Source organism: Acetobacter sp. AAB5 (genome assembly GCF_050106715.1).
GTDB lineage: Bacteria > Pseudomonadota > Alphaproteobacteria > Acetobacterales > Acetobacteraceae > Acetobacter > Acetobacter oryzifermentans.
In genome coordinates this window covers 115,344-164,303 of record NZ_JBNIEW010000005.1, presented here as the reverse complement: position 1 = coordinate 164,303, position 48,960 = coordinate 115,344, and the positions used below count along the sequence as shown (strand labels likewise).

Sequence of the window (48,960 nt, the reverse complement as noted above, 5' to 3'; positions counted from 1 at the left end):
CTCAATACCCCACAAATTTCAACACAATCACAACCGCGGGGTGGAGCAGCCCGGTAGCTCGTCAGGCTCATAACCTGAAGGCCGCAGGTTCAAATCCTGCCCCCGCAACCACTGATTCCCACATTGATGTTTTCGCAAGTCCTTTCAAGGACTTGCCTGATTCCGTGTCCTTCTGGTTCACGAATCTCAGCAGCGTGCCAAGCTCGCCATAAAGCGTTGCGAAGATCTCGCCTCGCTTGTCGCCGGGGGAGAGGACGATCTTCTCGACGAGCGCGCGGACGGCCTCGGACGCCTCGGCCCGGTCCTCAGGCTGGTTCAGGCTCTCGGTCAGACGCTCCACCTTCTTCTTGAACATCGCCGCGACATTTGGGTGAATGTCGAGCGTATCCTCCAGTTCGGAGGAGAGCAGGGCGTTCAGATCAACCTCGCGGTCGCGAAGCTCCTGCATGCGTGCCTTCATATGAAGGTCAAACATTCCGTTTTCGATCGCGGTCATGATCCCAGCGATGCCTTTCTCGACTTTTGCCAGTTCGGCCTTCCAGCCAGCACTGTTGGCGCGTCGCTCATGGTTCAGCCGGTTGGTCTCTTCCGTATAGGCTTTCATGGCTGCCGCGGCGGCTTCGGGTGTCATCAGTTTGTGCTTGAGACCGGCCAGCACGCGCTCTTCAAGGTCGGAGCGCAGGATCGTCGCCTTGTTATGGCAGGAACGGTTAGCGATCCGGTTTGAGCAGGCATAGCGGTCCTTCTCGCGGAGCGAGTAGCTGCCGCCGCAGACGCCACAAAAAATCATCCCCGAGAACAGGGATTTGGGGCGGCGCATGCCGTTCATCCTGTTTGCTGCCGATGTCCGGACGGCCACGATGACGTTGACATATTGAGCGGCGATCTTCGCCTGACGGTCGCGGACGGCCTGCCAGAGCGCATCATCGACGATCCGCAACTCGGGTACTTCGGTGATGATCCATTCTGAATTGCCCCGGGTTTTGTGGAGACGTTTTTTATCTGATTTAAGCGGCTAATGCATGTGATTTCTGTTGTGCATAAAAGCGTGCCTCAGCTTCTGCTGGCGGGATGTTTCCAATGGAGGACAGGAGCCGCCGATTATTGAACCAGTCGACCCATTTAAGTGTTGCCAGTTCAACCGCGTCCCTATTTTTCCATGGTCCCTGCCGATAGATGAGTTCGGTTTTGTAGAGCCCGTTAATGGTCTCCGCCAGGGCGTTATCATAGGAATCTCCAACACTGCCGACAGAAGCAACAAGGCCCGCTTCAGCCAGTCTTTGCGTGTAGCGAATGGACACATATTGACAGCCGCGGTCGGAATGGTGGGTCACTTTGCCCTCAGGCCGCCTCTGGCACAGAGCCTGTTCGAGGGCATCCAGCACGAAGTCGGTATGGGCCGTTGAGGAGACACGCCAGCCCACAATAACCCGTGCGAATACATCAATGATGAAGGCCACATAAACAAAGCCCTGCCACGTGGAAACATACGTGAAATCCGAAACCCACAGTCTGTTGGGGGCTGGTGCATAAAACTGTCGCTGTACCAGATCCTGTGGACAGGGCCGCGCCGGATCGGGCCGTGTGGTTCTGACACCCTTGCCACGAATGACGCCTTTCAGTCCCATCCGGCGCATCAGCCGCTCTACCGTGCAGCGGGCAACATCCAGACCTTCACGTCTGAGCTGATGCCAAACCTTACGCGCTCCATAGACGCAGAAATTATCATTCCACACTCTACGGATTTCGTCGCTCAGCTCTTTGTCTTTCTGGCTACGCATACAAGGATTTTTCTGTCTTGCCCGATAAGCATAATAGGCAGATGGTGCAATCGACAGAACCCTGCAGATTGACCCGACACCATATGTCTGCCGGTGCTCATCAATGAAGCGTGTCATGGCTTGAAGATGCGGTCGAGCTCCGCCTGGGCAAAATACGCAGAAGCCTTGCGCAGGATTTCATTGGCCTGCCGCAATTCGCGGTTCTCTCGCTCCAGTTGCCTGATCTTCTCTCGATCAGGCAGGTCACTCACCGCAGGCGCATTGGCCCGCTCATGCAGACGGGTCCATTTTGACAGCGTGTCAGGGTGAATATCCAGCTTTGGAGCGATCATCATCACTGCGGACCAGCGTGATGGGTGGTTCTTCTCTTCCTCCAGAACCATGCGGGCTGCACGTTCACGAAACTCAGGCGGAAAACGCTTCGATTTGTTGCTCATGAATTCTTCTTACCTCTCGGGTCGTTCTGTCTCCACAAAACCCGGGGCAATTCACAGTCGGCACCACGACTGGCCTCTGATCGCGGCCGTTCCCATGCGTTCGGGCATGACGCTTCCCCGCAGGCGTCAGGGGCAGCAGATGCGGCACGACGGCTCTGGGCCATGTCCGGGCCGATCACAGGCACGCCCGTAGAAACGTATCTCCATAGACGTGACATGACGCTTTTGCACGGAACCAGAGCCCTGCGCTTCCATCCGCGCTGCTATTATCGCGCCGATACTGAAAGCCCGACCGAGACCTGGCCTGCCATGATCGCCGCCGTCACCGATCTTGAAGGCCGTATTACCGGCGTGCATCGCACCTGGCTGGCGCGCGACGGACGCGGCAAGGCGCCTGTCGAAATGCCCCGCCGGGCGATGGGCGATCTGCTCGGCCATGCCGTGCGCTTTGGCATGGTGTCCGACGTTCTGGCGGCAGGCGAGGGTATCGAGACGGTGCTCTCGCTCCATGAGGTCATGCCTGATCTGCCGCTGGCCGCCTGCCTGTCCTCGGCGCATCTCGCCGCTATGGCGTTTCCGTCTGCCCTGCGCCGCTTCTATGTGCTGCGCGACGACGATCCCGCCGGAGACCACGCGGTAGCGACCCTGCTGGCCCGGACGCAGGAGGCCGGGATCGAGTGCCTCGTGCTGTCACCGCGTCTGGCGGATTTCAACGATGATCTGCGTTATCTCGGGCGTGGGGCGATGCGGGCGATCCTGCATCCCCAGCTTGCCCCGCGGGACGTGGCGCGGTTTCTGCAACCCGTTACGCACTGAGGCGGGCCGGGAAGGGGGGGGGTGGATCATCGTCTTCCACTACCGTGCGGGGTTGTCCCGTTTCCGGACGGGGCGCGCCCGCGGCCTTTCCGGGGGACAGACCCATGACCCGCACACAGGACGATTTCGAACCCGCACACGCCACCTCTTCCACCGCCCATGTTCTGGCCGAACTCCAGCTTTACGGCCACCGACCCTTTGAGGACGAGCCGGACCCGAGGCCCTTGCCTGACGCCAGCCAGATCGAGGGCGCGGTTGCCGATATCTTCGATGCTCTGTCAGCCACGCTGACCGACACGCGGCTGGAACCCGATCTCGAACCGCTGCTCTGGTCCACCGTCAACGTCTTTCACCGCATGGTCGGGCAGGTGGAGCGCGATCTCGACCGCAACGAGGCGGCGCAGAAACGCAGCCAGCAGGAACAGGATGGCAGCGAGATCCGCTCGGTGGAACTGGAACGCCTCATCGCCGAGGGGCTGACTTTGCTGGAACGACGCAACGCCTACGAGATCTTCCGCGACCTCGCCTGCGACCAGTTTGAACGTCTGACCATGTCGCCCTGGCGGCCACGCTCAGGCTCGCTGGTCAGTCGCAGCACTCTGACAGCCTCGATGATCGACAGCCGCGATTTCCTCAACACCCGCCGCAAGGCCGAAACCGAACTGCTTGTGCCTCCCGGACCAAAGGTTGCGGTCACCGGCGGGCTCGATTACGAGGACCATCACCTGATCTGGAACCGCCTCGACAAGGTGCGCGAGAAGCATCCCGATATGGTGCTGCTGCATGGCGGTTCACCGAAGGGCGCGGAATTCATCGCCTCTCGCTGGGCCGATCACCGGCAGGTCGCGCAGATCGCCTTCAGGCCGGACTGGAACCGGCACGGCAAGGCCGCCCCGTTCAGGCGCAACGATGCCCTGCTGAAAGTCCTGCCTGTCGGCGTCATGGTGTTCCCGGGATCCGGCATTCAGGACAATCTTGCCGACAAGGCCAGACAGATGGGCATCCCGATCTGGCGGTTCCGCAGGGAGGATGGTGAGTGAACTGTGATATGGTCTGGGTGCATCTGAATTGTATTGGAAGTTCACTCTCAGATGTCCAGTTTCAACTCGTGCACAATAATTATGAATGAAATTTTCTCATATTTTTTGCCAACATCGGTTGTTAATCGAAGAGACCACTTACAATTTGTCCTCCACCGGCAGCGTTAACGCTAATAGCCGAGTATAGATCTCTCATTAAGTAATAATCATCTTCATTATTTGATACTGTAAAGAAGGCATCGCCATCTCCTCGCAGAATCCGAAAAGTGTAACCTCCTTCGCCTGTATCTGAGTCGAAAAAATAACGGATGTGTAAATCTGCATTTTTCCTAGTGGCAAAGTAGGCATCATCCGCGCCCTCGTTCCATTTTAGTTCGTTGTCTCCCGTAGCTTGCAATAAGCGCATTATGAAGGGTCTTAATGGCTTCGGTATCATTTTGAGGTCTCCGAGATTTTTGTACTCGCTGCGGCTGTGAGGTCAGCAAGCATTTGCGTTAGAGTTCGTTTAAGACGTGAAAGAGCGGCCTTTTTTAGAGGACCAGAAGCCGTACTTGCATGAGACTGTAGGGACGCGATGTTTATTCGCTGGTCAGAATTTGGATCATTATACTCTTCATAGAATTCGGCCGTATAAAGTTCTATGATTCTAGATAAAGTTGCCGTCGATGCCCATCCATCCTTATCTACATCGATTAAAGTATCGCGAATGCACGATTGGCACTCGGAAATACTTTTTATATTGAACATTGCTGTGGTTTTTTTGTTTGCTGCATCTGCCGCGTGACTTGCCATTTCGGACGCAGAACGCGCGCGCCATGTCTCGATAATGGCAAATATCACACCATAGAATGTAACAAATCCGCCAATAGTAGAAAATACAGTGACTTGTCCTGTCCACAATGCTGGGATAAAGAAATAGGAAATAAATGCCAGTATAATTATTATAGAAAAGCACAAGAAGTGAATTATTCGACCGGGACTCACGCAATGTACCTTTGATAAGTTAAGAATAGTATTTATAATATTTTTCGATTTCATATAGCATATAATTCAAAAAAAATACACCTTCAGATCGTCACAAATCCAAAATTATTTGAGAAAATTAATTAAATACAAGCAATATTTTTTCTTATGATAGATAAAAATATGCCATAATACTTTTACTAATCTGAACTTTTCTGTTTATACTATCCTCCATTATAATTTTTCTTCTTGTGTTGTCTTTGATCCCAATCTACCAAAAAATCGGGTTGATGTCCTTATTTTATTGCGTCTGATTGATGGGAATTTATTTGCATACGTTCGTAAGGTATCCCCGCAGAACGAGCAAGTCCGATAGTGGTAATTTCGTCTCGTCCAACCGCAGGTAAGGGCTGGAAGAATGGGTCTTTTAGCCTTCTCTGGTGGGGAGATTTTTGGCTGGGTGAAGGATTCATACGATGCCATCTGACCTATCCGTAGGACTGGCACGCGAGATGAAAACTGGCGCGGGACTGTCGTGAACGGCTACCAAAACGGATAGTACGGGCGCTGTTCGTATATAGGGATTTCGTCACATGTCGCACGGTCCCCACCTGTCGGACCGGTCATGCCGGCATCGTATCTCCTGGGGGGCTGTCGGGTCCGCACACCATGGCCTCTGTCGGATGGCTGATCTAGCCGAAGACCGGCTGCGCCTCGATCGGCTGGCCGCAACGGCGTTCCAGAACTTTCTTCCCCCGACGGCTGCGCCGTCATTCCTCGCGAGCCAAGAAAGTTCCGGCCCTGCCGTCCTCCGCTGCGCTGCGGCCCTGAAGGGTGCTCTGCCGCTCGCCTCCGGCTGGTCGATCGCCATCGAGGCCACGGTGGTCGCGGCCCGATAACAGCATGGAGATACGACAATGGCTAACATCGGTTCCTTCAAGAAGGTGGGCGAAGGCTTCGAAGGCGAAATCGTCACCCTGGCCCTGCAGGCCCGCAACGTCCGTCTGGTGGCTGAAACCAACCGGGCCAACGACAACGCCCCCAACTACCGCGTCTACCTCGGACGGGTTGAACTCGGCGCCGCATGGACCCGCCGCTCCAGCGAAGGCCGCACCTATCTGAGCCTGAAGCTGGACGATCCTTCCTTCGCCGCCCCGATCTTCGCCAACCTGTTCACCGACGAGGAAGGCGAGGGCTACACCCTCATCTGGACCCGTCTCATCCGTCCCGATGGCGAAAGCATCGTGCTCGACAGGATCCCCGGTGCCGATGCGATCGGCCAGACCGGGCTCAAGGATCTGGTGGACTAGCACTGGGGCCAGCTTTTCCAGGCGGCGCTGGTGACAACCATGCTGAGCGTTGGATCCGAAGCCGGGACATCATGGGGTGAAAACAACCTGCTTCAGGCCATCCCCGATGCGGCCAGACTGGTGCCGCTCATGGTCGGACGTCTCATGGAGACCGATCGGGCCTTCCAGAAACAGCGACGCGGCAGAAAGCCAGCGTTGGCAGGCAGGATGACAGGCGTTGGCGACTAACGGTGAGGCAGGTTCAGCGCGCGGGCCGTTCAGTCTGTGCCCACAAGCCGTTCCCAGCGCTGTAGCCGTGGCAGCACGCGGATGATCAGGACACCTTCGTCGTCAATGAGATAGAGAATATGGTGAGCCTGATGGCGGTGCAGCCGTATCGGCGGGGCGAATTCGCGACGTTCCGGCGCAAGCTGCGGATGTAACGCAATCAGGTCGAACGCGTCCGCCAGACCTGCATGGTAGGCCTCGGCCTGCCGTGGCCCGAATTCCCTCACGCTCTGCATGTAGATGCCGATGATGTCGTCTTCGGCGAGCCGTGTTTTTCTACAGGTCGGCATCCGTCGTTCCGGCCGCCGCGCGGGCGTCCTGCAGCAGCTGCTTCATGCTTCTGGTCCCGACGCCGCTACGCAGACCGGCCGTGATATGGGTCTGGATATCATCATGCACGGCACGGGCTTCCTGATCACGCCGGATCAGATCGCGGACATAGTCGCTCGCATTGCTATAGCGTCCCGTCCTGGCCTGAGCCTCCACCCATTCCTTCATGGGGTCGGGCAGGGATACGTTCATTGTTGCCATCGGTGCCTCCAATCTCAAGAATGACAATCTTTGCCAATTCCTGTCAATGAAATTGAGGTCAGGTGTACGGTATTCCAGGTCCAGATAGAAGGCTGCATCTGGACGGGATCTATGGCTGCTGGTGAATGAAGCGGACGGGCAGCATCCGCCTCATGTCAGACATCAAAGCGGCCGTGACCATTGCCTAAAGCCGACACAGTCAAGCGAACCGCGACAGATTGAGGCTGGAAACTAATACCTTGTTCGGATAAGAAATCGTAGGAACACAGTCCACACCGCTTTCAATTACGGGCAGACTGCCCGTTGCCATTCAATTCGTTCGTACACCGCAATGTAAACGGCATCCGACGTAATATGCGCTGGGGAGGGCTTATGAGTTATCCGTGGTTTGGCGTAAAGATTTACGGCATTGGTATTGGACCCAAGAATTTTGCCGGTTGGGTTTCAACGATTCTTTACTGTATTTTGATGGTCGCGGTTCCCGTTACTACACAATTTCTGAATTGGTCGGCTTGGATGATCCCTGTCGCCTACGTCCTGTTTACAGTCGGATTCTTTACTCTTTTGTTCGTTAAAGGCGACGGCAAACCATGGCGATGGCGATGGGGGCGCGACTGATTATCCGTCCTGCGTGGTATTCCTTCGATAGCCTTCACCCGTAATGTTCAAAATACGCAGTGAGATCCTGTCGCGCTCGATCTGGGTTTCAAGACCGGAATGATGACGTGGCTGCATAGACCTTTTGCACACGAATAGCAGCTTTTTTGTTTATTATGTCTAAGACAGACATTCCGCTTCCCCTCCAAACCGGCTACCTGTTCAGTGATACAGGAGCAGATAGTCGGCAGTCGCCTATTTGATCTTGTTCTAGGCTTTCAGAAACCTGACGCCGTTTGATGGACTGTTTCCTAAGCTGACGGGGATCGCGAGCAGACTGACTACTTTCGGGATGATATACGTGAGAATCTACGGTTCATGAGTCTGCCAACTGCTGAGGTGAATGTGTCTTTGAATCGACATATGTAGTTTACAGACTTCTTCAATAGCTAGATCATTGCTCGGACTTTTTGGATACTACGGCGCATAAATTTGGACTTTCGTCCATTAAGGCCGTTGCGCATCCGAGATGCCCACAGCTTCTTCATGCGATATTGCGTTTTAAAGACTTGGAACACTCAGTATGCAACTTTTTCCAGTGACTTACCTACCGCTCCTAACTTCTGTGATCAGTCTCATCACGACTCTGGCTGTGGCATTGATAGGCTTCAGATTCTCCCGTTCAATGGAATCCGGGAAGGTCAGGGCCGCATATTTGAATTACGCGCTGCAAAAAATCATGGACGAATACATAAATTATAATCCGATTATAGATCTAAGCAAAGCGGATAGCGCAGATTACCTCCGACTTATTGAAGAGTGCTTCAGCGATTGTAGATCTTCTATCCTACGAGTGTCCCCTCTCATTTCTCAAAGCGCACTGGAGCTCTTACTGGACATTGAAAAAGAATATTCGAGCATAATTAGACTTCAACACAATGCCAAACTGAGCGGCGCCAAGCCTGAACCAGTTTCGCCTGATCACTACGCACAATTACTCACAAACTATATTAACTTTGGTCACGAACTTCTGAAAAAACAGGTCGAGACACTTCGTGTTCGACTTGAAGAAGGTATTCTATAAATAATGTAAAAATCTGGATTTTGTGCAAACCAGATGAATCGACCTCGACACCACATGATGCGTTATGAAGCGAAACGTTCTTGTTGACTTGTCAGGCTAGCGACTTCGTATCCGCTTTCTTGGTCGCCTGCCCCCATACCAGACCTTCCGCCCCCCCTGAACTGCCTGTCTGTTCTACATTGTGGGAGCAAACAGGCGATAGTTGCCTACAACCCGAGCATAGAAGAGTGCGCCTACGGTTACGGAAAGCTGACGTGGTGGGCCAATGTGCGAGCCCGATGCTCCGCCGATCTCGGCGCGGTTCAGTCTACGCTCACGCCGCGTTCGTACAGAACGGTCTCAAGGCCACGATAGCTAATCCCAATAGCAGCAATACCAACGTACCGCACACAGGATCACCTCGCCCCGTAGATGCCGCACCTACAAATCGCTCATTTACTGCACCCTGTGCCAAAACAGACAGCGATTTCAGGCATAGGGGGCCAATTTTGCAACAGCGCCTCGGTGGTGGTCAGAAGTTTCACCTCTCAGTTGAAGCGCTGACCTGCCGCGATTATTTACGGTCGGCTCACATCCTCAGTAAGCTCCCCAGCCTTCCGGGTGGAATGGGTGGCGACCAGCGCCTGACGCTGTGCTTCCATGTCCGCGCGCAGCTTGTGCCCTTTCGCAAACTGCTCCTCAGTCATGTCGGCATTCATAATTTTTCCGATCTCAGTCTCGGCTTGTCTGCCAACACCTTCAAACGAGAAGTCATGTTGGTAAGCGCGATGCATGACCCAGTTCACTAGCTTTGCAGCTTCCGGTCCGATTTCTTTCCCACTAAAGATACGCATGAAGCACCACAGAACGACATCGATCACCTGTAGACCTGCGCTCTCTTCTTCGGTGGCAGTACGGAACGTGCTCCCGGTCACCTTCTGAATCATAAAGGGCTTACTTTCGCCTGGCCATGAAAGTGTCTCTGCATTTGCAAGTTCAGGCTTCGATACGGTCGCATGCCAGGTCGCGAACACCTGCTCGACTTCAGCCTGCGCGTCGTGGACGATCTCGCGTATGGGTCTTTTCCAGCGCTCCGAGGCATTCTGCAAACCGTCCAGAAGGTTCGTGAACGCTACGAAATTTGGCGAGTGCTGATACCGTAAAGCCTTCTCTGGCATCTGGGTATAGAACTCCTCCGGGTTTTCGATCGCCCACCCAAGCGCGTCAGCGATGATCTTGCGGCTACGCGCGTCGGGCACGAACTGGACATTGTGCAGCATCATTTCTGCAGCTTGGACGAAATACTTCTTCGAAGTGAACTCGCTCTTAGCTGTCATACAGTTCCAGACGAGCGCCGCAATTTCTGGCGTGATGACAAAATTTGCCATCTTGAATGTCATCATAAGGCGCAGGGGGCGAACCCAATACGCCGACCACGGCACCGCCTTGTTCTCACCCTGGTCAAAATAGACGTCGACCACCTTACAGGCAGCGAGATACTTCTTTTCCACGCGTGAGACGAAGAAGCGGCAGTCGGTCTTTTTCAGGAGCTTAAGAAGGTCGGGGGCAATCTGCTCGATCTTGGCTACACCGAGGACGTTCGCATGCAATGCATCCACGCCGACCTTCTTGGCAATGGTAGCGATGCTCCCTTTTGCAACGAGATCGAAGTTGGTTTTCGTGATAAACGCTGCTGTGGAATACAGTGACTGATTTTTGTCAAAGAGATTGTTCAGCGTGTTGCCGGTCTCATCTACGTACGCCCACATCCGTTTTCTCCAGTCATAGAGGGCAAGTCCGTTAGTATGAAAAGCTGTGGAATCACCACGCCTTTCACAATCCTCTCCCGTGCATGCTCCGTGCAGAGCAAGAATATCACCTTAGACTGCAGACTGCCTTTCAAAACTTAGTACGACGCACTTGAACGTTGGATGAGGTTGCATGGCTCCTCTTTGTCTCCGATGATCTGTGGGCAGTGATAGTACAGCTGTTGCCTGTCGTTCCTACCCGTCTGAAAGGTGGCAGACCAAGTGTCTGCGCCACCGCGCGGCGCTGACGGGGATCCTGTTCGCGCTGGTCACAGGTATCCCCAGATGCTGCGGTGCGAGATAGGCTGTGGTTCAGGCGTTACCTGCTGGCGTCGGCTGCACGATTTGCATGCCGCCGACGTCTGAGGTGACCTACATCAAGCGCTGCTGCTCCATCTTCATAAGTCTGGTCACAATGCCCGAAACCGGGCCTGCATGGACAGCGCGTCCTTGGCTGCAAAAAAAGACGATGCGACCGGTATGGACACACCGGATCGCGGCAGACCGGGCACGAAACTCCAAGTCTTCACTGATCAACTGAGGCTAATGAAAGGCATGGCTCAGACGAGCAGCACCGCGCACTGTCGAAATCCTACGAGATGCCGTATGCGCCGTCATTAATGACATCTACCCAAGGTAGTCCAGCACCTGTTTTACCACTGCGGGATATGAGTCAGACTGATCGGATTACGCTCTGAATTGAGGTCAATTGTGCTCATAACGATGTCGAATTTCCCATGAGATAGTCCCAAAGCAGATATTCCGTTCTCCCCCCATCGCGGTCAAAGCGCACTATTTGTGTAGCATCACTTCCACCATTCTGTGCAGCCTTGCCTTATGGTGCTCTCATTACGGCATCACGCGTTCCAGAAGTGACCAGAATGCTGGGCTATGATTTTATGCTTCTTCAGATGGCACCGTTCATCCAGGATAACGTAATCAATAAAATCACGCAGGGCTTTGTCGTCCGAGACAGCCTGCTGCATGGTGTAGGAGTGGATGATCTTGCCAAAGCGGCTGACGGTCTCGCTGCCCTTGAGCAGCAGCGTTTTGGAAAAGGTGATGAAGGCCGCATTGAGCAGGGCATGTTTAGTGTACATGAAATTTCCCGTAAATTTTCTCTTCATGGAGTGATGACACCGTCATGACATCAGTCGGGAAGGTGTCACGCATCGAGTGACACTGTCCGGAACTGCCATCTCTGCCATCATGACGGGTGTCATGCAAAGTGTCATTGGCGTCATGACTCCTGAAAAACGGCAGGAAGCAGCCATTTTTCCTTTTCCCTGCGTGTCCTGGCTTTTGCGTGTGTGAGGGCACGCTACCGCAATTTCATATGCACCCTTCGGATCCATATGGAATTGCTGCATTTTTTTCTTTTCTATTGCGGTCTTTTACTCGGCAAAAATCAGATACGCTCTCCTGTTTCCCTTCCTGTCGTCGCGGCCATTACGCTCTCGCCAGCGTTTGACACACGTCCGGTCAGGGACGGGTCTTGCCCAGATTGGACCTGGCCGCCCGGATCGACCAGTTGTGTGGACGGCAAGGGCTTACGGGTGAACGAGCTTCAACCAGGAGTGATCGACACTGAAATGACGCAAGCTCACCCGGAAGGAACACAAAAGGTAGTCGATAATGGAATTCCGATGGGCCGAGTAGGCACTGGGCGCGAAATTGCGACTGCCGTCGCTTTTCTTTTGTCCGATGAGGCATCTTACATCAACGGCGCACATATTGCCGTTGATGGAGGCTTTTTGGCTTGATATGTCGGGAGCAAGATTGGGAATGTCAGTCTTATACCGGGCTATTGTGATTAATAGCCGACCAATACAAGCTATCAAGCGGCACGGCTTTTGGGTTAGGGTCAGATCTCTTTACGACATGATCCTGATGTGATTCCAATTCTCTATGGAGAATTGGAATGAGCAGACTGCGGATGCTGAGCCGTGAGCAGATGAAGGTTCTGCAGCCATTATTACCCCGTGTGGATGACCGTCGGGTCATCAGCGGGATCATGTATGAGATTCGTAACGACTTGCAGTGGAAAGATACACCCACAGGGTTCTGATGACACGTCCCCCTCTACAACCGGTTTCTCCGCTGGAGCAGGCGCGGCGTTTTCAAGGAGATTTTCACAACTCTGGCAGCGCAGACCGGTGTTCCAGAATGCCTCATGATCGACAGCACGCATCTCAAAGCGCACCGTACGGCAGCCTCTCTAGGTGAAAAAGGATAACACCCCGCCGCCACGCGGTGCTCTCTGTCGTGATGCTTTCGCTTCGCGTGGGCCCATACCTTCTCTTTCGGCCATCTGCCCCGCAGCTACCGTCATCTTCCGGATGCCATTAAAAATCCTGATCTAGCAACAGCCTTCTATTGTGGTCTCAACGCTCTGTTTGCACCGGTCGAGACAACTAGGGATTGCTTCTTCTCAACATGCGGGTTCTCGACTGGCATCCTGGATCACCCCTTTCTTCTGCGTTACGGACTGGACCGGGCTGTCATGGCGGCAGCAATGATCAGGATACCAAATGCCGCGACAGCTATCCTCGGTTGCCAATACTCCATAAAAACGAAGCCGATTGCGAGCCAGCCGACAGCGACTGCCAAACTAAGGATAATGGCCGACCATTCACCAGGAAGTTCTGGCGCGCGCCATGTCAACCACACGCCAGTCAAGCCAAAAATGATTTGCCCGAGCGCATAAGTAGCAAAGTCTCGTGCATGCTGCTTACCCGAATTGCACATGAGTAAGCTGTTCGGAGATATCCCACAGGCGGGCAGCATCCTGCCGGTCGAGTGCGGCGGGGGGTATTTTGGCAGCGGTGGGATACCCCCGCGTCTCGCTCAGCCTGTCGGGGCCATAATAGCAGCCACCTTTTGCCTCCGATGACGTCGCGGCGAAAAGTGTCGGGAGTGCGCCCTGGGCGGCCGGCTGGAAGAGAAACCACAATATCCGCCGCGCAAGGCCCAATATGCTCGAAGCCCCAGCCCCGTTCGGAAGCAGATCCGTACGCGAAATGCCGGGATGGGCTGCGATGCTGGTGATCCCCCAATTTCCTGCTTCGCTGCGACGCTGAAGTTCCAACGCAAACATCAGGCAAGCCAGCTTGGACTGGCTGTAGACCGGCATGGGCTTATAATTACGTATTGCCTGAAGATCATCAAACGCGATCCGACCGTCACGCGCTGCAATGCTGGAGAGTGTTACAACGCGCGGATGGTCCCCCTTGCGAAGCAGGGGCAGCAGATGCGCGGTGAGGGCGAAATGTCCAAGATAATTGGTTCCGAACTGAAGTTCGAAACCATCTGAGGTCACTTTGCGTGTGGGTGGCATCATCACGCCAGCATTGTTGATAAGCACGTCGAGATGGTCGTGTTGGCTACGTAGACGTTCGCCAAACGCGGCAATTGACGCAAGATCAGCCAGATCAAGAGCCTCAAAGCTGACGGTTGCCTCGGGGGTCTCTCTTTTTATCCGTGCGATGGCGTCCGAGCCCTTGGCTGGATTTCGTCCGGCAAGAATGACCGTTGCGCCAGCATGTGCGAGCGCCAGCGCATCCTCAAACCCAAGGCCGCCAGTCCCGGTCACGACGAATGAACGGCCACGTATGTCTGGAATGTTTGATGTCGTCCATTTTCTCATATTCGGTTCCTGTAAAAGCAACAAATTCGCTTTGGGGAGTGATGGTCGATAGTCCGATGACGCTCGCCATCGATCTGGGCTGATGCTTGATATTTAGCTGTGCCTGTCGGGAGGACGAATGCCCGAACTGCCAAATTTCTTGCCCGATCCTGCAATGGTCTGGCTCAGGCCATGCGCAGGGTGTAGATTGGAGCCGTTGGAATTTGGGCCGGAGCAAGGCATGTCTTCATCTCTCGCCAGAGCTGTAACCTGCTATCTGGACGCGCAGGGTTGTGGCGCGAATGGGCTTTGCACGACGTTGTTTGACGGTCTGAATATCATCAGACTGAGCGAAAAGACGCCGCCGAGTAGCATGGTCTACAAACCGTCGCTCTGCATTACCCTTCAGGGCGCGAAGGCGGTAGAGTTTGGCGATGCCATTTTCGAGTATGGGGCCATGGCGTTCCTGCTGGTCAGCATCGAAATACCCGCTCTTGGCCGTGTGACGGAAGCAAGCCCTGAATATCCCTATATCGGCATCACCCTGGATCTGGACGCAGGTATCCTGCGTGAGGTCATGTCGGAACTCGCTCAGTCGCCCGTTCCCTCGAATGATCAGGGTATCGGGGTCTTCGTCGCCGACCTGTCTGAAGATCTGGCGGATTGCATCCGACGGCTTATACGACTGCTCGATAATCCTGCGGCGCCCCCGATCCTCTGGCCTGCGATCATGCGGGAAATCTGTTTCTGGCTGTTAACAGGGCCTCATGCGGGCGAGATCTGTAAACTCGTTCTGCCCGACAGTCACATGCAACGGGTTGCAGAGGCCATTCATCTGCTGCGCGCCAACTTTACGAAACCGGTAAGGATCGAACATCTTGCCGCCGCGGCAGGCATGAGTCTCTCGTCTTTCCATCAGCATTTCAAGACACTGACGTCTATGACGCCGCTCCAGTATCAAAAACAGTTGCGTCTGCTTGAGGCGCGCCGCCTGATGGTATCAGAGGACGTCAACGTCTCGCACGCGGCGTTTGAAGTTGGTTACGAAAGCCCCTCGCAGTTTAGTCGGGACTATGTCCGCAGGTTCGGGACAGCACCCAAACGCGACGTGATGGAACTTCGGTCCTTTATCATCTGATCATGCAGGATCGTGTGTGAGGCTCTGTCCACCGAATAAATTTGGCAGAAAGGTAGCAGACGCCTTTATTCAAAACATTACGCCTTTTAGCGACATGTTCGTCAAGCCAACGTTGACGGGCGAATTCTGGCCCATTCTTATAGTCAGGCCAGATATCTACCATGCTGTGATGATTGGCCTATCTGCAGGACATTCGTCACCGTGGCGAGCATGATTTTCGGACGCAGCCTTCTTATGCGATCCTCGGCAAAAGGCCATCGATTATCATACGCCTTTTCCCAAAAAAGGTGCGGGAGATAAGGAAGATGTTGCCCCACTACGAGTAGGATAATCTCTTCGATGCTTTGTTTCAGTGCACCAAACGCTGACATGGATTTGACAGTTCTTTCCTGTTTGCTCCGATGAACTGCATGACGCAGTATGAAATGGTCATAGTATCCGTTTTCTTACGATCAGGGTATTCCGACTTAGAATCACAGATCCCATAACGTGACCTGATATAACGCAAAGAAGCATTCAGGAACGCTCTACTCCGCATCCCTGAATAATCCCGGCTTCTCCATTTTTTACGGAATTAGCAGGAGCTTCCCGGTCGTCTTGCGGCTTTCCATGTCGGCATGGGCGCGGGCGGCGTCGGCCAGCGGGTAGGTGCCGCCGATGTGGATCTTCAGCCTGCCTTCAATGATCCAGTTGAAGAGTTGCGCCGAATGGGCACGGAGCAGATCCGGCGTATGAACATGGTCCATGAAAACCGCGTAGCCGATCTTGATGCTCTTCGGGATGCTGGTGATCTCGATCGGGCCGGGGCCGCCAAGCACCGGGCCGAACCAGCAGAGCGTGCCGCAACGACGCAGGGCATCGAGCGATGCTTTCCACGTCACGGGGCCTGTGCCGTCATAGGCGACATGCACGCCTTCGCCGTCGGCCAGGCGCACGACTTCTTCGGCGAAATGGCCGCCAGCCTCCACGATGACATGATCGGCACCAGCCTGACGCGCGATCTCGACCTTCTCCTGCGCGGACACCCGGCCGATGACCTTGCCGCCCCGGATCTTGATGATTTGCGTCAGCAGCAGGCCGAGCCCGCCCGCTGCCGCGTGGACGAGGGCAAACTCTCCCGGCTGGACGGGGTAGAAATCCGTCGCGAAATGGCTGGCCGTCAGGCCCTGCATCATGACGGATGCGGCTGTCCGGTCGTCAATCGCATCGGGAACGGGCACAAGGGCCGCCGCCGGAACGATGGCGCGACTGGCATAGCTTCCGGGAGAATAAACCCAGGCCACGCGCTCGCCCGGCCGGAAGTCCTCGACACCTTCGCCGACAGACAGGACGCGGCCCGCGCCCTCGACGCCGAGGATCTTCGGATCGGCTTCCGTCCAGAACATCCCGCGCCGGACGCCGGTATCCATGAAGTTCACACCGGCTGCGGCCACATCGACCAGAACCTCGCCGGGACCCGGCACCGGGTCGGGCCTTTCGACCAGTTCGAGAACGTCGGGGCCACCGGGTTCGCGCATTACGATAGCGTGCATGTCAGTCTTCCTTGGAATGGTTAGTCAAAAGGGATATGAGTAATGGCGTCGTCAAAGAATGTCCCGAGCAGGTCCGCATCCCTCTTTTAGCAGGATGCGACGAACTGCCGGACTGTTTCTCCTGCATCTGACATCTGGACTGTCCTTTGCTGGGAAGGGTTCCGGTCGGCCGGGATCAGGCGGAGTAACCGCCGTCGATCGTCAGCAGGGAGCCCGTGATGAAGCTGGATTCAGGGCTGGCGAGATAGGCCACGAAGCTCGCGACTTCCGTATCCGACCCCAGGCGGCCGAGCGCCATGCGGGGACGCAGCATGGCGCGCATCGCGTCGTTCCTGATGTTGTCGGTTTCGGTCGGGCCGGGCTCGATCGCGTTGATCGTGATTCCGCGCGGCCCGAGATCGCGGGCAATGGCGCGCGTCATGGAGCTGACGGCCCCCTTGGTCATCGCGTAGGCGAAGGAGCCGGGGAACGCGGTGTAATGCGCAACCACGCTGCTGTTGTTGATGATCCGGCCGCCTTCCTTCATATGCGGGACGGCTGCCTGAATCGCGACGAAGGTGCCGCGCACATTGACGGCGAACATCCTGTCAAAGGTGTCGAGCGCGAACTCGTCCACCGGTCCACCGAGCACGATGCCGGCGTTGTTCACCAGAATATCGAGGCCGCCCAGTTCCGCGACCGTACGCGACACGGCAGCCTTGATTTCATCGGCATTGGTATTGTCCGCCTTGATGGCGAGGGCCTTGCCCCCGGCAGCGGTGACTTCGGATGCAACCTTGTTGGCTTCATCGGCTGAGGCGGCATAGGTGAAGGCCACGGCCGCGCCATCTGTCACGAGGCGACGGACAATGGCAGCACCGATGCCGCGCGATCCGCCCGTAACAAAAGCAACTTTTCCGGTCAGTGAAAGGCTCATTGCTGGAAACTCCTGGTCAATCTGCTGACCGTTCATTCAGTTTTCTGGAACGAATAGTCAAATAAAGAACAAAAAAAGGGGGAGAGCTTTCTCCCTAGCCAAGACAGCGCAGGGCCATCTGTGCGGTGGCGCGCAAGTTGTCGCGTGTCGCGCCCCCGCGTGCCATGACTTTCAGCCCGATGAACGTCGCGTTGATGAACCGTGCGGCGTCCTTCGGGTCGATCTCCGCCGGGATTTCGCCAAGATCCTTGCCGCGCTGGATTGTTGCGGCAAAAATGTTCTGCAGGCTCGCGGCAGACGACTTGCCGATTGCGGCCACTTCCCGGTCGCGTCGGCCAAATTCGCATATTGAGCCTACGCCAAGGCACATGGTGTCATCCTGAATGCGAGCTGCAAATCCCAGCAGGGCGGCTTCAATTCCGGCCAGAGGGGAACCGGTCGACTGGAGTGCTGCCGCGATCTGTCCTACACTATCAAAACAGTAGTGCTGCAGCGCTTCAAGATACAGCGCATGCTTGTCCCCGAAAGTGTCGTACAGGCTCTGACGGCCGATCCCCATGCTTTTGACGAGTAATGCGGTCGAAGTCCCTTCGAACCCGTAGGTCGCGAAAGTCTTCGTTGCTGCGGCCAGAGCCGCATCCCGGTCAAATGCCTTGGGTCTTGCCATGTGCTGACATATCGGCGTTCTGGAACGATATGTCAAGAATAGAAGGCACGATCTTATTCGCCATCCAGCGGAATCATGCTGGCGACCACACGATCCAGCGGATCGCTGCTTTCCGCCAGCCCACGGGCGACGCCCGCCCGATCCTCGGCCGAACGGTTCTGGCTCATCTTGCGCTTGCCCACCAGCCGGGTGATCGGCAGGCGCAGCCCGACGATGCCCTTGAGCTGTCCCTGAATGAAGGAATCCGGCGCATCCGTGACATGCCACGGCGTTTTCTGGTGCGCTTCGTGCCGGTCTGTCAGCCGCGTGACGATATTGAGCAGGCGGCTCGCATCGCTGAAGAACTCCACCGGACCGAATGCCTGCACGGCTTCGTAATCCCAGGTCGGGACGACCTTGTGGTTGACCTGCTTTGAGGGATACCAGCCAGCGCTGACATAAGCGTCCGCGCCCATGAAGATCGCCAGTGCCTCGCCGAGCACGGGCTCCTGCCATTGACGGTTGGGCCTGGCGAGATGCCCGTAAAGCACCCCGTGCTCGCCCTTATCCGGGTCAAGAAACATCGGCAGCGGTGTTGCGATCGGCCCCCGGGCCGTCGCGGTGACAAACTGCGCCAGACGGGCGTTGCGGATGATCGCGCAAAGCGTATCAGGGTCATCTTCTCGAAAAGCGGATGGAACGTACATGGATTACTCCTTGGCTTTTCCAAAAAGTAGCGCGAGACTGGACCATTCTTAACGTCCAGTTCCGATAAATAATGACAGTCCAGTCCGACGATGCCGATCCGAAGCCATCCCGCACAAGGCGGCTGGGCGGGCGGCGGATCTACGAGGCGCTGAAGGCGCAGATCGGGGAGGGGCTGTATCAGCCCGGTGCGGCCATACCTTCTACCCGCGCGCTTGCGACCGAACTGGGGGTGGCGCGTTCGACTGTGACATCGGCCTACGAGCAGCTTCTGGCCGAGGGCTTCCTTGAGAGCCGTCAGGGCGCGCCAACGCGGGTTGCGTCGCTTCTGCCGGTTTCGGCTGAAGGTGCGGGAAACGTACGTCCCCGGTCCCGGCATCGGCTGTCCGCCTATGGCGAACGGATGAAAATGCTGGCGGACAGGGCCTCCCCTGCATCACTCGGCCAGGAGCCGGTCATCGACTTCCGCTATGGCGACCTGTGCACGGCGGATTTCCCGACCCTGCTGTGGAAGCGTGCACTCTCGGCCGCCGCGTCGCATCGGCCAGACCGGCTGACCTATGGCCGTCCGGAAGGCTCGCTACGGCTGCGCACGGCGCTGCAAGCCTATCTGTGGAGTGCGCGCGGCATCCGCTGCGACACGGAACAGATCATCATCGTCAGCGGCTCGCAACAGGGTCTTGATCTGTGCGCGCGCATTCTGCTTGATCCTGCGGACAGGTTTGTCGTGGAAAATCCCTGCTACCAGATGGCTCGGCAGGCATTCGCGGCGACCGGGGCGGTGTCGGTTGCCGTTTCCGCTCGCGAAGACGGCCTTGATACGGGCCTTTTGGCCCACACGCATGCCCGTCTTGCCTACGTGACGCCTTCCCACCAGTTTCCCCTTGGCGGTGTCATGCCGGTTGCCCGACGTCAACAGTTGCTCGCATGGGCCAGGGCGACCGGAGCCTATGTGGTGGAAGACGATTATGACGGCGAGTATCGCTACGACATCAAGCCTGTGCCGCCTTTGTATGGCCTTGGGAGCGAAACAGGCCGCGTCATCTATGCCGGGACGGTGTCGAAAACCCTCTCGCCGTCCCTGCGCATTGGCTATCTTATCGTGCCGTCCGGTCTGAAGCCGGTCTTTACCGCTGCCAAGCAGCTTGCGGACCGGCATACGCCAACGGTTGAGCAGGACGCCCTCGCGTCTCTGCTGGAAAGAGGGCTGTATGAACGGCATATCCGGCGTGTTCGCAGGCGCAGCAGCGAACGTCGCCGCTGCCTGCTGGATGCTCTGGAACAGGCTTTTGGCGCGCGAATCGCAATCGAGGGCGCGCATGCCGGGCTGCATGTCGTGGTCTGGCTGCGCGACCTGCCCGCGACAGTGGAAGCCGAACTGGTTGCGCGCGGCCGCCAGAAGGGGATCGGCCTTTATCCGGTGTCGCCGCTTTATGATCCCGCACGGCCGGAAGACGCCCCGGCCTGTGCGGGGCTGGTCATGGGATATGCAGCGCTGGACGTCCACCAGATCAGGCTGGGTGTCGGGATATTGGCCGAGGTAGTCAGCCTCCTGCTTCTACACTGAAAATGGCGAAGCGTCTTTCGTCGAGATCGCGACTTCCATCAGCAAAGTTCTTGGCTTTGAGGGCCCCCGCCGCCTCAATGAACTTGCAACAGACAGGCGGCAGTCGCCCTCATGACGGGCACTGGAAGCCTCATACTAAATTCCAAAAACCGGACGTAAGTGTCTGTATCTGCCAATTTGAAAAAAGCTGAAGTGCACCGCCAGTGATAGAGGTAAAGATAAGGGGCGGGCGCCCAGATACCCGCGCACCGGCTCTCTTTTACTCCTAACCCTCCCTGAACCCCGATTTCTCACTGTCTAGCACTGCCATCTGTTTCGCATCGTAGCGTTCCCCGGCCGCCGCCCCTTTGGGAACAGCCTGCTCGATAGCCGCCAGATCGTCGGGTGTTAGTGCAAGATCAAGCGCACCCAGCGCCTCGGAGAGCCGATCGCGCCGGCGGGCTCCTACAAGTGGGACAATATCGTTACCCTGTGCGGCCACCCAGGCAATTGCCAACTGGGCCACGCTTGCGCCCTTGGATGCTGCAATTTCGCGCAATGTCTCCACAAGGGCCAGATTGCGCTCAACATTGCCTTCCTGAAAGCGGGGACTACGAACCCGAAAATCCCCCGGTCCCTTCGCTCCTTGCCAGTGCCCACTGATCAGACCACGCGCGAGCACGCCATAGGCTGTTATGCCGATGCCGAGTTCACGACAGGCAGGAAGAATTTTGTCTTCAATGCCACGCGAAATCAGCGAATATTCAATCTGAAGGTCGCTGATCGGATGGACGGAAGCCGCGCGCCGGATGGTTTCCGGGCCAACTTCCGAAAGACCGATATGCCGGACATAACCAGCCTGAACCATCTCGGCAATGGCGCCAATCGTCTCTTCAATAGGCACTGCCGGGTCCAGCCGTGCAGGCCGGTAGATGTCAACATGATCCAGCCCGAGCCGTTGCAGGGTATAGGCGAGGAAGTTCTTCATGGCAGCCGGCCGTGCATCGTAGGAACCCCAGTTGCCACCCGGGTCGCGCATCGCACCAAATTTGACGCTGACGAGGAATCTGTCGCGCGGAATATCCCTGATCGCCTCACCGATCAGCATCTCGTTATGGCCCATGCCGTAGAAATCGCCGGTATCAAGAAGCGTGATCCCGGCGTCCAGCGCGGCATGGATGGTAGCGATGCTTTCTTTCCGATCAGCCGGACCATACATGCCGGACATGCTCATACACCCAAGACCGATTTCGGATACCTGAGGGCCGCTCTTACCAAGTTGCCGCAATTTCATGCTTAAGAAAAATCCCTGTTTTCTGAAGCAGAACCCTACCACACAGGCTATCTTTCGATAACCTCTCTTCCGTGCAGTTTTTCGTCCTTTGGAACGGAACGAATTGTCCGTTTGATGGAACAAGCGTACAGGCGATAGTCGCCCGGCAATAGTTCTTGTTATCCGCGTCCGCAAACCCGACTGCTCTAAAACCTGCGACATTGTCGTGAGCGATGTTAGCTCACATCAGGCTGATTGACTGGAAAATGGAAAACCTGTTATAAAATAAATTGATAGCGCAAGAGGGTTTCATTTTACCGTACACGAATATCAATAGTCGCATGGGCGTTTTGCGCATCCGCAAGCGTGATGTGGGCAAAGCCAGGAGCATCGGGCGTCCAGGAAGGTTGCGCACCGGGCGGCACATCCAGCGGAATGCCATTGATATACCAATGATAAGGCGGATGGCCGCCTGAGCCTTCCAGCCCGATGGGAAGCATCGTACCCTCAGAAGAACGGCTTTCAATTTCGGAATGATTGCGCGGAAAGATGATCTGCGGTGCCTGCCGTTGTTGCAGAGTGCGCAGAGCAGGTGACAGGATTGCAACAGCACGATGAGGTTGGGCACTGGCTGGCGGGGCTGATGCATGTGGGGGCGAAGAAAGCAGAGAGAGGAGAGCTGCCAGCACTGGCCCTGCCGTATCCCGTCCTGTCAGACCAGGAGAGGCGGTGCCGTCTGGGCGTCCGGCCCAGACACCAACTGTTGCCTGAGGGGTGGAGGCCATCGCCCATCCGTCACGATTGCCATAGGATGTGCCTGTCTTGAAGGCAACTCCTTCCCATGATGCTACGCCAGCCGGTGGAGCGGTGCCCCGCAGGATTGTACGAATGTCGGCATTTGCTCTGCTGGACAGCAGGACCGTCTCGGGCGTAGGGCCTGCCGGTTTCAGACCTGTCAATTCACGATGCAGGGGGGCGACGCGGCCATCATGATTGAGTGCCGCGTACAGCATTGTCAGGTCATGAAGTGAGATGCCAGCTCCCCCGAGAACGATCGCGAGGCTCGGTGCACTTTGTGTGCCATCCGGGTTTTTTGGCAGTCGCAACCGCACACCGCAGGCGGAGAGGCGGTCCATGAACCGGGAGGGGCCAACCCGCTCCAGTGCCTGAATGGCAGGCACATTGAGTGAAAGTTGAAGGGCTTCACTCACAGTGGTTTCACCCCGGAAAGCGTGGTCAAAATCCCTGGGGGCATAGCCGCCAATGGCAAGTCGGCTATCGCGCACACGTGTGTGGGGTGTCATCCAGCCTTTTTCGAACGCCATGCCATAGACAAACGGCTTGAGTGTGGAGCCGGGGGAGCGGGGCGCCAAAACAGCATCTATCGCATTGCCCGGCGCCTTATGCTCGGCCCCTCCAACCCATGCAACGATCTGCCGTTCATGATCGACAATCAGTGCTGCAAATGTTCCACGCAGCGGGGCAGGGTGGCTGGCAAGCGCCTGCCGTACGTTGCGCTGGAGCCTTGCATCAAGCGTTGTCACCACCACGCCGTTGCGCCCTGCGCTGAGAAAATGACCGGCGAGTTCAGGGGCATCATGCGGTACGCCGCGTATGTCTGGTGTTGGCCATGCAACAGGCCGTAATGAAGTGGCGCGTTGCAGTGTGCGGTGTGCAGCGTTCAGCAAGGCGTCAGGATGGCGGTCCGGGCGGAGTGCGGCGGGCCGCCGCGGTAAAGTCACAAGAAACGCGGCCTCGGTGGGTGTCAGATGTCTGGGCTCATGCCCGAAATAGAGCAGGGATGCCGCACGGATACCTTCGATATTCGTGCCTTCAGGCGCCAGTGTGAGGTAAAGGTTCAAGACACCCCGGCGCCCGAAACGCCATTCAAGCTGGAGGGCGCGCAGGATATCGCGCAGCTTGCCGCCCCATGTATGGCGGTGCGGGGTCAGGAGGCGGCTTGTCTGCATGGCCAGTGTGGAACCACCCGAGACAATATGACCACGCCGGGCCAGTTGCCAGATGGCGCGCGCAAGGGCCTGCGGATCAACCCCCGGATGGCTTTCAAAGCGGTGGTCTTCCGTCATCATCAGGAGTGTGATGTAGGTCGGGTCAACATCCTGGCTTTCAACCGGCAAACGCCAGAAGCCATCGCGGCTTGTATGGCCATCAAGCAGCGTATGGTCACGGGCTTGAACAAGAAGGGCAGCTTGCTCGGCCCGATACAGGTCTGGTGGATTAAAACGGTCGGCCACCAGCAGACCAGCCGGAATGAGGCTGGTAAGCAGCAGGCCGAGTGTACAGTTTCTGATGCGGTGGGCAGAAGCTTTCAATGTGCGGTGATCTCAACAGTCCCCGATGCCGTGCGTGCCATCAGGCTTGGAAGACGCTGTGCGCTGACAATCGCTTCTGGCAGAGTGAAGCGGCCTGGCGTAATAGCGCGGACGATATAGGCGACATGGAAACTCCGCGTTGCAAGATCTGGAGACTGCGTCGTGAAGCGCACCGCAGCACTGAAGCGATCATCCAGCGCGGCAGCATGTTCGGTGTTGCTGAGTGTACCCAGAAAAGCGTAGGGGGGCTGTGTGCTGTCGTTTTCAGTGTTGTCCCAGTCATGCTCGTCAGATGCGGCGTCCTCAGGAGAGACAATGCTCTCGATTTCCCATCCGGCAGGAAGCAGGCTGGTGATGCCCACCAGATACTGACCGGGGTGGAGGGCCGTGCCTTTAAGGCTGACGATAAACCGGTCATTCTGTTGCATGTGTGTCAGGTCAAACGGCTCGCCTGTCAGGGTAAAGCCCTGCATGGACAGTGTCAGTCCGTTGGTGAGAGGTTTGATATTCCCGGCTGGCTCGCCTTGCACAGTCAGGGTGCTGAACAGCATCTTCCTGCCGGTATTTTCGACCTGAAGACCCTTTTCGAGTGCGGCGGAATCAAACGGATAGGTAAGCGGCAGGCGAAGCGGTGTGGCGTTGGAGCGCCCCTGCACACGCACACTTCGCCCGTCAGTATCCTTGTTCAGAGCGCTGGCAGCTTCGAGCAGCGCCGTTTTGGTTGCGGTTGTCAGCATATCAGGCGACAGAGTCAGCTTGCCAAACCGCTCAATGAGCAGGTGGGTGCGCCGGTCGTCATGCGCTTCGGCTGTCAGGGCAGCAAGCCCGGCCAGATCGCGCACGTAGGTCCAGTATCTGTAATCCCACAAATCCGGCTTTCCGGTGCGGGTCGGCCCGAGTGCCGAGATGGCTGCGTCCAGCAATGCTTCTGGTGATGTTGTGCTGTTGTCCTCCGGGGCATCGTCCATCGCGAGTGCAACAGCGAGGTGCCCAAGGGCCAGAGGATAGGCCTGTGTATTGGAGTCTGCCGTATCAGCCCAGACATAGTTGACGCGGGTACCATCCTGCCGCGCGACGAGCGATGCCGCGAGAGTGTGGATTGCATCTGGGTGGAGGCGACCAGCACGGGCCAGCACGTACGCCGCGTAGGCGCGTGTATTCAGCAGTTCTGCCTGTCTTTCGCTGTCATGATCTTCATCATAGACGCTCTGAGACTGGAGTTGCTCGCTTTCAATATGGTCGAGTAGCAGGCCGAGCCGGTCCTCTGGCACGGTGTAGCCAGCGGCTTTTGCCCGGATCAGGAAATCTGCAAGATAGTCCAGATCGTCGGAAAGGCTGAGGCCATCGGAGCGGTTCCACTGCCCAATCTCACCTGAGGGGTTCTGGCGATCAAAAAGCGTATTGATGGCTGACTGGATGGACTTGCCCGGAGTGTCTCTGTGGTCGTGAATCTCGGAGGGGGCTGGGCTGGCTTGTTGCAGCAGCGCACGGGCCTGAGCCGCCAGTGTATCAGAATCCCCCCACATGCTGGATTGCAGGGATTCTTGCAACCCGACTGTATCAAGGCCGTCCGATGCGGAAATGTTGAGGGTTATCCGCGCATCTGCCGGGTTGAAGCCCGCAAGTTGCGCGCGGTCCCATGTCTTGTGGCTACCGGGTGGGAGCGGTGCAGTCCGGCTGACGGTAAGCGGAACATGCGCCAGCCTGATGCCGATGGGCCAGCTTCGCGTCAGCAGCGCTTTTGATGAGCCGGATCGGCGCAATGTGAGATGGATATGCGCAATGGCAGTGCGGCCCGGCAGGGTTGGAGTGGCGGCCAGCGCAACACGCAGGTCAGCGCGCCCACCGGGTTTGACGGGGGCGCTGAGTGTGCCGGAGCCGAGAACACGGAGCGGCCCATCCGTGGTGATCTGGACCTCGTAAGGTGCTGATGGCGCATCAACATTGATAATGGAGACTTGTGCCTGTGCCGTATCCCCCGGGGCGAGGAACCGTGGCAATCCCAGATCGGGGAAAACCGGGTCTCGTGCTGTGATATCTGCCTGCGCGTTGCCAACGGCATCTTTGCTCCAGGCTGAGGCCATCAGGTGAAGCTGGCCGTCAAAATCCGGCACATCGAATGAGAGAGTGCCATGCCCGGTGCTGTCGAGTGCGACAGGGCCATCGAACAGCGCGACGCTTTCCGTTGTCCGCACGGGCGGGCCGTCTGCGCTGCTGTCGTTTGACGCGGCATCCCCCCCAGACCGGATCCGACCATTTTTTGCATCGCTCAGCAAAAGAGACCCGTAGTTGTCCAGCATGTCCAGCCCAAGACGGGGGCGACCGTACAGGGCATCAAACAGGTTGATCGGCGTGAAATGCGTGAGGTTGAGAATACCCTGATCGACCGCAGACACCGCGACCTGCACATGCCCCATCGGGAGACCCTGACTGGCCTGAACTGTCACGGGAATGGTGATGCGATGGCGCGGCGTGACGGTGCCGGGTGCATCAAGCGCTACGTTCAGCCGATGTGCGTCCTGATTGACACCAATCCATGTGACGCCAACTGCCCGCACAGGGTCATGTGGGCGCAGGCCGGAGGGGCTGTTGAGGGGCCGATAGAGTGTGACCAGCGCATAGGCGCCGGAATGCCAGTCCGGTGCGGCGGTTACGGGTACGTCCAGCCCTTCTTTCGGAACGTCTACAAAACGTGTGTTCAGCACACGGTCTGTTGCAAGCGTTATCTGCGCCTGCCCGGGAAAACCGCCGCCAATGTGGATGACCGTGCTGCCGCCTGGCGCAATATGGGTATCGCGCACGCTAAGCGGCAAATGGTCCGGTGTGCTGGCATTACCGCTGCCACCCCAGCCGACCTGAAAGCGGAGTGAACTGCCTGTTACGCCGTCACTGTCGCTGGGGACGGCACTCAGGCGATATTCGCCCCAGTCCAGCGTGGGGGTGATCCGCGCTGTACCTTTGGCATTTGTTGCAAGATCGCCCGAGCGCATGGGCACGTCCACAGTGTGGCTGCTGAAGGTCCAGCCATTGTCGGGTGTGTAGGACCAGTTATAGATCCGGTTGACGCGTGATAAGGTCCAGTGAATTTTGCCGATGGCAACCGGGCTGTTGTCAGGCGCAAAACTTGCAAGATCAATGGGGATAACAGCACTGCCCATGCTGGAGGAGGCATCTGTCGCGACATGGAGGCCGATCAGCGGTGCGGTGCGGCGGACGGGAATTGTAAAGTGCTCACCCACGCGCCGCCCCATGGGGTCAAGAAAACCGGCACGTATGTCAAGGGCGAGCGGCCGGGTAAGGCCCTGAGGAATATCCGGCGTAAAGATCAGCTGCGTCTGGCCTTCCTGATCGGTTAGAGGCGCGGTGATGTCACCGCTGGCTGATGGTGTCTCCTCGTTCTCAAACCCGAAAGCCCAGCCTGTGTGGTCAGGGATCGGATCGGTTGTGGCAACAAGTTTGTAGGAACTATCACTTTTAAGGCCCGCACCGGGCGCGCCGTACAGAAAACGTGCCGAGGCATCAATCACAACGTCCTGTCCGGCAATTGCGGAGGCTGGTGGCTTGAAACTGGCTTCGATACTAGGTGGTACAAAATCCTGAACGCTAAAACGGGCCGAACCGATGGCGGGCAGGGAAGGGTCGAGCAGAATATCCGCCCGCCACAGGCCCGTAGGTGCGCTGGCGCTCAGGGGCAGGGTGGTGGCGTAGCCGCCCTCTGCCGCACCTGTAAGCGGAATGCGCCGTTCTTCCATCATATCGGGACGGTAAAGAACAAGAACCGGGTGCGCGTCTGGAATAGCCTGTCCTGCCCGGTCACGCAGAAGAGTGAGGAGATGCACACTCTCACCGGGACGATAGATGCCGCGGTCAGGCTGCACGAGTGCGCGACTACTCCCCTGGAAGGGGCTGACGGCACCTTCCAGATGCTGTTCTGAAAAATCGAACCATTGCCGGTCAAGATGCAGAAAGCCGAAATCCTCTCCCTTGCTGGCCAGCAGGACCGATGAGCGGTCTGCCATGGTGCCACGGAGCAGGGGGGCATCAAAATGCCCGAGGCCACTCGCATCCGTTGTAACTGTTGCCAGAGTGCCGCCATCACGGGCGCGCAATGTCAGCGTGACATCAGGAGTAGGCTGTCCGCTCATCAGGGAGCGGGCGCTAACTGTCAGCCCGTCTTCACCCCGCAGCATGGTCAGGCCAAGATCGCTCAGATTAACCCAGTGGGCAGAAATAGGCTTGCTTTGCAGAAGATCGGCGTTGATGTTTCCGCCTTTAAGCGCAGTTTCTACGGGGCTTTTTTCGGGCGGCGTTGCGGCGTCTTCAACCGTCACCAGATAAAGTCCATTCTGTCCTGCGCCAATTGTCTCTGCCAGCGGGAAACCAGTTGTCACAGATCGGTCTGGAGCATGATCGATAGCCATGGTGCCATGCCAGATTTCACGCATGGTCGTGTCCAGCAGGCTCTGGAACGTATAAGGGTCAAAACTGGTCTGGCTCAGATCAGGAAGTGTGCTGTCGATATGATCTGTGCCGGGAAATTGCTGATATGCAGCGACCCGAAAGACGTGGAGACGAACCGTGGAGACGTTAACAGTTTCGATAGCGAGGGCAGGCGTATGCCCGGTCGTGCGTCCGGGCAGGATAAAGCCGTCTCCTGTCAGCCCAACGTGCGCATCACGACGCCCAAAACGGGCGCTGAGCGTGAGGGGAGCGGCGAGATTCTGGCCATCGGCGGAAGTAAAATCCGGGTCGACCTTCATTGTGTAACCCTGCCCGAAGGCAAGATTGCCGAGGCAGAATGTGTCATTCTCAACACGCGGCGTGAAGGCGCTTTCTGGTGAGAGATGGACCGAATGGGCCAGTATTGATGTTTCTCGTGCGTTCAGGTTCTGATTGAAATGCAGGCAGATTTCCGGGTGTTCGCCCGTTGCATCGAGAGAGGTGCGCTGGAACGCGAAAGGCGAGGAGTCAGCGGAGGCCGCCCGACTGCATGGCGCGAAGTACAGAGCCGGAAGGGCAACAAGGCTCAGGGAAGAAAGTAGAAGGCGTAGAGACAATATATTGAACCCTGAACAGTTTATGCTGGATTACGCGATGTCATCAGTCCCAAAATTTGGCGGGGACTGGGTTTTACAAATTACGCGGCCATGAGGATTTGGTCCATAGCCGCATAAAAATGTTGTGCGGCCTCGGCTGGCGTATGCGACGGCCTCAAACAATCTCGACCACCATGAGGCTCCGCCACATAATCGCAAGGCAGGAGGGCATGTCTTGCTCAAGTACGCCGATCCAACCGACGAATATATCGAACGCCGGTTTATAAAGGTAAAGACAGCCCATTGTTGCATTCTTTACGTCGGTCGAAGGAAGACGCCGAACATGCTATTCACAAAGTGCTCAAGTCCTTTGGGTGATATGCTCACCGATAATGGCCTCAGGATTGATGGCTGGCTTAAGAACGCCAGAGATGGAAATGCAACCCTCCTTGACGGATACACCTCAGGGAGGGGAACTGTCATCATCGAGAGGGCCAATCGGCAGCGCAAGACTGCGCGGCGTATTCAAGTTACAATTGTCAAAAAAGAACACAATGGAATGAGCTATTATGTCCAAACTGTTAGACTTGACTAAATATGATCTTCTCGACCTGTTTCCGCGTCTCGCGGATCTGGGTGCCAGCTCGTTTGGCGAAGATGCAGATACTTTTGGCGACACGCTGTTCGAGGTCATTGAAGATGCGCCGCGGGGCACTGGCCTGCCGTTCAAACAGCAGGCAGTCAACGAATTAAGGACGTTACTGGCCCATAGCGATGTAGACCTCAATCGCGTCAGTTGGGCTGTTCTTGGTATAGACCCCACGGCGGATGTTGAAGAACCACCCAACTGGGGCAATTTTCCAAGCCTGCGGGCATTCTGGTCAGCCGTTCTGGATGCTTTTGAAAATGACCCCGAAGTGCGGGCGGGAAAAGAGATTGACCCCGACGTGTAAGGACGGGGTATCCTCAAGGAGGGGAACTGTCGTCATCGCGAGAGCCAATCGGTAGCGTAAGACTGGGCAGCGTATTCAAGTTACAATTGTCAAAAAAGAACACAATGGAATGAGCTATTATGTCCACACTGTTAAACTTGACTAAATATGATATTCTCGACTTGTTTCCGCGTCTCGCCGATCTGGGCGCCAGCTCGTTTGGCGAAGATGCAGATACTTTTGGCGACACGCTGTTCGAGGCCATTGAAGATGCGCCAAGCCTGCATCTCCTGCCGTTCAAGCAACAGGCAGTCAACGAAATAAGGACGTTACTGGCGTATAGCGATGTAGACCTCGATCGCGTCAGTTGGGCTGTTCTTGGTATAGACCCCACAGCGGATGTTGAAGAACCACCCAACTGGGGCAATTTTCCAAGCCTGCGGGCATTCTGGTCAGCCGTTCTGCACGCTTTTGAAAGTGACCCCGAAGTGCGGGCGGGAAGAGAGATTGACCCCGACGTGTAAGAGCGGGGTGTCCGCTAACACCGAATGCAGGGATGCTTGCTTTGACGTGTTGGCTTTTTTTATCTGGTGTCCACGCGCAGTTTTTACTACATATTCAATACAGTTCGAACAGTGATATTCACTGAACAGTTCGAACAGTGATATTCACTGACCCGGACTTTCCCACAAAATCATGATCCTTCCAAAAGCGCTATGGCATAGGCCACGGCGCGGATCACCCGTGCGACACGTCAAGCCCGCCCTCACCGGCGGGCTTTTTTTGTGTCTGCGTTTTCAGGACACATCATGTCGAATACCAACCAGCATCCCGCCCTGACATTTGTCATGAGCGAACATCAGCTTGCCAGCATCGTCAGGCGCTACCTGCCAAGCCAGAAAACAATCAACCGGGCCGAAGGTCTGGCCATGATCGGCTTCGGGGCTGCGGAAATGGCCGGAGCCACTGGTCTTCTAGCCGCCCCTGAACCGGCGCTCAGCAAAGTGGGCGGCATTACGCTTGCCGCCCACGGTGTTGACATGATGGCCGCTGGACGGCGTGCATGGAACACTGGCACACCTCCACAAACCCGGACCGAACGCACGGTCCGTGCCGCAGCTCTGAGAGCACATGCATCCCCCGCAGTTGCGGGTCTGGCAGGTGCGGCTGCGGACGCCCTGATCCCCAGTGGCCTGCTGCATATGGCCGGGTCTTTCGCGACAACACGCGCCATTCGCGTAGCCTCAGCGAATGCAAGCCGACTAACCTTCCGGCAGGCCGATATCACGACGGAGCACTTCCACCGGCCTTCGACCTACTCCCCACAACCACCAAGACCACCCACCGATCGGAACCTTCTCTCACCCCATCGACAGAAGCGGCTCGATCTCGACCACCATGAGGCTCCGCCACATAATCGCAAGGCAGGGGGGCATGTGCTGCGAAAGCACGTCGATCCAACCGACGAATATATCGAACGCCGGTTTGTAAAGGAAAAACGCCCTATCGTTTCATTCTTTACGTCGAAGGAAGACGCCGAACGTGCCATTCACAAAGTGCTCAAGGATAACGGCCCTAGGATTGATAGTTGGCGCAAGAACGCCACAGATGGAAATAAAATCTTCCTTGACGGATATACCTCAGGGAGGGGAACTGTCATCATCGAGAGGGCCAATCGGCAGCGCAAGATTGCGCGGCGTATTCAAGTTACAATTGTCAAAAAAGAACACAATGGAATGAGCTATTATGTCCACACTGTTAAACTGTACCACTCGTGATATTCTCGACATGTTTCCGCGTCTCACTAATCTGGGCGCCAGCTCGTTTGGCGAAGATGCAGATACTTTTGGCGACACGCTGTTCGAGGTCATTGAAGATGCGCCGCGGGGCACTGGCCTGCCGTTCAAGCAGCAGGCAGTCAACGAATTAAGGACGTTACTGGCGTATAGCGATGTAGACCTTGATCGCGTCAGTTGGGCTGTGCTCAGTATAGACCCCACGGCGGATGTTGAAGAACCACCCAACTGGGGCAATTTTCCAAGCCTGCGGGTATTCTGGTCAGCCGTTCTGGATGCTTTTGAAAATGACCCCGAAGTGCGGGCGGGAAAAGAGATTGGCCCCGACGTGTAAGGACGGGGTATCCTCAGGGAGGGGAACGGTCGTCATCGCGAGAGCCAATCGGTAGCGTAAGACTGGGCAGCGTATTCAAGTTACAATTGTCAAAAAAAACACAATGGAATGACCTATTATGTCCACACTGTTAAACTGTACCACTCGTGATATTCTCGACCTGTTTCCGCGTCTCACTAATCTGGGCGCCAGCTCGTTTGGCGAAGATGCAGATACTTTTGGCGATACGCTGTTCGAGGCCATTGAAGATGCGCCAAGCCTGCATCTCCTGCCGTTCAAACAGCAGGCAGTCAACGAATTAAGGACGTTACTGGCGTATAGCGATGTAGACCTTGATCGCGTCAGTTGGGCTGTGCTCAGTATAGACCCCACGGCGGATGTTGAAGAACCACCCGACTGGGGCAATTTTCCAAGCCTGCGGGCATTCTGGTCAGCCGTTCTGGATGCTTTTGAAAATGATCCCGAAGTGCGGGCGGGAAGAGAGATTGACCCCGACATGTAAGATCGCGGCATCCGCTAACACCGAATACAGGGATGCTTGCTTTGACGTGTTGACTTGCCAGAAGCGGGCCTTTCACTCCCCCCACTGCCGACATTTTTCGTTCGATAATAGGGTGGCGTGAGTGTAGCTGTTTCAGTCCAACGTCCGGCGCGTAAAGTCCGGCTTGTCGATCAAGGACTGGCCGGCGACATTGAGCGCCGCGGGCTGTTGCAGAGCGTGCCGTGCTTGACGGTGAAAGGGCCGAGACAGGCACAAGTCCACTCCTACTGGAGCGGTTGAGCTGGAAGCAAACCTACTGGTCAATCCATATCTAGAATCAGGAGTGACTATCGATGAAACCCGTGCCCTGATGACTGATGGCGGAAAGAACGTTTTTGCTGCAACAAGACATCTATTGTCAGGAATATCAGCAACGAAACCGATCGCAAACCAGCCAATCAGAGCTTTGATATCGTGAATGGCCAAAACTGGAGTCAATCTTATAAACACGGCGGAATGCGCTGGATATCTGAGGGGGGCAAAGTGATGATCTGGGTCTGCCCTATCTCACTGATCCAGACAAAATGAGTCCAACTTTTCAGAAAGAGTGGAAGGCCCTCTGCCGTGCCTATCACAGAGCCAACGACATCATTCCCAAATAAACAGGAAAGTCAATTTCAATCCAGATTGATACGGTGAGCTGATCATGGCAGTGATAAGAGATAAAAGTTGTAGCATTATTCGAACGGATAAATGGATTTCCATAGAGTCCGAAGAGGTGTGGTATGGGATTTATTTTTCCCGGAGAGGTCATGTCATTCATGCACCAAGAGACGTCACCCCCGAGTGGATCGGACAGCATGTTCGCCTGGCACTTCAGACTAGTGAGAGTTTTACGCCTATGGAAAAAATTTGACCTTGTAGCTGCATCATGGAGCTTTGACTTGACGAAAGATATCGAATTGTTAAGCACAAAAAGCTCTCGTGGTGGCGCACATTCGGCGTGGCCCAAAAACCGAAATGAGGGCCGCGTTTTTTCTGTTTCGATAGATGCCTCGGACAGGGTTATCGGAGAGACGGTTCTGAAAGCCTTTGCCAAATGTGAAGGTCCGGGTAAATCCACTGAACCACTGTTCCCGTGATGCCTATGGCAGAAAAACTTATACAGTTGTTCGTCAGGTATTTGATGGCTGTTCCCTCTATGAGGCCTAAAAATACAAGGAAAACAGAAACACCTTCTACAGGTTACTTTCCCGAGCTATAAGGCGATCGTGCGTTGGGGCACCCATGTCTACCTGACACAAAGCGAGTTCGACGCCCTCGTCTCGTTCGTCTACAATCCAGTAAAGAGGTTGGCCGGGTGTCCGTGCTGCTATCAACAGCGGCAACAAACACAAGGCCGTCAGAATAATCGAGAAGCAGGTGCGCTCGAAAGGCAAGGTCATGAACGGTTTGGTCAAGAGACGGCACGACGAGGCCATGCTTCTACTGGAAGGACGATATTAATGATCCGCGCTATCCTAAGCCTGATTTGCGCTGTCTGTATCGGTGGCACCGCACACGCGGGCACCAAGCCGGAGTCTTTGGAGGAACAGTCTTACTACGGCAATACGATGTTCAACGAGGAGCTCGATGGAAAAGCGTTTCTCAATGGGCGGTTGATCGTGCGCGTTGAGCGTGTTTCAACCTGTGTGTCGGCGGTCTGGACCCGAAGCGACGGCGTCGGATCGCCACTTCGGCGTGATCTGCTGGAATGGAACAGAATGTTTGATGGTGATCCTTCGAACGACGACCGGTCTTACTATTTGACGTTCGTTTATGCCGACCATCGTCGGAGCGACGATGTCGTGTCCATGCCTCTCACGGCGCATCCGGACGATTTTGAAGATACGGCTGGTGTCACCCTTCTATCGTGCCAACCGAAGCAGCGTCATCGCAGGTGATGATCCCATCTGAATGGGTGAAGATGCTTACTATAATCTTCAATGATAATATTGCTATAAAGAAGTATCATAAGGCATGTTCTCGGATTATTATCATATATATATTGTAAGAGTTTTACTTGTTTCTGTACACATACCCTGTGAAATAATACAGTCGCTCCTTCAGGATTTTTAATTGAAAGAAATTGAACTTTTTACACAAATCTAATTTCAATAGAGTGTTTCAAAATGTCGGATGATCCATGATATTTCATAAAATAATCCCGTACAGACGAACGCCATATGGAAGCGTCGGTTGGTCGAGATAATCGCAATGCCACATAAAATAAGATAAACTGGGACACGAAACCAATATTCTATGGAAAACAATGCGTAATGCGCAGGCCCTTTGATGAGAGTATCAATCAAATCAAAAATGACAGTCAGGGCAAAAAAGGAAAAAAACCATTTTCGTCTAGAGATGAAGAAATCTTCGTATCCGGTGTAATCGCTGATCGATTCAGGGAACAAGAATGCACTAAGAAAAAATAGTATAATTGCGTAAAGAATAAGGAATAAATAGGTTTCGAATGTCCATATGGGGAGTTCAATCAGCCATAATTCCCACCACCAAAAATGCATGAGCATCAAAAGTAGCGTCAGAACCCAGCCAATGTGCACTGGATAAATGCGTGTCTGGTTGGGATGTTGAATAATACGAACAAGACCTGTCAGAAGCCGTGTCACACTTAAGCCGACTACCATGCCCATGATCATACGGACATGCTGGAAGATGTCGGGAGAGGTCAACAGATGTGGGGCCATGATCAGCTTTCTCCCTATCCCTTCTGTTTTATAAGGTATTTTTCAAGGGGTTGTGTTGACGACGGCCAACCCTTTTTCGTTAAAAAAGGCAAGTCCTGCGCCGATCATGGCCATTTTTTGAATTACAGGCAGATCATGAGGTGAAGATGCGGCAAGAGCTTTCAACCACTGAGGAGAAAAAATATGGTCCCATTTTTGCTTTAATTCATCAGAATTATGAACCATTATATATTTCCCGGCGGTTGTATTGACCCGTAAAGGAAAAGAAACAAACTGAGTAGCTACGGCGGGTTTTCTGGCAAGAACTGCATTATAAAACCCCTTGATAGGCACTTCAAACTGGTCATCAGTTTTGTGAGTGATCTCGGCATACCGATGCCCAACCACGTAGATCCCACTACCTTCAGCAAACAGTTTGACAGGCTCGACTTGATTGTTGCTGCTCCAGGTTCCTGCTAGCCCTATACTCTGTTCCGCAGTCACAACTTTGTTGTTACTATCAATATAATGCAGCACGAAAAGGCCTCCTCCGGGTTCGGTCAGCCGTAATTCCCTCCCTTTTGTCCCGGTTAATGGAATATCTTGCAAATATTTCCGGTAATAATAGTGGGCCCTCTCTGCAATTTTATCTCCTGAAAAAACAAGTGTCATTGCGATAGGGGCACTTCCCACCTGACCACTATAATCATCCAATTGATGGGTGTTTTCTGCGTATGCGAAATGTGACGGACCATTTGCAACGGCGACAAGAAGCAGCGCGGCAATCATCATTTTCTTTATACGCATAGAAGCACTCCTAAATCCTATGGTTACAGCCCCTCGCGTTCAAGGCAAGAGTGGCATAATCAAGCCCTGATCAGCATAAACCGTTACAGGTTCAGGGATTTCAACATCTTGTCTCGCTGTTGCTGAAAATGGGCACATTCAGTTCTTAACCAATGCGTAAAAACACTTACTCTCCTGTCTGCAGCAGCACGGCAGATCAGGACATAACGCGCTTTAGCTGGTATCGCTCTTCCAAATGGAAAAACAAGCCTGCCAGAAAGAATGTCGTCATACACCAAGGCCATTCTACCCATCGCAACGCCCTGATTTTTCAGGGCAGATCCGAGCGCGAGACTGGACAGGTTAAACTGTGATCCGCCAATCGTGCATTCGTAATCGTCCGTACTTTCTCTTATCCAGTCATTCCATTCACAATATTCAGGGGCACCTGTCCACGGTTCGTTATCGTGCAGAAGGTGGATGTTTTTTAGTTCCAGTGGTTGTTCTTTTTCTACAAATGATGGTGTTGATACAGGAATAATAAACTCATCAAGCAGGTCTTCCGCTGCTACATCATTGTATTTTTTAGGATCGTAACGAATGGCGATATCAATACGGCCTCGTGCAAGCTCCTCGCAATTCAGTTCCTGAAACTCCGCAATAAGCCGAACCGGGACATGGGGATACTGTGCGTTAAAATCTGCAAGACGGGGCATCAGCCAATGCAAGGCAAACGAAGGCGAACAACTTATCTGCAAAGGCGCATCGGGGGTCTGTAGTTCTTCAAGAATAGCCTCGGTATCCGAGAACATACGTGCCATGACTTTGTGCAGCGCCTCTCCCTTGCCCGTTAATGTAAGGGTGCGCGCGGAGCGTACGAACAATTTGAGCCCAAGGTGTTGTTCAAGCAGCCTGATCTGTTGACTAACCGCACCTTGGGTGACGCACAGATCGGCGGCAGCTTTGGTAAAAGATAGCTTCGTTGCGACAACATGAAAGCTGCGAAGCGCTCCCAGAACGGATGTTGAGGGCAGGGGCATATCCATTAGCTCCACTAATGCATCAATTAGAATATATCGTTTCCACGTAATGCCACGGCGCGCTACATATTGTCGCCAGAACAGCATCATTCAGGCCGCATGAAATGACGAATAGCGAAGATTATAGCCAGATTATAGATTTTTTGCGCACGAAAAAGCGTTGTCTCTGGCTTAATGAGCAACTGCTTTCTGATTGCCGCCCTGATGAGCCTACATTAGCTGGCATTGCCGATGCTGGTGCACGCTTCAAGCGGTGTGAACCGCTTCTGGCAGCACTCTTTAATGAGTTGGGTCCGACAGAGGGGCGAATTGAGTCACCCTTGACCGATGCGGGGAAACTGGCCGCATGTTCGCCTGTAACCGCACCGGGTGCGTGGTTCATCAAGCGTGATGATCTGCTTCCAGTCGCAGGTTCGATTAAGGCGCGGGGTGGCTTTCACGAGGTTCTTGCCTATGCGGAAAAACTCGCGCTTGATCATGGCATCATAAATCCAACCTCTGACAGGCGTTGTCTGGCAGGAGAGGCGGCCAGAGAACTCTTTTCCGCGCATAAAATCCTTGTAGGCAGCACAGGAAATCTGGGACTTGCAATTGGTACCTTGTCGGCTGCTCTGGGGTTTAAATCGGAAGTCCATATGTCTGCCGATGCCAAGAAATGGAAAAAAGATCGCCTTCTGGCGCGGGGCGTGGCTGTTATTGAACATCAGGGGGACTATTCCACTGCGGTTGCTACAGCACGTTCGCTTATGAAAGATTCCGACTACTTTGTTGACGATGAAGCATCTGCCCTTTTGTTTTACGGCTATGCAACCGCAGCGCTGGAACTGAAAAGGCAATTGCATGCGGTCGGTCGCAAGGTGGATAGCCAGACGCCGTTGCTGGTTTATCTACCTTGCGGGGTAGGCGGTGCACCTGGGGGTATTACGGTCGGGCTGAAAGCGATTTTTGGCCCAAATGTACACTGCTTTTTTGCCGAACCCGTTGCATCACCTTCCATGCTGCTCCAGTTGTGTTCTGGGCAAATGGAGCCAGTTTCCGTTGCGGAAATCGGACTGGATAACAAAACGGAAGCCGATGGACTTGCCGTTGGGCAGGCATCGTTATTGGTTGCACGCCACATTCAGAAAATGCTGGCTGGCGTATTTACTGTTTCCGATGACGAATTATATGAAAATATGGCTTTTGTAGAAAAATATCTGGGATTTTTACTGGAGCCATCTGCTGCGGCCGGGCTGCGCGGGCCAATGTGGCTTAATGAAACCGAAGCAGGGCAGGGATATCTGAAGAAACATCAGATCGTTCCAGATCACGCGACACATGTTGTCTGGGCAACGGGGGGTTCTCTTGTTCCGAAACTTCAGCGCATTCATTACAGGAATACGGCTGAGATGAAGATAAGGTCGTTAGAAGAAAATGAGATGCGTCACGCCCCCTTCAGTCTGGTCGGCTATGGACGCACCACGGTTTAGTTCCGGGCTATGCGTTATCCATGCCTGCTGCACAGGTCATGACCAGCTTCGGTTTTAAAGGTGCGCAACGCGACCATGGAAAGTCCAGTGATGAGCGCCAGCGGTATGGCTCCGTATTGCCTGCACATCAACTGGACTGACAGAAAGAGTGAGACACGCACCTTCTTTTGCAAAACAGAAAAATAAGTTTCTAGCAGGAAAGTGCGCGTTTTAGAGCGGAAAAATAGGATTGTCTGAACCGTATACTTAATGGTGCATCGGGAATAAACACGTCGAACACATGATAAGCACCCGGAATGACACAGACTTCTGTTGCCACACCCGCTGCCATCAAACGGCGTGCATATTCAAGATCTTCGTCTAGAAACAGATCCAGCGATCCGACCCCGATATAAGCAGGCGGCAACCCCGCCAGATCTGCCGCGCGAAACGCCGCTGCATATTCGGAAATGCCTGCACTTCCGGGTGCTTTGCCGAGATAAGCATTCCATGCGTAGTGATTAGCGGAACGGGTCCATATATACTGGCCCATTTCCGGAGAGGGCATGACAGTTGTTCCGGTTCTATCATCCAGCATGGGATAGATAAGTAACTGGAAAAGAACTTTCACTTCTGCCCGGTCTCGCGCCAACAGGGCAAGGCAAGCAGTCAGACCACCACCAGCGCTGTCCCCACCGATGACAAGGCGATTACGATCAATTTCCAGATGCGTGGACTGCTCATGAACCCACTTTAGAACGGCATAACAGTCCTCTATTGCTGCTGGGTATGGTGCCTCAGGTGCCAGACGGTAATCAACGGAGAAGATAACCAGCCCCAGTTCGCTTACTAGCTGCTTGCATCGCGCATCATCTACTTCCGGCGTGCCGCTGACGATGCCGCCACTATGAATATAGACTAACGCAGGTGCATTCGGATGTGCGCCCGTGGGCCTGTAAATCACGACCGGAACATCCGGGGCACCAGGAGGACCAGGTACATGATGTTCTTCAATCGTGACGTCTGGATGTTCGGTGACCGGTACATTGCGAATGGCCGCGATAAACGCCTTGCGGGTTGCGGCGAGGTTCTGATCCGAAAGGCCATCAAAGGATGGCAGAACTTTCAGGGCTTCTCTGAATTCTGGAGCAACAGAATTTTGAGGCATGAAGATTTCTCCGCGTTGTTTGTCCTCACGATAGATGGCATTGCCCAGATGGGGGCATCACGTACAACTGATTGAACAAAAAGTGTTTTTAAAGGATGCTGTGATGACGAACAGTTAGCTTCCTAAAGCGGGCATTGCATACAAAATCCCGATGAGTATGGAACCGCACTTTTTAGGCGTAGATGTTGCAACTGACATTCCTTTTGTTCGGGGGATAATTCTGACTTTGCTATTCGCCCGATGGTTGCGCAACAGAATGGTTTATGGCAATGAAACTGAGAAACAATCTCAATTCTAAATCTGATAGGCAAAGATTGAAGCCTCTGGAGGGGCCTTGCGTTGAATTCGAAACGCACATCATTGGAACTCTATCAGACCTATAGGGCCAGCCTTTTGTCTTATGCGGCACGTCTTTCGGGAGACCATACAGTCGCTGAAGATATTGTTCAGGATGTCTGGCTATTGTTTAGCCGCCAGCAAGTGGAGATGATTGCTGCGCCACTGAATTATCTCCGAACAATGGTGCGCAACCTGGTTATTACCAGAATGCGCAGGTTGGGGCGGGAAGGCACCCTTGGTACGGATTTTGAGACTGCAACAGCCGCAATTATAGACGGGCAGGTATCGCCGGAAGAAAATGTGGCTTCCCGCGAAGCAATGAAACGCATTGTGGACGCAATTGCCGCCATGCCCGACCCGCGCCAGCGACAGGCGATCCACATGTATCATTTCGAAGGTATGAAACTGCGGGAAATTGCTGCTCATCTGGGCCTTTCCCTGACACGTGTCCATGGCCTCATTGAAGATGGTATGGTGATTTGCGACCGTGTCCGTAAAGAAGGGCAGTAGTGTCGCGTGAGATATCCAAGCCGATGGAAAAAAAGGTTCTATTACGCATCTGTAAGATATAGAGGGCGTTTTGACTCTGCTTCCATGCGTGAGATCAGAAAAGCTGTTATCATGCGTTCTGGGAGGCTTTGTTCAGCATGACAGAACGAAAAACCCCAGCCCAAGCCGCAGCCAGTTGGTATCTTTTCTTGCGAGAAGATCCAGATGATGAAAATCTGAAGTGTCAGTTTGAAGAATGGCTCGTAAGTAATCCCGCGCATGCACAAGCATGGGCAGATATGAACATAACTGCGTCCGTAATGGCGGCAGTGCCTTCATCTTCTTCCGTGCCTTGTAAACCTGCTTTGCGCAAACATATGCGCTTTTCCGCCCCCAGACAGCTTATGGCGGGGTGTGGGATGGCACTTGCGGCAGCCTTTGCTGCGTTAACCTTTATTACGCCCGATATGCTCATGCGGTTCAGGGCGGATCATTACGCGCCCATCGGCCAGACACGCAATATCCATCTGGCCGATGGAAGCGAGATCATTCTCGCGCCGCGTGCAGCCATTTCGATTACAATGAATACTTCCGAGCGGCGGGTTCATTTGATCCAAGGGGAGGCATTGTTCAAAGTCCATCACGAGTTAGCGCGGCCTTTCCACGTTACAACTGGAGATATCACCGTAACGGATATCGGCACGACTTTTGATATCAGGATGGATAACAACAATACAACGGTTGGCGTAAGGGAAGGGGCTGTGCATGTGACATCACGCCACTCCAAATTGGTAGAGCGGGATCTTTACGCAGGGGACTGGGAACAAATAACTGATGGCACTGCCAGCACAGGTAAAACACCTGTAGCAAGTATTGGAGCCTGGAGCGCAGGCATATTAATTGCCCGTAATGAGACAATTGCAGACTTGATTGATGCTTTGCGTCCATGGACAGCAACCCGGATTATCTTGGCCGATTACAAATTATCGAACAAGCGCGTTACGGGAACATATGATCTCAACCAACCTGAAGCATCATTGCGCCTTATTGTAGATGCTTATGGTGGCAAAGTATCATCACTGATGTCATGGGTTGATATTATCAGCTCTCGCTAGGGTAAAAAATATTTTCAAAAAAACACAACATTATCAAAATGTTACATAATTTTCTTTTAGCTTCACCTTAAAAACTTTTCGAAAGAGGGAAAAATCACGCCGCAGAAATATCTATCTAGTTGAAAGCCAATAATGCGAATGAATCGCATTATAATAACAGGACAGCCGGATAGGATGGAAAATACTGCGACGATGAGAGCCCATATAAACATTCAGCCTCTATTCTCTGCACGAAGAGCTGTAGCATCCAGTATTCCGGGAAAACACTTTTCAAAAAAACCATTTTTGAAAACAGATTATCAGCGCGTCTTGCCTACTTTTACGTCCAAATATACTGCTTTTTCATATGGCAGACGAGCAACCGTAGCGTTTCTGTCTCTCGCTACCTTTACAGCTTTAACCCCGATAGCCTGTGCACAAACTGTGGCTACAAATCCTTCTGTTACCGCAGCTACCGGAACAGGTGTTTCTTCCACTCTGCCCACAACAACATTCAATATTGCAGCTGGTCCTCTTTCAGATGCGCTTGTTGCTTTCAGCACGCAGGCGCATGCTCCCCTTACATCGCAAGCCCCAATGCTTGCGGGCAAAACAACAGGCGGATTGCAAGGGCGTTTCGCACCATCTGAAGCACTTGCACGTCTTTTGCAAGGAACCGGGCTAACGTATTTGCAAAGCGGGGCGCACGCTTACAAAATTGTTCCTGCTTCTACCGCAATCATACTGGGGCCAGTGCGTGTTGCGGGGGAGGTGCGAGATATGGTTCCCGCTACTGCTATAATTGGCAATCTGCCCCCAACTCTCCCCGGGGGTGAAATCGCGCGCGGTGGTCAACTCGGTATGTTGGGCAACCGGGATGTGATGGACACGCCGTTTAATCAGACAAGCTACACCGAAGATTTTATTGAAAAGCGCCAGATAAGAAGTATTCGTGATGCATTAAAGGATGATCCATCTGTTAGAGCAGGCTTTGCAACGGGAACAGCAGGGGTAGAGCGGCTACAGATACGTGGTTTTAATATAGATAATGTCGATATTTCCTACGGCGGTTTGTATGGCATGATGCCTTTTGGGGGCATTACATCCGAATTGGCTGAGCGGGTTGAGGTTCTTCGTGGCCCGGCTGCGTTGCTTAACGGTATGTCACCCGGCGGTGCGATTGGCGGTGTTGTTAATATTGTGCCGAAGCGCGCAAAGGATACGCCTCTTTCCAAAATTGAAGCAGATTATACCTCCAACGCACAGTTTGGTGGCCATGCTGATGTTGGTCGGCGTTTTGGTAAGGAAAAACAGCTTGGTGTTCGTGTTAACGGTATGATCCGTTCTGGCCCAACAGCAATTCCTTATAATGACATGAAAACGGCTCTGGTTGGGGCAGGGGTTGATTTACGCCTGCACCATGTGCGGCTTTCAACAGATTTTGGATATCAATACCGCGATATTGAAGGTGTTTTGCCATTTTTCCAGCTTGCATCAGGCATTCCTGTTCCGGATGCAGGGCGGGCAAAACGCAACTTCAATCTGCCCGGCACTTACATACATGGTCAGGATCTTTTTGGTGTTTTTCGTGGAGAAGTCGATCTTTTCCGAAATTTCACGGCTTATGGCAGCGTTGGTGTGCATGATTACGATTTGAGAGGCGCATATTTTCAGCAGATTGTTGTGAATGATGCTGCCGGTAATTCACGCGGCGCGACCCCGGTAGGGGTTGCACAGCATGGACGTTATCTGACAGCAGAAGTTGGCGTGCGCGGCAAAATTGATAGCGGCCCTATTACGCAGGAAGTGGCTTTTTCTGCAAACCGGCTTCATCTTGATTTTGGGCGCGCATTTGGGGTTAATACGGGGCTTCCCGCGTATAATCTTAATATTTACAATGGAGCAGGTGCGTTTTCATCAGGTAACCAGATATCTGTTCCTAGCAGTGCAGGGCAAACAAGCTACTCAACATTGTCTAGCCTTGCGTTTGTTGACACAATTTCTGCGTTGAATAAGCGTATTCAGGTCACGGCAGGCTTGCGGGTACAGCGCGTTCAAAGTGCCAATACAGGTTCGGATCACGTTGGAACAAAAACCGGCGTTTATGACAGAACGGCAATCAGCCCTTCGGTTCTGGCGGTCTTTAAGCCTCTTAAAAATGTCTCAATTTATGGCAACTGGATTCAGGGCCTTCAGCAGGGCACAACTGTTGCCTCAAATTATGCCAATTCGGGAGAAATTTTTGCACCCTATAAATCAACCCAGTACGAAGTTGGCGTTAAAGCAGATTTAAAAAAGTTTCTTCTAACATTTGATGTTTTTCAGATATCTCAACCAAGTACGGTTACAGATATCAACACCAATACAATGTCGGTTAATGGTAACCAGTGCAATCGTGGGCTGGAACTGAATATTGCCGGAGAAATCACACATGGGTTGCGTGCCACAGGTGGGGTGATGCTTCTAGACCCCATTCTTACACATACTCAAGGTGGCACCAATAACGGCCAACGCGCCGCCAACGCATCGCCTGTCAATTTTAATATGGGGCTGGATTACGATCTTCCGTTTGTAAAGGGTCTTTCAGCTACAGCCGATATTATGTACACGCATTCGGAATATATCGAAAATGGAGCGAACCGCAGAAGCATACCGGGCTGGGTAAGGCTGGATATGGGTGCGCGTTATGCAATGAAAAACCCCGCATCAAAAGACGGAAAACTTTCCTTCCTTCTTAATGTGGATAACGTAACAAATGCGCGTTATTGGAATTCTGGCGGGTATAACTACCTTTCTCTGAGCACACCAAGAACATTCCGCTTTGCCGTGATGGCTGATTTCTGATGTTCAGGTCTCGGCTTGACGTGGCGGCACGGGTTCTTCTTGCGGTTGGAGGAGGGTATTTTGCTTCATCCTCGGCGATGGCAATTTTTTGCCTCCTCCTCGTGAGTTCAGGTGTTCCGCGGGTGGATGCTGTTACATTAGGGATCATGCTGGTTTTTGTGTTGTACCTCTGCCTTGGGCTGTGGGTTTTTGCGGCAACGGCATTGTGGCGGCCAATTGCGGTGTTTTCTGTGCTTATCGCGGCCAGTTATGGGCTGACTTCCTTCATCGGGCATGGAGGATAAGTGATGAAGCAAGATTTCCGTCGTTCCATGGGGTGGCTACACACTTGGGCAGGCGTAGTGCTGGGGAGTATTCTTTTCGCAATCTTCTGGATGGGAACACTGTCGGTTTTTGATAGTGAGATTGATCTCTGGATGAAGCCGACGACACGTCTGGCTCCGGCTACCAGCACATTGCCACTTGAGAGTTTTCGTCCATCCCTCAATAAAGCAATTTCCGCAAAAGCTGCGTTTTGGAACGTGACTCTGCCGAATGACCGAGATGCAGTTATTCATACACATTATGGCACCAGACAAAAAACTATCAGTGCTGACATTGATCCAATAACAGGCCATGAACTGCCGGATGCAGGAACGTTAGGTGCAACCGAATTTATTTTTCCATTCCACTATACACTTAATCTTGGCCTCATGAACGTGGGGGAATGGGTGGTAGGGGTGGCCACTATGGCCATGCTTGCCCTATGCGTTACCGGCGTAATTATCCATCGCAAGATATTTGTAGATTTTTTTACGTTCCGGCCGCGTGCCAAACCACGGCGTATGTTGCTGGATCTTCACAATGTTTCGGGCGTGCTCGGGCTGCCCTTTCATATCATTCTGGCATTTTCCGGATTGGTTATTTTAGGTGGAACCTATTTTCCAACTGCAGTGAATGCAGTTTACCCAAATGCGCGTGCTTACTTTTTTGATTCAAATGGTCTTTCATTTCTATCTGTAAAACACGGAAAACCTGGTGCACCAGTTGCTTCACTAGATGAAGCAGCTAAGCATACCCGCGCGCTATGGGGCGAAGAGCAGCCTCATCTGGTTGTTGTCACAAACCCCGGTATGACGACGAGCCGTATTGCTTTTTTTCGGGGCAATGAAAATCAGGTGGTTATTGATAGAGATGTCATAGCGTTTGAAGGCTCAACCGGTAAATTTCTTTCCCGAGCACCACGCTTAAATCCTGTTATGCGGGTGCAGCGCTTTCTGAGTGGTGTGCATCTTATTGAGTTTCGTCATTGGGTGTTACGGTGGATTTACTTCCTGCTTGGGTTGGGGAGTTGCGTGCTGATTGGAACCGGTTTTCTGTTCTGGTTGGAGGCAAGGCGAAAGCGGCAAGGTGAGCAGGTTGGTTTCCGTTTAGTAGAAGGCATAGCGGCGGGGTCTATCACCGGGATTATCCTTGCAACGTTGGCATTTTTTGTTGCCAATCGCTTGTTGCCATTGGGTACACATGTTTTCGGGTTAGAGCGTGCATCGCTTGAAGTTTGTGTTTTCTATAGCGTCTGGCTGGGGGCATGTATTCATGGCTTGGTCTGGCCGCAGCGTGTGTGGATCATACAGTGTGCTGCTATCGGTTTTCTGGCGCTTTCAGCCGCTATATTAAATTGGATCACAACAGGTGATCACTTGTTACGCACATTGTCTCATTCATACCTATGGCCTGTGGGTGGGATGGATGCAGTGCTACTGGCTGGCGCCACGCTGGCTTTGCTGATGGCAGTTATTCTATCTCGGCAGTTACGAAAAAAAACGCTCTTAACACGCACCCCTGTGGTGGAGACGGTTTGATGGCGGCGTTTCTGTTTTCTTTTGCTCTCGAACTCGTGCTGTTCGTGGCTTTTGCTCTGCTGGCGCTCACGCAATTCCAACATCGCCGTGCAACTGGTGTGCCAGAACTACGCTCTCATCGTCGTAAGGCACAAATTCGGGGCGGCGCAGGGGTTCTTCTGGTTCTTACACTGGTCATTGCAGTTAGAAACGAAGGCGGTGGATTTGGCTTTCTGCTGTGGGTTGGCTTGGTATCGTTTGCAGCTTGTAATGTTGCATTTGTCTTGGGTTGGTGGCCCGGTATTTTAAGGCCATTGGCGAAATTATTGTCGAACCCACATTCTCTTTTCGAGAGAACAGAAAACCAGATTTCAAAATAATTAAGAGCGCGCTTCTTTTTTATTTCGTCCATGTCTAGGTATAATAAACTCTGCACCAGAGCAGAATACCTTCTGGCTCATGCATATGGTGGTTTCCTAACAGAGGCTCTTTTCGTATGGAGCGCCATAGGCATGGGAATATTTACGCCAATCATACCCGCTCTGACATGCATGTACAAAGGTTCGGGTTAAGTCTCTACCTCATATAAAAGTTGCTATGTCGTTGCTCATAGGAATGGCTTTTACCTTTGGGGTGAGTTTTGCCACCAGCAATCAGCCCAACAGCTACCGGAATGCGCCCATAAATAACTATTTTATTTAGTAATTTATATTAAAATATCATACGAATCGTATTGACTAAAAAAATACAATGTGTCGGTTATATTGTTGGTTAATATAACAACTAAACAAAATAGTTATTTTGGAGCCATTTATGAGTGCATTCAGAAATCAGGCCTTGGTGTCTGCGGCAGATAGATCATCGTTTGATCTTCTTACACGCCGTTTTCTGTTTTGTTCTGCCGTGCTTATTTTGGCTTCATGCTGGTTGGAAAAAACGGCATCTGCACGTACAAATGCAGAAACTCAGAATGTAACAGGCGGTAAACATCGCACGCCACATGCAGCTAAGCAGCAAGGCGCGGTGCATGCCCGTAAACCTGCCGCAGTTAGCGCTATAGAATCTGTGCATTCAGAAGCAGTGAGTGTGCATGGTGCTATCAGTACAAGTCGAAAACAAATTTTGAAACGGCAGAACGATCCTGTATCTGTTACAACAGTTACAGAAAAAGACTTGCAAACACACCAGATTACCAATCTGCCGCAGGCTACAAGCCTTTTGCCATCTGTTTCATTGCAAGTGTCTAATCCACGTAATACCGCCATAAATATTCGTGGATTAGGTAATTTCAGCTCTACCGCACAAGATGGACTGGAAAATGGTGCTGCAGTGTATATTGATGGGGTCTATCAAACACGCCCCGGTGCAGTGCTGGGGGATATTAGTGATCTAGCAGGAATAGAAGTGCTTAAAGGGCCACAGGCTACGCGCGGTGGCATAGATAATGATAGCGGAACCATAAATATAACAACATTGGCGCCATCTTTTAAACGACAATACACAGTAACGGGTGATTATGGCAGCTACAATACAGCTAATGTTCGTGTGCGTGCCACTGGTGCAGTAGGAAATAGTGATAAGGTTGCTTATAGCCTGTCAGGTTTTTCCATGAACCGTGATGGATATGTTAAAAACGTTACAACCAACAAGTATTACCAAGACTATCATACTTTGGGTGCAAAAGCTCAACTGTTGGCCAAACCTACAGAAGGGCTTACAATTCGCCTTATTGGTGATTACACGCATCTGCGGGAAAGTTGCTGCATCACCCCCATGACAACTACTTTAAGCAACTATTCTAATGGAGAGGCTATTTCTGGAAATTACTGGGATCGCGCAGCATATGCTGGGGCTGAGCCCGTGCCCAAACATGGTGTGCGGGATATGTTGGTTAGCGGCCCTGCAAGTGGCAGCCAGGCCGTAGATCAGGAAACATATGGTGTTTCCTTGAATGTTGGTTACCAACTTCCTAATCAGTGGAAGCTTGAAAATATAGCTTCATGGCGTAACTGGTTTTGGTATCCACATAATGCTCTTTCTGATGGTGCGGGAAATACGCCAGGCTTACAGCTTTGGTCTGCAGACAATAATCAGGTTTATGAGCAGAATGCTACGGAAGAACTGCGCATTTCTTCTCCGGAAAACCGTCGTTACCAAGTAACTGGCGGCGTGTTTTATATGTATGAGGAGGTGCCAGATTACATCCACAATACGATAACAGCGCAGGGGGCCAAATACCTTGGTTACGGCTATAGCCCGGAAATTTATAACGCCGCCTTAAACGGGGCAAGCCAACTTGC

41 protein-coding genes, 1 tRNA gene, 3 pseudogenes and 1 other annotated feature (1 of these 46 cut by a window edge) are annotated in these 48,960 nt (G+C 53.7%); of the genes and pseudogenes, 24 read left to right on the top strand and 21 right to left on the bottom strand.

Going from position 1 to position 48,960, the window contains the following annotated elements; all coding sequences use genetic code 11:
* Window positions 1-34 precede the first annotated feature (34 nt).
* A tRNA-Met gene (locus tag ACP7IZ_RS07405) sits at window positions 35-111 on the top strand.
* On the opposite strand, the gene ACP7IZ_RS07400 is transcribed toward ACP7IZ_RS07405, so the two are convergent.
* A complete protein-coding gene (locus ACP7IZ_RS07400) occupies window positions 68-790 on the bottom strand; it encodes a zinc ribbon domain-containing protein (RefSeq protein WP_426848535.1) in 723 nt (240 codons plus the stop codon). The two genes, ACP7IZ_RS07405 and ACP7IZ_RS07400, sit on opposite strands and share 44 nt — an antisense overlap.
* A 217-nt stretch (window positions 791-1,007) precedes the next feature.
* A protein-coding gene (locus ACP7IZ_RS07395; RefSeq protein ID WP_089179075.1) for an IS3 family transposase occupies window positions 1,008-2,218 on the bottom strand; the annotation gives its coding sequence in 2 pieces (ribosomal slippage) (window positions 1,008-1,933 and window positions 1,933-2,218; 1,212 coding nt in all).
* Window positions 1,824-1,940 (bottom strand) — a sequence feature (AL1L pseudoknot). (Overlaps the previous gene by 117 nt.)
* 54 nt (window positions 2,219-2,272) lie before the next feature.
* Between ACP7IZ_RS07395 and ACP7IZ_RS07390 the strand changes: the two are divergent.
* Both ACP7IZ_RS07390 and ACP7IZ_RS07385 read left to right on the top strand, forming a co-directional pair.
* A pseudogene (locus ACP7IZ_RS07390) lies at window positions 2,273-3,034 on the top strand (DUF7146 domain-containing protein); the annotation flags it as partial.
* Window positions 3,035-3,138: 104 nt separating this feature from the next.
* The gene (locus ACP7IZ_RS07385; protein ID WP_426848529.1) at window positions 3,139-4,074 is read left to right on the top strand and encodes a DUF2493 domain-containing protein; all 936 of its coding nucleotides are present in this window, start codon (window positions 3,139-3,141) and stop codon (window positions 4,072-4,074) included.
* A 121-nt stretch (window positions 4,075-4,195) separates the two neighbouring features.
* Here the strand turns inward: ACP7IZ_RS07385 and ACP7IZ_RS07380 are convergent, their stop codons facing one another.
* Together ACP7IZ_RS07380 and ACP7IZ_RS07375 are read right to left on the bottom strand one after the other, a co-directional pair.
* On the bottom strand, window positions 4,196-4,510 hold the full coding sequence (locus ACP7IZ_RS07380) for a hypothetical protein (protein ID WP_426848528.1): 315 nt from the start codon (window positions 4,508-4,510) through the stop codon (window positions 4,196-4,198).
* The gene (locus ACP7IZ_RS07375) at window positions 4,507-5,058 is read right to left on the bottom strand and encodes a hypothetical protein (protein ID WP_426848527.1); all 552 of its coding nucleotides are present in this window, start codon (window positions 5,056-5,058) and stop codon (window positions 4,507-4,509) included. Before ACP7IZ_RS07375 ends, ACP7IZ_RS07380 begins: the two co-directional genes overlap by 4 nt.
* A gap of 662 nt (window positions 5,059-5,720) precedes the next feature.
* Between ACP7IZ_RS07375 and ACP7IZ_RS07370 the strand changes: the two genes are divergently transcribed.
* The 3 genes and pseudogenes from ACP7IZ_RS07370 to ACP7IZ_RS07360 all read left to right on the top strand — a co-directional run bounded on the left by ACP7IZ_RS07370 (window position 5,721) and on the right by ACP7IZ_RS07360 (window position 6,575).
* On the top strand, window positions 5,721-5,936 hold the full coding sequence (locus ACP7IZ_RS07370) for a hypothetical protein (RefSeq protein ID WP_426848526.1): 216 nt from the start codon (window positions 5,721-5,723) through the stop codon (window positions 5,934-5,936).
* Between the two features lie 18 nt (window positions 5,937-5,954).
* Window positions 5,955-6,254, top strand: a pseudogene (locus tag ACP7IZ_RS07365) (DUF736 domain-containing protein); the annotation flags it as partial.
* 132 nt (window positions 6,255-6,386) lie between these two features.
* Window positions 6,387-6,575, top strand: a complete 189-nt coding sequence (locus ACP7IZ_RS07360; protein ID WP_426848534.1) for a DUF2274 domain-containing protein — start codon at window positions 6,387-6,389, stop codon at window positions 6,573-6,575.
* A 29-nt stretch (window positions 6,576-6,604) separates the two neighbouring features.
* Here ACP7IZ_RS07360 and ACP7IZ_RS07355 read toward each other — a convergent pair whose 3' ends face one another.
* The 5 genes and pseudogenes from ACP7IZ_RS07355 to ACP7IZ_RS07335 form a co-directional block, all read right to left on the bottom strand.
* Entirely contained in the window at window positions 6,605-6,904 is a 300-nt protein-coding gene (locus ACP7IZ_RS07355) for a type II toxin-antitoxin system RelE/ParE family toxin (RefSeq protein ID WP_426848525.1), read from the bottom strand.
* The gene (locus ACP7IZ_RS07350) at window positions 6,891-7,145 is read right to left on the bottom strand and encodes a type II toxin-antitoxin system ParD family antitoxin (protein WP_426848524.1); all 255 of its coding nucleotides are present in this window, start codon (window positions 7,143-7,145) and stop codon (window positions 6,891-6,893) included. The genes ACP7IZ_RS07355 and ACP7IZ_RS07350 overlap by 14 nt, the downstream gene beginning before the upstream one ends.
* Window positions 7,146-9,131: 1,986 nt before the next feature.
* Window positions 9,132-9,246, bottom strand: a pseudogene (locus tag ACP7IZ_RS07345) (IS6 family transposase); the annotation flags it as partial.
* 137 nt (window positions 9,247-9,383) lie between these two features.
* A complete protein-coding gene (locus tag ACP7IZ_RS07340) occupies window positions 9,384-10,574 on the bottom strand; it encodes a hypothetical protein (protein WP_426848523.1) in 1,191 nt (396 codons plus the stop codon).
* A gap of 896 nt (window positions 10,575-11,470) precedes the next feature.
* Window positions 11,471-11,740 (bottom strand): hypothetical protein, encoded by a 270-nt coding sequence (locus ACP7IZ_RS07335; RefSeq protein WP_426848522.1) that lies wholly within the window; start codon window positions 11,738-11,740, stop codon window positions 11,471-11,473.
* Between the two features lie 228 nt (window positions 11,741-11,968).
* On the opposite strand from ACP7IZ_RS07335, the gene ACP7IZ_RS07330 reads away from it, so the two are divergent.
* Window positions 11,969-12,376: an SDR family oxidoreductase gene (locus tag ACP7IZ_RS07330; RefSeq protein ID WP_426848521.1), complete on the top strand. Its 408-nt coding sequence runs from the start codon at window positions 11,969-11,971 to the stop codon at window positions 12,374-12,376.
* 158 nt (window positions 12,377-12,534) lie between these two features.
* Window positions 12,535-12,681 (top strand): hypothetical protein, encoded by a 147-nt coding sequence (locus ACP7IZ_RS07325; RefSeq protein WP_426848520.1) that lies wholly within the window; start codon window positions 12,535-12,537, stop codon window positions 12,679-12,681.
* A 663-nt stretch (window positions 12,682-13,344) separates the two neighbouring features.
* Here the strand turns inward: ACP7IZ_RS07325 and ACP7IZ_RS07320 are convergent.
* Window positions 13,345-14,259, bottom strand: a complete 915-nt coding sequence (locus ACP7IZ_RS07320) for an SDR family oxidoreductase (RefSeq protein ID WP_426848519.1) — start codon at window positions 14,257-14,259, stop codon at window positions 13,345-13,347.
* A 220-nt stretch (window positions 14,260-14,479) separates the two neighbouring features.
* On the opposite strand from ACP7IZ_RS07320, the gene ACP7IZ_RS07315 reads away from it, so the two are divergent.
* Entirely contained in the window at window positions 14,480-15,376 is an 897-nt protein-coding gene (locus ACP7IZ_RS07315) for an AraC family transcriptional regulator N-terminal domain-containing protein (RefSeq protein WP_426848518.1), read from the top strand.
* 566 nt (window positions 15,377-15,942) lie between these two features.
* On the opposite strand, the gene ACP7IZ_RS07310 is transcribed toward ACP7IZ_RS07315, so the two are convergent.
* The 4 genes from ACP7IZ_RS07310 to ACP7IZ_RS07295 form a co-directional block, all read right to left on the bottom strand.
* Window positions 15,943-16,908 carry a quinone oxidoreductase family protein gene (locus ACP7IZ_RS07310; protein WP_426848517.1) on the bottom strand — a complete coding sequence of 322 codons (966 nt, stop codon included), beginning with the start codon at window positions 16,906-16,908 and terminating at the stop codon, window positions 15,943-15,945.
* 175 nt (window positions 16,909-17,083) lie between these two features.
* Window positions 17,084-17,860 (bottom strand): SDR family NAD(P)-dependent oxidoreductase, encoded by a 777-nt coding sequence (locus tag ACP7IZ_RS07305; RefSeq protein WP_426848515.1) that lies wholly within the window; start codon window positions 17,858-17,860, stop codon window positions 17,084-17,086.
* Between the two features lie 58 nt (window positions 17,861-17,918).
* Window positions 17,919-18,491: a TetR/AcrR family transcriptional regulator gene (locus tag ACP7IZ_RS07300; protein WP_426848514.1), complete on the bottom strand. Its 573-nt coding sequence runs from the start codon at window positions 18,489-18,491 to the stop codon at window positions 17,919-17,921.
* Between the two features lie 53 nt (window positions 18,492-18,544).
* Window positions 18,545-19,177: an FMN-binding negative transcriptional regulator gene (locus ACP7IZ_RS07295; RefSeq protein ID WP_426848513.1), complete on the bottom strand. Its 633-nt coding sequence runs from the start codon at window positions 19,175-19,177 to the stop codon at window positions 18,545-18,547.
* Window positions 19,178-19,248: 71 nt separating this feature from the next.
* Between ACP7IZ_RS07295 and ACP7IZ_RS07290 the strand changes: the two genes are divergently transcribed.
* Window positions 19,249-20,742, top strand: coding sequence for a PLP-dependent aminotransferase family protein (locus ACP7IZ_RS07290; RefSeq protein ID WP_426848511.1), 1,494 nt, complete (start codon window positions 19,249-19,251; stop codon window positions 20,740-20,742).
* 265 nt (window positions 20,743-21,007) lie between these two features.
* On the opposite strand, the gene ACP7IZ_RS07285 is transcribed toward ACP7IZ_RS07290, so the two are convergent.
* From ACP7IZ_RS07285 to ACP7IZ_RS07275, 3 genes are all read right to left on the bottom strand, one after another.
* Window positions 21,008-22,015, bottom strand: a complete 1,008-nt coding sequence (locus ACP7IZ_RS07285; RefSeq protein ID WP_426848510.1) for an aldo/keto reductase — start codon at window positions 22,013-22,015, stop codon at window positions 21,008-21,010.
* Window positions 22,016-22,308: 293 nt separating this feature from the next.
* On the bottom strand, window positions 22,309-24,327 hold the full coding sequence (gene pbpC, locus ACP7IZ_RS07280) for a penicillin-binding protein 1C (RefSeq protein WP_426848509.1): 2,019 nt from the start codon (window positions 24,325-24,327) through the stop codon (window positions 22,309-22,311).
* Window positions 24,324-29,384, bottom strand: a complete 5,061-nt coding sequence (locus tag ACP7IZ_RS07275; RefSeq protein WP_426848508.1) for an alpha-2-macroglobulin family protein — start codon at window positions 29,382-29,384, stop codon at window positions 24,324-24,326. The genes pbpC and ACP7IZ_RS07275 overlap by 4 nt, the downstream gene beginning before the upstream one ends.
* Before the next feature lie 548 nt (window positions 29,385-29,932).
* On the opposite strand from ACP7IZ_RS07275, the gene ACP7IZ_RS07270 reads away from it, so the two are divergent.
* The 6 genes from ACP7IZ_RS07270 (at window position 29,933) to ACP7IZ_RS07245 (ending at window position 34,849) form a co-directional block, all read left to right on the top strand.
* On the top strand, window positions 29,933-30,316 hold the full coding sequence (locus ACP7IZ_RS07270) for a hypothetical protein (RefSeq protein ID WP_426848506.1): 384 nt from the start codon (window positions 29,933-29,935) through the stop codon (window positions 30,314-30,316).
* Window positions 30,317-30,435: 119 nt separating this feature from the next.
* On the top strand, window positions 30,436-30,819 hold the full coding sequence (locus tag ACP7IZ_RS07265; protein ID WP_426848504.1) for a hypothetical protein: 384 nt from the start codon (window positions 30,436-30,438) through the stop codon (window positions 30,817-30,819).
* 285 nt (window positions 30,820-31,104) lie between these two features.
* Window positions 31,105-32,073: an RNase A-like domain-containing protein gene (locus ACP7IZ_RS07260; protein ID WP_426848503.1), complete on the top strand. Its 969-nt coding sequence runs from the start codon at window positions 31,105-31,107 to the stop codon at window positions 32,071-32,073.
* Window positions 32,042-32,425 (top strand): hypothetical protein, encoded by a 384-nt coding sequence (locus ACP7IZ_RS07255; protein WP_426848502.1) that lies wholly within the window; start codon window positions 32,042-32,044, stop codon window positions 32,423-32,425. Before ACP7IZ_RS07260 ends, ACP7IZ_RS07255 begins: the two co-directional genes overlap by 32 nt.
* Before the next feature lie 118 nt (window positions 32,426-32,543).
* Entirely contained in the window at window positions 32,544-32,927 is a 384-nt protein-coding gene (locus ACP7IZ_RS07250) for a hypothetical protein (protein WP_426848500.1), read from the top strand.
* 1,484 nt (window positions 32,928-34,411) lie between these two features.
* The gene (locus ACP7IZ_RS07245; RefSeq protein WP_426848498.1) at window positions 34,412-34,849 is read left to right on the top strand and encodes a hypothetical protein; all 438 of its coding nucleotides are present in this window, start codon (window positions 34,412-34,414) and stop codon (window positions 34,847-34,849) included.
* A 210-nt stretch (window positions 34,850-35,059) separates the two neighbouring features.
* Here the strand turns inward: ACP7IZ_RS07245 and ACP7IZ_RS07240 are convergent, their stop codons facing one another.
* From ACP7IZ_RS07240 to ACP7IZ_RS07230, 3 genes are all read right to left on the bottom strand, one after another.
* A complete protein-coding gene (locus ACP7IZ_RS07240) occupies window positions 35,060-35,653 on the bottom strand; it encodes a hypothetical protein (RefSeq protein ID WP_426848497.1) in 594 nt (197 codons plus the stop codon).
* A gap of 42 nt (window positions 35,654-35,695) precedes the next feature.
* Window positions 35,696-36,439 carry a hypothetical protein gene (locus ACP7IZ_RS07235; RefSeq protein WP_426848495.1) on the bottom strand — a complete coding sequence of 248 codons (744 nt, stop codon included), beginning with the start codon at window positions 36,437-36,439 and terminating at the stop codon, window positions 35,696-35,698.
* Between the two features lie 83 nt (window positions 36,440-36,522).
* On the bottom strand, window positions 36,523-37,548 hold the full coding sequence (locus ACP7IZ_RS07230) for a LysR substrate-binding domain-containing protein (RefSeq protein ID WP_426848494.1): 1,026 nt from the start codon (window positions 37,546-37,548) through the stop codon (window positions 36,523-36,525).
* Between the two features lie 14 nt (window positions 37,549-37,562).
* Between ACP7IZ_RS07230 and ACP7IZ_RS07225 the strand changes: the two genes are divergently transcribed.
* Window positions 37,563-38,927, top strand: coding sequence for a D-serine ammonia-lyase (locus ACP7IZ_RS07225; protein ID WP_426848493.1), 1,365 nt, complete (start codon window positions 37,563-37,565; stop codon window positions 38,925-38,927).
* A gap of 190 nt (window positions 38,928-39,117) precedes the next feature.
* Here the strand turns inward: ACP7IZ_RS07225 and ACP7IZ_RS07220 are convergent, their stop codons facing one another.
* Window positions 39,118-40,074, bottom strand: a complete 957-nt coding sequence (locus tag ACP7IZ_RS07220) for an alpha/beta hydrolase (RefSeq protein ID WP_426848492.1) — start codon at window positions 40,072-40,074, stop codon at window positions 39,118-39,120.
* Between the two features lie 339 nt (window positions 40,075-40,413).
* On the opposite strand from ACP7IZ_RS07220, the gene ACP7IZ_RS07215 reads away from it, so the two are divergent.
* The 7 genes from ACP7IZ_RS07215 to ACP7IZ_RS07185 all read left to right on the top strand — a co-directional run.
* A complete protein-coding gene (locus ACP7IZ_RS07215; protein WP_426848491.1) occupies window positions 40,414-40,923 on the top strand; it encodes an RNA polymerase sigma factor in 510 nt (169 codons plus the stop codon).
* A 137-nt stretch (window positions 40,924-41,060) separates the two neighbouring features.
* Window positions 41,061-42,017, top strand: a complete 957-nt coding sequence (locus ACP7IZ_RS07210; protein ID WP_426848490.1) for a FecR family protein — start codon at window positions 41,061-41,063, stop codon at window positions 42,015-42,017.
* Window positions 42,018-42,440: 423 nt separating this feature from the next.
* Window positions 42,441-44,840 (top strand): TonB-dependent siderophore receptor, encoded by a 2,400-nt coding sequence (locus ACP7IZ_RS07205; RefSeq protein WP_426848489.1) that lies wholly within the window; start codon window positions 42,441-42,443, stop codon window positions 44,838-44,840.
* Window positions 44,841-44,941: 101 nt separating this feature from the next.
* Window positions 44,942-45,124 (top strand): hypothetical protein, encoded by a 183-nt coding sequence (locus tag ACP7IZ_RS07200; RefSeq protein WP_426848488.1) that lies wholly within the window; start codon window positions 44,942-44,944, stop codon window positions 45,122-45,124.
* A gap of 3 nt (window positions 45,125-45,127) precedes the next feature.
* Window positions 45,128-46,681, top strand: a complete 1,554-nt coding sequence (locus ACP7IZ_RS07195; RefSeq protein WP_426848487.1) for a PepSY-associated TM helix domain-containing protein — start codon at window positions 45,128-45,130, stop codon at window positions 46,679-46,681.
* Window positions 46,681-47,040 (top strand): DUF3325 domain-containing protein, encoded by a 360-nt coding sequence (locus tag ACP7IZ_RS07190; protein ID WP_426848486.1) that lies wholly within the window; start codon window positions 46,681-46,683, stop codon window positions 47,038-47,040. Before ACP7IZ_RS07195 ends, ACP7IZ_RS07190 begins: the two co-directional genes overlap by 1 nt.
* Window positions 47,041-47,473: 433 nt before the next feature.
* Window positions 47,474-48,960, top strand: the 5' portion of a protein-coding gene (locus ACP7IZ_RS07185; RefSeq protein ID WP_426848485.1) for a TonB-dependent receptor. 1,060 nt of this gene lie beyond the right edge of the window; 1,487 of the gene's 2,547 nt are visible here — the first part of the coding sequence; it begins with the start codon at window positions 47,474-47,476; the stop codon falls past the right edge of the window.

What these genes read in the sequence shown, in the direction of transcription:
- ACP7IZ_RS07270 (WP_426848506.1), top strand. Translation starts at nt 29,933, where the DNA reads ATGTCCAAACTGTTAGACTTGACTAAATATGATCTTCTCGACCTGTTT.
- ACP7IZ_RS07235 (WP_426848495.1), bottom strand. Translation starts at nt 36,439, where the DNA reads ATGCGTATAAAGAAAATGATGATTGCCGCGCTGCTTCTTGTCGCCGTT.
- ACP7IZ_RS07325 (WP_426848520.1), top strand. Translation starts at nt 12,535, where the DNA reads ATGAGCAGACTGCGGATGCTGAGCCGTGAGCAGATGAAGGTTCTGCAG.
- ACP7IZ_RS07250 (WP_426848500.1), top strand. Translation starts at nt 32,544, where the DNA reads ATGTCCACACTGTTAAACTGTACCACTCGTGATATTCTCGACCTGTTT.
- ACP7IZ_RS07255 (WP_426848502.1), top strand. Translation starts at nt 32,042, where the DNA reads ATGTCCACACTGTTAAACTGTACCACTCGTGATATTCTCGACATGTTT.
- ACP7IZ_RS07265 (WP_426848504.1), top strand. Translation starts at nt 30,436, where the DNA reads ATGTCCACACTGTTAAACTTGACTAAATATGATATTCTCGACTTGTTT.
- ACP7IZ_RS07245 (WP_426848498.1), top strand. Translation starts at nt 34,412, where the DNA reads ATGATCCGCGCTATCCTAAGCCTGATTTGCGCTGTCTGTATCGGTGGC.
- ACP7IZ_RS07210 (WP_426848490.1), top strand. Translation starts at nt 41,061, where the DNA reads ATGACAGAACGAAAAACCCCAGCCCAAGCCGCAGCCAGTTGGTATCTT.
- ACP7IZ_RS07310 (WP_426848517.1), bottom strand. Translation starts at nt 16,908, where the DNA reads ATGCACGCTATCGTAATGCGCGAACCCGGTGGCCCCGACGTTCTCGAA.
- ACP7IZ_RS07320 (WP_426848519.1), bottom strand. Translation starts at nt 14,259, where the DNA reads ATGAGAAAATGGACGACATCAAACATTCCAGACATACGTGGCCGTTCA.
- ACP7IZ_RS07400 (WP_426848535.1), bottom strand. Translation starts at nt 790, where the DNA reads ATGATTTTTTGTGGCGTCTGCGGCGGCAGCTACTCGCTCCGCGAGAAG.
- ACP7IZ_RS07330 (WP_426848521.1), top strand. Translation starts at nt 11,969, where the DNA reads ATGGAATTGCTGCATTTTTTTCTTTTCTATTGCGGTCTTTTACTCGGC.
- ACP7IZ_RS07350 (WP_426848524.1), bottom strand. Translation starts at nt 7,145, where the DNA reads ATGGCAACAATGAACGTATCCCTGCCCGACCCCATGAAGGAATGGGTG.
- ACP7IZ_RS07260 (WP_426848503.1), top strand. Translation starts at nt 31,105, where the DNA reads ATGTCGAATACCAACCAGCATCCCGCCCTGACATTTGTCATGAGCGAA.
- ACP7IZ_RS07355 (WP_426848525.1), bottom strand. Translation starts at nt 6,904, where the DNA reads ATGCCGACCTGTAGAAAAACACGGCTCGCCGAAGACGACATCATCGGC.
- ACP7IZ_RS07305 (WP_426848515.1), bottom strand. Translation starts at nt 17,860, where the DNA reads ATGAACGGTCAGCAGATTGACCAGGAGTTTCCAGCAATGAGCCTTTCA.
- ACP7IZ_RS07190 (WP_426848486.1), top strand. Translation starts at nt 46,681, where the DNA reads ATGGCGGCGTTTCTGTTTTCTTTTGCTCTCGAACTCGTGCTGTTCGTG.
- ACP7IZ_RS07315 (WP_426848518.1), top strand. Translation starts at nt 14,480, where the DNA reads ATGTCTTCATCTCTCGCCAGAGCTGTAACCTGCTATCTGGACGCGCAG.
- ACP7IZ_RS07335 (WP_426848522.1), bottom strand. Translation starts at nt 11,740, where the DNA reads ATGAAGAGAAAATTTACGGGAAATTTCATGTACACTAAACATGCCCTG.
- ACP7IZ_RS07290 (WP_426848511.1), top strand. Translation starts at nt 19,249, where the DNA reads ATGACAGTCCAGTCCGACGATGCCGATCCGAAGCCATCCCGCACAAGG.
- ACP7IZ_RS07295 (WP_426848513.1), bottom strand. Translation starts at nt 19,177, where the DNA reads ATGTACGTTCCATCCGCTTTTCGAGAAGATGACCCTGATACGCTTTGC.
- ACP7IZ_RS07230 (WP_426848494.1), bottom strand. Translation starts at nt 37,548, where the DNA reads ATGATGCTGTTCTGGCGACAATATGTAGCGCGCCGTGGCATTACGTGG.
- ACP7IZ_RS07240 (WP_426848497.1), bottom strand. Translation starts at nt 35,653, where the DNA reads ATGGCCCCACATCTGTTGACCTCTCCCGACATCTTCCAGCATGTCCGT.
- ACP7IZ_RS07195 (WP_426848487.1), top strand. Translation starts at nt 45,128, where the DNA reads ATGAAGCAAGATTTCCGTCGTTCCATGGGGTGGCTACACACTTGGGCA.
- ACP7IZ_RS07300 (WP_426848514.1), bottom strand. Translation starts at nt 18,491, where the DNA reads ATGGCAAGACCCAAGGCATTTGACCGGGATGCGGCTCTGGCCGCAGCA.
- ACP7IZ_RS07385 (WP_426848529.1), top strand. Translation starts at nt 3,139, where the DNA reads ATGACCCGCACACAGGACGATTTCGAACCCGCACACGCCACCTCTTCC.
- ACP7IZ_RS07220 (WP_426848492.1), bottom strand. Translation starts at nt 40,074, where the DNA reads ATGCCTCAAAATTCTGTTGCTCCAGAATTCAGAGAAGCCCTGAAAGTT.
- ACP7IZ_RS07285 (WP_426848510.1), bottom strand. Translation starts at nt 22,015, where the DNA reads ATGAAATTGCGGCAACTTGGTAAGAGCGGCCCTCAGGTATCCGAAATC.
- ACP7IZ_RS07380 (WP_426848528.1), bottom strand. Translation starts at nt 4,510, where the DNA reads ATGATACCGAAGCCATTAAGACCCTTCATAATGCGCTTATTGCAAGCT.
- ACP7IZ_RS07370 (WP_426848526.1), top strand. Translation starts at nt 5,721, where the DNA reads ATGGCTGATCTAGCCGAAGACCGGCTGCGCCTCGATCGGCTGGCCGCA.
- ACP7IZ_RS07340 (WP_426848523.1), bottom strand. Translation starts at nt 10,574, where the DNA reads ATGTGGGCGTACGTAGATGAGACCGGCAACACGCTGAACAATCTCTTT.
- ACP7IZ_RS07360 (WP_426848534.1), top strand. Translation starts at nt 6,387, where the DNA reads ATGCTGAGCGTTGGATCCGAAGCCGGGACATCATGGGGTGAAAACAAC.
- ACP7IZ_RS07225 (WP_426848493.1), top strand. Translation starts at nt 37,563, where the DNA reads ATGACGAATAGCGAAGATTATAGCCAGATTATAGATTTTTTGCGCACG.